The sequence below is a fragment of the Deinococcus rhizophilus genome, assembly GCF_030271215.1.
GTDB classification, from domain to species: Bacteria; Deinococcota; Deinococci; order Deinococcales; family Deinococcaceae; genus Deinococcus; species Deinococcus rhizophilus.
In genome coordinates this window covers 1-54,319 of the sequence record NZ_JASNGB010000002.1, presented here as the reverse complement: position 1 = coordinate 54,319, position 54,319 = coordinate 1, and the positions used below count along the sequence as shown (strand labels likewise).

Annotated in this window: 59 protein-coding genes, 2 tRNA genes and 1 other RNA gene (1 of these 62 cut by a window edge); 30 read left to right on the top strand and 32 right to left on the bottom strand. The window is 70.1% G+C overall.

Features of this window, described 5'->3' with window-relative positions:
- The 8 genes from QOL99_RS00760 to QOL99_RS00725 form a co-directional block, all read left to right on the top strand.
- Positions 1-602 carry the final stretch of a V-type ATP synthase subunit I gene (locus tag QOL99_RS00760; protein WP_285520705.1) on the top strand. The gene continues 1,480 nt to the left of window position 1, outside the view, so the window shows 602 of its 2,082 coding nt (coding positions 1,481-2,082); the start codon falls outside the window, past its left edge; it ends in the stop codon at positions 600-602.
- Positions 603-618: 16 nt separating this feature from the next.
- Entirely contained in the window at positions 619-918 is a 300-nt protein-coding gene (locus QOL99_RS00755) for a V-type ATP synthase subunit K (RefSeq protein WP_285520704.1), read from the top strand.
- A gap of 1 nt (position 919) precedes the next feature.
- The gene (locus QOL99_RS00750; protein ID WP_285520703.1) at positions 920-1,480 is read left to right on the top strand and encodes a V-type ATP synthase subunit E; all 561 of its coding nucleotides are present in this window, start codon (positions 920-922) and stop codon (positions 1,478-1,480) included.
- Between the two features lie 15 nt (positions 1,481-1,495).
- Positions 1,496-2,479, top strand: a complete 984-nt coding sequence (locus tag QOL99_RS00745; RefSeq protein WP_285520702.1) for a V0D/AC39 family V-type ATPase subunit — start codon at positions 1,496-1,498, stop codon at positions 2,477-2,479.
- On the top strand, positions 2,476-2,820 hold the full coding sequence (locus QOL99_RS00740) for a V-type ATP synthase subunit F (RefSeq protein WP_285520701.1): 345 nt from the start codon (positions 2,476-2,478) through the stop codon (positions 2,818-2,820). Before QOL99_RS00745 ends, QOL99_RS00740 begins: the two co-directional genes overlap by 4 nt.
- 93 nt (positions 2,821-2,913) lie before the next feature.
- Positions 2,914-4,674 (top strand): V-type ATP synthase subunit A, encoded by a 1,761-nt coding sequence (locus QOL99_RS00735; RefSeq protein ID WP_285520700.1) that lies wholly within the window; start codon positions 2,914-2,916, stop codon positions 4,672-4,674.
- On the top strand, positions 4,671-6,080 hold the full coding sequence (locus tag QOL99_RS00730; protein WP_285520699.1) for a V-type ATP synthase subunit B: 1,410 nt from the start codon (positions 4,671-4,673) through the stop codon (positions 6,078-6,080). Before QOL99_RS00735 ends, QOL99_RS00730 begins: the two co-directional genes overlap by 4 nt.
- Before the next feature lie 98 nt (positions 6,081-6,178).
- The gene (locus tag QOL99_RS00725) at positions 6,179-6,853 is read left to right on the top strand and encodes a V-type ATP synthase subunit D (protein ID WP_285520698.1); all 675 of its coding nucleotides are present in this window, start codon (positions 6,179-6,181) and stop codon (positions 6,851-6,853) included.
- Between the two features lie 60 nt (positions 6,854-6,913).
- On the opposite strand, the gene QOL99_RS00720 is transcribed toward QOL99_RS00725, so the two are convergent.
- The 4 genes from QOL99_RS00720 to QOL99_RS00705 form a co-directional block, all read right to left on the bottom strand.
- A complete protein-coding gene (locus tag QOL99_RS00720) occupies positions 6,914-7,090 on the bottom strand; it encodes a hypothetical protein (protein WP_285520697.1) in 177 nt (58 codons plus the stop codon).
- Between the two features lie 22 nt (positions 7,091-7,112).
- The gene (locus QOL99_RS00715) at positions 7,113-7,676 is read right to left on the bottom strand and encodes an HD domain-containing protein (RefSeq protein ID WP_285520696.1); all 564 of its coding nucleotides are present in this window, start codon (positions 7,674-7,676) and stop codon (positions 7,113-7,115) included.
- 1 nt (position 7,677) lies between these two features.
- Entirely contained in the window at positions 7,678-8,643 is a 966-nt protein-coding gene (locus tag QOL99_RS00710; protein WP_285520695.1) for an NAD(P)H-dependent glycerol-3-phosphate dehydrogenase, read from the bottom strand.
- Positions 8,644-8,773: 130 nt separating this feature from the next.
- On the bottom strand, positions 8,774-9,529 hold the full coding sequence (locus QOL99_RS00705; RefSeq protein ID WP_285520694.1) for a class I SAM-dependent DNA methyltransferase: 756 nt from the start codon (positions 9,527-9,529) through the stop codon (positions 8,774-8,776).
- A 177-nt stretch (positions 9,530-9,706) separates the two neighbouring features.
- Between QOL99_RS00705 and QOL99_RS00700 the strand changes: the two genes are divergently transcribed.
- The gene (locus tag QOL99_RS00700; protein WP_285520693.1) at positions 9,707-10,180 is read left to right on the top strand and encodes a hypothetical protein; all 474 of its coding nucleotides are present in this window, start codon (positions 9,707-9,709) and stop codon (positions 10,178-10,180) included.
- A 53-nt stretch (positions 10,181-10,233) separates the two neighbouring features.
- Here the strand turns inward: QOL99_RS00700 and QOL99_RS00695 are convergent, their stop codons facing one another.
- Positions 10,234-10,800 carry a DUF1802 family protein gene (locus QOL99_RS00695; protein ID WP_285520692.1) on the bottom strand — a complete coding sequence of 189 codons (567 nt, stop codon included), beginning with the start codon at positions 10,798-10,800 and terminating at the stop codon, positions 10,234-10,236.
- 87 nt (positions 10,801-10,887) lie between these two features.
- On the opposite strand from QOL99_RS00695, the gene QOL99_RS00690 reads away from it, so the two are divergent.
- Together QOL99_RS00690 and QOL99_RS00685 are read left to right on the top strand one after the other, a co-directional pair.
- Positions 10,888-11,151 (top strand): BrnT family toxin, encoded by a 264-nt coding sequence (locus QOL99_RS00690; RefSeq protein WP_285520691.1) that lies wholly within the window; start codon positions 10,888-10,890, stop codon positions 11,149-11,151.
- A gap of 17 nt (positions 11,152-11,168) precedes the next feature.
- Positions 11,169-11,495 carry a CopG family antitoxin gene (locus tag QOL99_RS00685; RefSeq protein ID WP_285520690.1) on the top strand — a complete coding sequence of 109 codons (327 nt, stop codon included), beginning with the start codon at positions 11,169-11,171 and terminating at the stop codon, positions 11,493-11,495.
- Positions 11,496-11,632: 137 nt separating this feature from the next.
- On the opposite strand, the gene QOL99_RS00680 is transcribed toward QOL99_RS00685, so the two are convergent.
- Positions 11,633-11,761 (bottom strand): DUF1802 family protein, encoded by a 129-nt coding sequence (locus QOL99_RS00680; RefSeq protein ID WP_326522564.1) that lies wholly within the window; start codon positions 11,759-11,761, stop codon positions 11,633-11,635.
- Between the two features lie 79 nt (positions 11,762-11,840).
- Complete coding sequence (locus QOL99_RS00675) at positions 11,841-12,296, bottom strand: prepilin-type N-terminal cleavage/methylation domain-containing protein (RefSeq protein WP_285520689.1); 456 nt, start codon at positions 12,294-12,296, stop codon at positions 11,841-11,843.
- Positions 12,297-12,637: 341 nt separating this feature from the next.
- Between QOL99_RS00675 and dnaB the strand changes: the two genes are divergently transcribed.
- The 5 genes from dnaB to nrdR are packed head-to-tail and all read left to right on the top strand — an operon-like array spanning position 12,638 to position 16,145.
- Positions 12,638-13,984, top strand: a complete 1,347-nt coding sequence (gene dnaB / locus QOL99_RS00670) for a replicative DNA helicase (RefSeq protein WP_285520688.1) — start codon at positions 12,638-12,640, stop codon at positions 13,982-13,984.
- On the top strand, positions 13,984-14,664 hold the full coding sequence (locus QOL99_RS00665; RefSeq protein ID WP_285520687.1) for an NUDIX hydrolase: 681 nt from the start codon (positions 13,984-13,986) through the stop codon (positions 14,662-14,664). The genes dnaB and QOL99_RS00665 overlap by 1 nt, the downstream gene beginning before the upstream one ends.
- 33 nt (positions 14,665-14,697) lie before the next feature.
- The gene (locus QOL99_RS00660; RefSeq protein WP_285520686.1) at positions 14,698-14,919 is read left to right on the top strand and encodes a hypothetical protein; all 222 of its coding nucleotides are present in this window, start codon (positions 14,698-14,700) and stop codon (positions 14,917-14,919) included.
- A 51-nt stretch (positions 14,920-14,970) separates the two neighbouring features.
- Positions 14,971-15,696: an SDR family NAD(P)-dependent oxidoreductase gene (locus QOL99_RS00655; protein ID WP_285520685.1), complete on the top strand. Its 726-nt coding sequence runs from the start codon at positions 14,971-14,973 to the stop codon at positions 15,694-15,696.
- Positions 15,693-16,145, top strand: a complete 453-nt coding sequence (nrdR, locus tag QOL99_RS00650) for a transcriptional regulator NrdR (RefSeq protein WP_285520684.1) — start codon at positions 15,693-15,695, stop codon at positions 16,143-16,145. The genes QOL99_RS00655 and nrdR overlap by 4 nt, the downstream gene beginning before the upstream one ends.
- Positions 16,146-16,153: 8 nt before the next feature.
- Here the strand turns inward: nrdR and QOL99_RS00645 are convergent, their stop codons facing one another.
- The 10 genes from QOL99_RS00645 to QOL99_RS00600 all read right to left on the bottom strand — a co-directional run bounded on the left by QOL99_RS00645 (position 16,154) and on the right by QOL99_RS00600 (position 24,881).
- Positions 16,154-17,299, bottom strand: coding sequence for a thiolase family protein (locus tag QOL99_RS00645; RefSeq protein ID WP_285520683.1), 1,146 nt, complete (start codon positions 17,297-17,299; stop codon positions 16,154-16,156).
- A gap of 34 nt (positions 17,300-17,333) precedes the next feature.
- The gene (locus QOL99_RS00640; protein WP_285520682.1) at positions 17,334-18,095 is read right to left on the bottom strand and encodes an SDR family NAD(P)-dependent oxidoreductase; all 762 of its coding nucleotides are present in this window, start codon (positions 18,093-18,095) and stop codon (positions 17,334-17,336) included.
- 68 nt (positions 18,096-18,163) lie between these two features.
- A complete protein-coding gene (locus QOL99_RS00635) occupies positions 18,164-19,120 on the bottom strand; it encodes a branched-chain amino acid ABC transporter permease (protein WP_285520681.1) in 957 nt (318 codons plus the stop codon).
- Positions 19,117-20,007: a branched-chain amino acid ABC transporter permease gene (locus QOL99_RS00630; RefSeq protein ID WP_285520680.1), complete on the bottom strand. Its 891-nt coding sequence runs from the start codon at positions 20,005-20,007 to the stop codon at positions 19,117-19,119. Before QOL99_RS00630 ends, QOL99_RS00635 begins: the two co-directional genes overlap by 4 nt.
- A gap of 127 nt (positions 20,008-20,134) precedes the next feature.
- Complete coding sequence (locus QOL99_RS00625; RefSeq protein WP_285520679.1) at positions 20,135-21,358, bottom strand: ABC transporter substrate-binding protein; 1,224 nt, start codon at positions 21,356-21,358, stop codon at positions 20,135-20,137.
- A gap of 46 nt (positions 21,359-21,404) precedes the next feature.
- Positions 21,405-22,145 (bottom strand): ABC transporter ATP-binding protein, encoded by a 741-nt coding sequence (locus QOL99_RS00620; RefSeq protein ID WP_285520678.1) that lies wholly within the window; start codon positions 22,143-22,145, stop codon positions 21,405-21,407.
- The gene (locus QOL99_RS00615) at positions 22,142-22,936 is read right to left on the bottom strand and encodes an ABC transporter ATP-binding protein (RefSeq protein ID WP_285520677.1); all 795 of its coding nucleotides are present in this window, start codon (positions 22,934-22,936) and stop codon (positions 22,142-22,144) included. The genes QOL99_RS00620 and QOL99_RS00615 overlap by 4 nt, the downstream gene beginning before the upstream one ends.
- Before the next feature lie 91 nt (positions 22,937-23,027).
- Positions 23,028-23,660, bottom strand: a complete 633-nt coding sequence (locus QOL99_RS00610; protein WP_326522563.1) for a lysophospholipid acyltransferase family protein — start codon at positions 23,658-23,660, stop codon at positions 23,028-23,030.
- 19 nt (positions 23,661-23,679) lie between these two features.
- Complete coding sequence (gene thyX / locus QOL99_RS00605) at positions 23,680-24,384, bottom strand: FAD-dependent thymidylate synthase (protein WP_285520676.1); 705 nt, start codon at positions 24,382-24,384, stop codon at positions 23,680-23,682.
- A gap of 11 nt (positions 24,385-24,395) precedes the next feature.
- Entirely contained in the window at positions 24,396-24,881 is a 486-nt protein-coding gene (locus tag QOL99_RS00600; RefSeq protein ID WP_285520675.1) for an EVE domain-containing protein, read from the bottom strand.
- A 73-nt stretch (positions 24,882-24,954) separates the two neighbouring features.
- Here QOL99_RS00600 and QOL99_RS00595 point away from each other — a divergent pair, with 73 nt between their 5' ends.
- A complete protein-coding gene (locus QOL99_RS00595) occupies positions 24,955-26,037 on the top strand; it encodes a S1C family serine protease (protein ID WP_285520674.1) in 1,083 nt (360 codons plus the stop codon).
- Positions 26,038-26,082: 45 nt separating this feature from the next.
- Positions 26,083-26,298: a hypothetical protein gene (locus QOL99_RS00590; RefSeq protein WP_285520673.1), complete on the top strand. Its 216-nt coding sequence runs from the start codon at positions 26,083-26,085 to the stop codon at positions 26,296-26,298.
- An 84-nt stretch (positions 26,299-26,382) separates the two neighbouring features.
- On the opposite strand, the gene QOL99_RS00585 is transcribed toward QOL99_RS00590, so the two are convergent.
- The 3 genes from QOL99_RS00585 to QOL99_RS00575 all read right to left on the bottom strand — a co-directional run bounded on the left by QOL99_RS00585 (position 26,383) and on the right by QOL99_RS00575 (position 28,650).
- Entirely contained in the window at positions 26,383-27,288 is a 906-nt protein-coding gene (locus tag QOL99_RS00585) for an aldose 1-epimerase (protein ID WP_285520672.1), read from the bottom strand.
- Entirely contained in the window at positions 27,285-28,001 is a 717-nt protein-coding gene (rlmB, locus tag QOL99_RS00580) for a 23S rRNA (guanosine(2251)-2'-O)-methyltransferase RlmB (RefSeq protein ID WP_285520671.1), read from the bottom strand. The genes QOL99_RS00585 and rlmB overlap by 4 nt, the downstream gene beginning before the upstream one ends.
- A 175-nt stretch (positions 28,002-28,176) precedes the next feature.
- Positions 28,177-28,650, bottom strand: coding sequence for a DUF3197 domain-containing protein (locus tag QOL99_RS00575; RefSeq protein WP_285520670.1), 474 nt, complete (start codon positions 28,648-28,650; stop codon positions 28,177-28,179).
- Positions 28,651-28,695: 45 nt separating this feature from the next.
- Between QOL99_RS00575 and QOL99_RS00570 the strand changes: the two genes are divergently transcribed.
- From QOL99_RS00570 to QOL99_RS00555, 4 genes are read left to right on the top strand one after another with little or no spacing between them, the layout of a single operon-like run.
- A complete protein-coding gene (locus QOL99_RS00570) occupies positions 28,696-29,394 on the top strand; it encodes a S4 domain-containing protein (RefSeq protein WP_285520669.1) in 699 nt (232 codons plus the stop codon).
- Positions 29,395-30,354: a prolyl aminopeptidase gene (pip, locus tag QOL99_RS00565; protein ID WP_285520668.1), complete on the top strand. Its 960-nt coding sequence runs from the start codon at positions 29,395-29,397 to the stop codon at positions 30,352-30,354.
- Positions 30,351-31,367: a cell division protein ZapE gene (zapE, locus tag QOL99_RS00560; RefSeq protein WP_285520667.1), complete on the top strand. Its 1,017-nt coding sequence runs from the start codon at positions 30,351-30,353 to the stop codon at positions 31,365-31,367. Before pip ends, zapE begins: the two co-directional genes overlap by 4 nt.
- Positions 31,368-31,413: 46 nt before the next feature.
- Positions 31,414-31,662, top strand: coding sequence for a hypothetical protein (locus tag QOL99_RS00555; RefSeq protein ID WP_285520666.1), 249 nt, complete (start codon positions 31,414-31,416; stop codon positions 31,660-31,662).
- A 45-nt stretch (positions 31,663-31,707) separates the two neighbouring features.
- Here QOL99_RS00555 and QOL99_RS00550 read toward each other — a convergent pair.
- From QOL99_RS00550 to QOL99_RS00520, 7 genes are all read right to left on the bottom strand, one after another.
- A tRNA-Leu gene (locus tag QOL99_RS00550) sits at positions 31,708-31,793 on the bottom strand.
- A gap of 58 nt (positions 31,794-31,851) precedes the next feature.
- Positions 31,852-32,199, bottom strand: a transfer-messenger RNA (tmRNA) gene (gene ssrA / locus QOL99_RS00545).
- Positions 32,200-32,307: 108 nt separating this feature from the next.
- Positions 32,308-34,479, bottom strand: coding sequence for a dTDP-4-dehydrorhamnose reductase (gene rfbD, locus QOL99_RS00540; protein WP_285520665.1), 2,172 nt, complete (start codon positions 34,477-34,479; stop codon positions 32,308-32,310).
- Positions 34,480-34,828: 349 nt separating this feature from the next.
- Positions 34,829-35,758 carry an endonuclease/exonuclease/phosphatase family protein gene (locus QOL99_RS00535; RefSeq protein WP_285520664.1) on the bottom strand — a complete coding sequence of 310 codons (930 nt, stop codon included), beginning with the start codon at positions 35,756-35,758 and terminating at the stop codon, positions 34,829-34,831.
- 178 nt (positions 35,759-35,936) lie between these two features.
- Positions 35,937-37,646, bottom strand: a complete 1,710-nt coding sequence (gene hflX / locus QOL99_RS00530; protein ID WP_285520663.1) for a GTPase HflX — start codon at positions 37,644-37,646, stop codon at positions 35,937-35,939.
- Between the two features lie 225 nt (positions 37,647-37,871).
- Positions 37,872-38,789 carry an aminoglycoside phosphotransferase family protein gene (locus QOL99_RS00525; RefSeq protein ID WP_285520662.1) on the bottom strand — a complete coding sequence of 306 codons (918 nt, stop codon included), beginning with the start codon at positions 38,787-38,789 and terminating at the stop codon, positions 37,872-37,874.
- Between the two features lie 98 nt (positions 38,790-38,887).
- Positions 38,888-38,977 (bottom strand) — tRNA-Ser (locus QOL99_RS00520).
- 143 nt (positions 38,978-39,120) lie between these two features.
- Between QOL99_RS00520 and QOL99_RS00515 the strand changes: the two genes are divergently transcribed.
- Together QOL99_RS00515 and murJ are read left to right on the top strand one after the other, a co-directional pair.
- Complete coding sequence (locus QOL99_RS00515) at positions 39,121-40,143, top strand: hypothetical protein (protein ID WP_285520661.1); 1,023 nt, start codon at positions 39,121-39,123, stop codon at positions 40,141-40,143.
- A gap of 69 nt (positions 40,144-40,212) precedes the next feature.
- Positions 40,213-41,790 carry a murein biosynthesis integral membrane protein MurJ gene (gene murJ, locus QOL99_RS00510; protein ID WP_285520660.1) on the top strand — a complete coding sequence of 526 codons (1,578 nt, stop codon included), beginning with the start codon at positions 40,213-40,215 and terminating at the stop codon, positions 41,788-41,790.
- Between the two features lie 88 nt (positions 41,791-41,878).
- Here the strand turns inward: murJ and QOL99_RS00505 are convergent, their stop codons facing one another.
- On the bottom strand, positions 41,879-42,448 hold the full coding sequence (locus QOL99_RS00505) for a YdcF family protein (RefSeq protein WP_285520659.1): 570 nt from the start codon (positions 42,446-42,448) through the stop codon (positions 41,879-41,881).
- Between the two features lie 384 nt (positions 42,449-42,832).
- Here QOL99_RS00505 and topA point away from each other — a divergent pair, with 384 nt between their 5' ends.
- Genes topA through mqnC form a run of 3 tightly spaced genes read left to right on the top strand, consistent with a single transcriptional unit; the run spans position 42,833 to position 47,304 of the window.
- A complete protein-coding gene (gene topA, locus QOL99_RS00500; RefSeq protein WP_285520658.1) occupies positions 42,833-45,760 on the top strand; it encodes a type I DNA topoisomerase in 2,928 nt (975 codons plus the stop codon).
- Between the two features lie 3 nt (positions 45,761-45,763).
- Positions 45,764-46,087: a hypothetical protein gene (locus QOL99_RS00495; protein WP_285520657.1), complete on the top strand. Its 324-nt coding sequence runs from the start codon at positions 45,764-45,766 to the stop codon at positions 46,085-46,087.
- A 44-nt stretch (positions 46,088-46,131) separates the two neighbouring features.
- Complete coding sequence (gene mqnC / locus QOL99_RS00490) at positions 46,132-47,304, top strand: cyclic dehypoxanthinyl futalosine synthase (RefSeq protein WP_285520656.1); 1,173 nt, start codon at positions 46,132-46,134, stop codon at positions 47,302-47,304.
- Positions 47,305-47,337: 33 nt separating this feature from the next.
- Here the strand turns inward: mqnC and QOL99_RS00485 are convergent, their stop codons facing one another.
- Positions 47,338-47,484, bottom strand: a complete 147-nt coding sequence (locus QOL99_RS00485) for a hypothetical protein (protein WP_285520655.1) — start codon at positions 47,482-47,484, stop codon at positions 47,338-47,340.
- A gap of 141 nt (positions 47,485-47,625) precedes the next feature.
- On the opposite strand from QOL99_RS00485, the gene QOL99_RS00480 reads away from it, so the two are divergent.
- Together QOL99_RS00480 and dusA are read left to right on the top strand one after the other, a co-directional pair.
- Positions 47,626-48,885, top strand: a complete 1,260-nt coding sequence (locus QOL99_RS00480; protein ID WP_285520654.1) for a glucose-1-phosphate adenylyltransferase family protein — start codon at positions 47,626-47,628, stop codon at positions 48,883-48,885.
- A gap of 92 nt (positions 48,886-48,977) precedes the next feature.
- A complete protein-coding gene (dusA, locus tag QOL99_RS00475; protein WP_285520653.1) occupies positions 48,978-50,003 on the top strand; it encodes a tRNA dihydrouridine(20/20a) synthase DusA in 1,026 nt (341 codons plus the stop codon).
- Between the two features lie 3 nt (positions 50,004-50,006).
- Here dusA and QOL99_RS00470 read toward each other — a convergent pair whose 3' ends face one another.
- On the bottom strand, positions 50,007-51,242 hold the full coding sequence (locus QOL99_RS00470; RefSeq protein ID WP_285520652.1) for a TCR/Tet family MFS transporter: 1,236 nt from the start codon (positions 51,240-51,242) through the stop codon (positions 50,007-50,009).
- Between the two features lie 76 nt (positions 51,243-51,318).
- Positions 51,319-52,413 carry a M42 family metallopeptidase gene (locus QOL99_RS00465; RefSeq protein WP_285520651.1) on the bottom strand — a complete coding sequence of 365 codons (1,095 nt, stop codon included), beginning with the start codon at positions 52,411-52,413 and terminating at the stop codon, positions 51,319-51,321.
- Between the two features lie 37 nt (positions 52,414-52,450).
- On the opposite strand from QOL99_RS00465, the gene apaG reads away from it, so the two are divergent.
- The gene (gene apaG / locus QOL99_RS00460) at positions 52,451-52,846 is read left to right on the top strand and encodes a Co2+/Mg2+ efflux protein ApaG (RefSeq protein WP_285520650.1); all 396 of its coding nucleotides are present in this window, start codon (positions 52,451-52,453) and stop codon (positions 52,844-52,846) included.
- A gap of 215 nt (positions 52,847-53,061) precedes the next feature.
- Here apaG and QOL99_RS00455 read toward each other — a convergent pair.
- The coding region (locus QOL99_RS00455) for a GAF domain-containing sensor histidine kinase (RefSeq protein ID WP_285520649.1) at positions 53,062-54,319 on the bottom strand (1,258 nt) is incomplete at its 5' end.

Genomic DNA, 54,319 nt, shown 5'->3' with positions numbered 1-54,319 from the left:
TCGGCATCTTGCAAGTGCTCTGGGGCTGGGGCATCCGCATCGCGCAGGGCCTCAAGCACCGCGACCCCGTGCACACCTGGGAGGGCATCGCCCTGTTCGGCGGGGTGGGGGCGCTGGTGCTGCTGGCCTTTGCCTCGCGGGCCGCGCAGGACTTCTCGCAGCTCACCAACTTCGCCAACCCCCTCGTGCTGCTGATGTACCTGGGCTTCGCCATGTTCCTGATCGGCTACCTGCGCGTCATCAAGCACTACCCCCTGCTGCCCATCGAACTGCTGAGCCAGGGCGGCTCGGTCGTGAGCTACGCCCGTATCTTCGCGGTCGGGCTGGTGTCGGCGATTCTCGCCAAGCTCAGCACCGACCTGGGCTGGAGCCTCTACGAGAACATCGGCCCGTTGGGAATCATCCTCGGCGTGCTGGTGGGCGCGGCGCTGCACCTCGTGGTGCTGGCGCTGACCTTGATCGGCCATATCCTTCAGCCGCTGCGTCTGCACATGGTCGAGTTCCTCAACCCGACGGGGTTCAACACCGAGACCAGCCCGGCCTATAACCCCCTTCGCCGCCTCAGCTCCGCCCCCTCTGCGGTGAGCGGACAGGCCAAATAACCCAGGAGAGTTGCCCATGACCAAGTACAACAAGATCGTCCTCGCGTCCCTCGTCTTCGCCCTCGCCAGCACGGGTCTGGCCCAGGAGGCCGCCGAGGCCGCCAGCAACTCCAGCCAAGAAGGGCTGATCGCGGTCGGCAAGGGTCTGGCGCTGGGTCTGGGTGCGGTGGGCACCGGCATCGCGCAGGCCCGCATCGGCTCGAGCCTGGTGGGCGCCGTGGCCGAGGACCCCAGCAAGGCCGGTTCGCTGCTGCTGTACTTCCTGCTGCCCGAAACCCTGGTGATCTTCGGCTTCCTCGCGCTGTTCCTGATCTGATATGGCCCTCGACAAGCTTCTCGAACATGAGGCGCAGGGCGAGATCGAGCGCATCCGCGCCGAGGCCCGTGACCGTGCCGGGCAGATCCTGGCGCAGGCCCAGGAGCGGGCCCAGGCGCTCGTCGAGAGCCGCACCCGGTTGCTGGAGACCCAGCGTCAGGCGGGGCTGGTCCGCGCCCGCTCGGCGGCCGATCTCGAACTCAATGCCGCGCGGCTGACCGCTGGCGAGCAGGGCCTCTCGCAGGTGTACGCCCTGGTGGAAACGCAACTGCGCGACATCAGCGGGCTGCCCGAGTACCGCGAGATCCTGGCCCGGCTGCTGACGCAGGCCCGTGAGGCCATCCCCGACGCCGAGGCCATCGAGGTCAGCCCGCAGGACGTGGCGCTGGCGCAGGGCCTCGTCACCGACCTGCCGGTCCGGGCCAATCCGGGCCTTCAGGGCGGGGTGCGGGTGGTGGCCCGTGGCGGCAAGGGCGGGATCACCAACACGCTGCCGGGCCGCCTGGAGCGGGTCCGCGCGGAACTGGCGCCGCAGGTCAGCCGCCTGCTCGCCGGGGAATAAGGACCCCTCCTTTCTATGCCCGACGACTACGCTTACATCAACACGCGCGTCCGCGTGATGCGGACCAAGCTGCTGGACGGGCGTGCCCTCGACTCGGCGCTCGCGGCGGGCAGCTATCAGGAGTTCCTGCGGGTGCTCTCGGAGACCGAGTTCGCTCCTGACCTGCGCGAGGCGACCGCCGAGGGCGCGGGCCTGCCCGAACTCGACCGGGCGCTGTCGGAGAACCTCTTCCGGACCACCCAGCGGGTGCTGGGCTTCGCGGATGGGCAGGCCCGCAGCGAGGTCGAGGTCCTGCTGATGAAGTGGGACCTTGCCAACCTCAAGACCATCGCCCGTGGGCTGGTCGGCGGCCGCGGCAGCGAGGCCATCGTGGAAGGCCTGATTCCCGGCGGCACCCTGCGCCCGACGGCCCTCCAGACGGCAGCGGGCAGCAACGACCTCGCCAGCGCGGCGGCAGCCATCGCCGTCACCGGGCACCCGCTGGCGCGGGCCTTCCGGACGGCGGCGACGGCCTACGCGGGGAGTGGGCGCCTGCTCGACCTCGAGGTGGCCCTCGACCAGGGCTACTACCGCCACACCCTCAAGGTGGCCCGCGAACTCAGCCTGCGCCGTTACCTGAGCCGCGAGATCAACGTGACCAATGCCCTGATCGCCCGCACCGCGCGGGCACAGGGAGGGGCGCTCGATCCCAACCTCTTCGTGCCGGGCGGCAGCCTCGACGCGGGCGGCTTCGCGCGGCTCGCGGGGGGAGACGCCGGGGGCAGCGCGGACATCGCGTCCATCCTGGAATCCTCCTCCCTGGAAGACGCCGAGGTCGCGGCCCGCACCCTGCTCGACCGCACTGCCCGCAACGTGGCGGTGTCGGACAGCCAGGGACCGGGCATCATCCTCGACTTCCTGCGGCGCAAGGAGATCGAGATCGCCAAACTCAGGCTGATCGGGCGCGGCAAGTTCTACAACCTGCCCACCGAACAGATTCGCCGGGAGGTTCAGGCATGACCGGGGCCAGCACGACCCAGCGGGTGGCGGTCCTGACCGACGCCGAAACCGCGACGGGCTACCGCCTCGCCGGGGCCGAGGTCGTCGAGACCACCCCCGCCGCGGCGGTCGCGGCCCTCGAGGGCCTGATCGTGGAGGGACGTTACGGCCTCATCGCCGTGGACACCGGCCTGATTCCCGATCCGGCCACGGCCACGGCCCGCGTGATGCGTGGGCGTGACCTGCCCATCTTGCTGCCCATCCCCAGCCTGCGCGACGCCTTTGCCACCGATACGGTGGACGCCAAGGCGTACATGGGCAAGCTGGTGCGGGACACCATCGGGTTCGATATCAAGCTTTAAGGTGATGGGGATCAGGTTTCGGGCGTCAGGGCCGTTCTTTCCTGAGTTCTGACGCCTGAGTCCCCCCTCTTCACCCTCTCCCAAGGAGAAAGAATGACGCAGACCAAGCAGGGCGTCGTGCAGAACATCGCCGGACCGGCCGTGATCGCCGGGGGCATGTACGGCGCCAAGATGTACGACATCGTGCGCGTGGGCCAGGAGCGCCTCGTCGGCGAGATTATCCGCCTCGACGGGGACACCGCCTTCGTGCAGGTGTACGAGGACACGTCCGGCCTGACGGTCGGCGAGCCGGTCGAGACGACCGGACTGCCCCTGTCGGTCGAGCTGGGGCCGGGGATGCTCAACGGCATTTACGACGGCATTCAGCGCCCCCTCGACAAGATCCGGGAAGCCTCCGGCGACTTTATCGCCCGCGGCATCGAGGTCTCTTCCCTCGACCGCACGAAGCGCTGGGCCTTCACGCCGGGCGTGCAGGCGGGCGACACCGTGACGGGCAGCTCGATCCTGGGCACCGTGCCGGAGTTCTCCTTTACCCACAAGATTCTCGTGCCGCCCGAGGTGCAGGGCCGTCTGCGCTGGGTCGCGGACGCGGGCGAGTACACCATCGACGACACCATCGCGGAGCTCGAAGACGGCACCAAGTTGCGGATGGCCCACTACTGGCCCGTCCGTGCCTCGCGCCCGGTGGCCCGCAAGCTGGACCCCAGCCTCCCGTTCCTCACGGGGATGCGGATTCTCGACGTGCTGTTCCCGCTGGTGATGGGCGGCGCGGCGGCGATCCCGGGGCCCTTCGGCTCGGGCAAGACGGTGACCCAGCAGTCGGTCGCCAAGTACGGCAACGCCGACATCGTGGTGTACGTGGGCTGCGGCGAGCGCGGCAACGAGATGACCGACGTGCTCGTCGAGTTCCCGGAACTGGAAGACCCCAAGACCGGCGGGCCTTTGATGCACCGCACCATCCTGATCGCCAACACCTCGAACATGCCGGTGGCGGCGCGTGAGGCGTCGGTATACACCGGGATCACCCTGGCGGAGTACTTCCGCGACCAGGGCTACTCGGTCTCGCTGATGGCCGATTCGACCTCCCGCTGGGCCGAGGCGCTGCGCGAGATCTCCTCCCGTCTGGAGGAAATGCCCGCCGAGGAAGGCTACCCGCCCTACCTGGGCGCCAAGCTCGCCGCGTTCTACGAGCGTGCGGGCGCGGTGACGACCCTGGCCGGGGAGAACGGCGCGGTTTCCGTGATCGGCGCGGTGTCTCCGGCAGGCGGCGACATGTCCGAGCCGGTCACGCAGGCGACCCTGCGGATTACCGGCGCGTTCTGGCGTCTGGACGCGGGCCTGGCCCGCCGCCGTCACTTCCCGGCGATCAACTGGAACGGCAGTTACAGCCTGTTCACGCCGATTCTCGACTCGTGGTACCGCGAGAACGTGGGGCAGGACTTCCCAGAACTGCGCCAGCGCATCAGCAACATCCTCCAGCAGGAGGCCAGCCTGCAGGAAGTCGTGCAGCTTGTCGGCCCCGACGCGCTTCAGGACCAGGAGCGTCTGGTGATCGAGGCGGGCCGGATGCTGCGGCAGGACTTTCTGCAGCAAAACGGTTTCGACCCGGTGGACGCCTCGGCTTCCATGCCCAAGAACTACGGCCTGATGAAGATGATGCTGAAGTTCTACGACGAGGCCGAAGCGGCGCTGCGCAACGGGGCCACCATCGACGACATCATCCAGAACCCCGTCATCGAGAAGCTGTCGCGTGCCCGCTACGTCGCCGAGGGTGAATTCATGGCCTACGGCGAGGGCGTGATGGACGAACTCGACGTGACCTTCAAGAACGCTGCCAAGGGAGTGACCGCGTGACCCTCCTGAAAAAGGAATACAACGACGTCTCGTACATCTCCGGGCCGCTGCTGTTCGTGAACGCGGCCTCGGACCTGGCGTACGGCGCCATCGTGGACATCAAGGACGGTTCGGGCCGCACCCGTGGCGGGCAGGTCATCTCGGTGTCCGAGCAGAACGCCGTCATTCAGGTGTTCGAGGAGACGCGCGGCCTCGACCTCGCGACCGCTTCTGTCAGCCTGGTGGAGGACGTGGCCCGCCTGGGCGTGTCCAAGGAGATGATCGGGCGCCGCTTCGACGGCCTGGGCCGTCCCATCGACGGGTTGCCCGCCGTGGTCGCCGAGCAGCGCCTCTCGATCAACGGCCAGCCCATGAACCCGGCCGCCCGCGAGAAGCCCGAGGAGTTTATCCAGACCGGGATCAGCACCATCGACGTGAACACGTCGCTGATTCGTGGACAGAAGCTTCCCATCTTCTCCGGCTCGGGTCTGCCGCACAACGAACTCGCCGCGCAGATCGCCCGTCAGGCGAAGGTGCCGGGGCACGAGGGCGACTTCGCGGTGGTCTTCGCCGCGATGGGCCTGACCCAGCGTGAGGTCTCGTTCTTCACCCAGGAGTTCGAGCGCACGGGCGCGCTGGCCCGCTCGGTGCTGTTCCTCAACCGCGCGGACGACCCCGCCGTGGAGCGGTTGCTGACGCCGCGCATGGCGCTGACGACCGCCGAGTACCTCGCCTTCGAGCACGGCTACCACGTCCTCGTCATCCTGACCGACCTCACGAATTACTGTGAGGCGCTGCGCGAGATCGGCGGCGCACGCGAGGAGATCCCCGGTCGGCGCGGCTTCCCCGGCTACATGTACACCGACCTCGCGGGCCTTTACGAGCGGGCGGGCGTGGTGCAGGGCAAGCCCGGCTCGGTGACCCAGATTCCGATCCTGTCGATGCCCGACGACGACATCACGCACCCCATCCCCGACCTGACCGGCTACATCACGGAAGGGCAGATCGTGGTGGACCGTGGCCTGAACGCCAAGGGCATCTTCCCGCCCATCAACCCGCTCCCCTCCCTGTCGCGCCTGCAGGGCAACGGCATCGGCAAGGGCAAGACGCGGGCGGACCACAAGAATGTCTCCGACCAGCTGTTCGCCGCCTACGCCAACGGCCTTGACCTGCGCAAGCTCGTGGCGATCACGGGTGAGGACGCGCTGACCGAGACCGACAAGCTGTACCTGCGCTTCGCCGACGATTTCGAGACCTACTTCATCGGCCAGGGCGGGCAGGACCGCTCCATCGACGACAGCCTGACCGTCGCGTGGGGCATCCTCTCCAAGCTGCCGCAGAGCCAGCTCACCCGCCTCTCGCGCGACTCGATCGACAAGTTCTACGGGACCAAGGTCGACGAGATGTGGCGCGGCAACCGGATTTAAGCTTGTCGCCTGTGGCCTGCAGCGTGTAGAGGGGCTTTTTCTTCTCTACACGCGACGGGCCACGGACCACAGGCCCCACCGACGAAGGAGGTGGAATCATGGCAGGACAGATCAGCCCCACCCGCTCGGCGCTGCTCGCCAGCAAGGCCAGTCTCAAGACGGCCAGCGGCGGCGCGGACCTGCTCAAGCGCAAGCGTGACGCCCTGATCGGCGAATTCTTCGCGCTGGTGCGCGACGCGCTCGCCGCCCGCGAGCAACTCGGCAGCGTCAGCAAGGGGGCCTACACCAGCCTGTTCGGCGCGAAGGCGTGGGACAGCCCGGAAGCGGTCGAGAGCCTCAGCCTCGCCGGGACCGGCGACTACGCCATCGACATGCAGATCGAGAGCATCTACGGGGTGAAGGTGCCGCGCATCAACATCCCCGAGCGCACCCAGCAGGCCAACTTCAGCCCGATCAATGTCGGCGCCCGGACCATCCAGGCGGCGACCGACTTCGGCGGCGTGCTCGAGGCCATCGTGAAGGTCGCGGCGACCGAGACCAAGCTGCGGCGCATCGGCGAGGAGATCAAGAAGACCTCCCGCCGCGTGAACGCGCTGGAGCAGGTCGTGATTCCCGGCATTCAGGACGACATCCGCTTCATTCGCGGCGTGCTCGACCAGCGCGAGCGTGAGGAGAGCTTCCGCCTGAAGAAGATCAAGGCCAAGCTCGAACGCGAGAAGGAAGACGCCGACAAGGCCCCCCAGGGCGGCCAGCACGGCAGCGCCGCCGACTGAACTCGGCAAAAGGATCAGCAGAGACCGCCCTTACGAGGGGCGGTTTTTTTGTGATGGGTGTTACCGACGGCCTTTGGACAGCCTCTCCAGCGCCAGCTTGGCCAGCAGGCCAACGGCCACTACACCGACGACAGCTGCGGCGAGCATCAGTCCCCATAAGTCTTTGGACAGCAGCCAGACCGGCAAGACGAGTTGCACCGTGGAGGTCACCAGCCAGCTCGTCCAATTTTCGCGCATGGCCTCAGTGTAGGGAGAGACTTCAGGGCAGGGTCAGCTGTCCCAGGGCAGCTTGCAGGTTGGCCCGCGCCTGATCCTCCAGCCCGGCGAACTCCGGCGTGGTGTAAAGGCGGTCGCGCTCCAGAAAGCCGCGCAGCACCCGCGCCCGCCCGGTCCGGTAGACGGCCTCGGGAACAAAGTCGTACTCCTGCCGGATGGCCGCATCGTAGGCGGCGAAGGTGGCCGGGTCGGTGCCGAGAATGCTCAGGTCGGCATCCACCAGCAGCGCCTCCGCCCGCGTGGAGGGTGGGTCGGTATGCCGGGTGGCGAGGATGAGGGACCGGACCTCCCCAACGAGGCCCGCGTCCGCTCCCTCCGCCGCCAGCCAGTCCCCGAACACGGCTGCACTCCGCGCCTCGTTGTCCCCGGCGCTGGGGTCGTGGATCAGGTCATGGCCCCACACCGCGAGGGCGAGGGTGGGGGTCAGTACCTCCCGCGAGGCGAGCGCGTCCAGCACCGCCCCGACATGCTCAGCCGTGTGGTAGGCCCGTTCCGGCGCAGCGTAGAAGGGCCGGGCGAAGGCTTCGGCCTGCGAGAGCAGGGTCACCTCAGCCCTCGAGTTCGGGTTTGGCGTCCCGCTCCATCAGGCTGGCGATGCCCTCGGCGGGGGACCACTCGCCTGACGTGACCCGCGCGACTGCCCGCACGATGGGGAGGTCGTGGCCGTGGGCGGTGGCCCAGGCTTCCAGCAGGCCCGCCGTGCGCAACCCCTCCACGACCTTGCCCCCCTGCGCCGGGGTCTCGCCCCGCGCGATGGCCTCGCCCGCCGCGCGGTTGCGGCTATGGCGACTGGTGGCGGTGGCGACCAGATCGCCCAGCCCGCTCAGGCCGTAGGCGGTGTCCTCGTGGGCGCCCTGCGAGACGAGGTAGCGGCTCATCTCGCGCAGGCCACGGGTGATCAGGGCGGCCTTGGCGTTGTCGCCCAGTCGCAGGCCGTCGCCCATGCCAGCGGCGAGCGCGATCACGTTCTTCAGCACGCCGCCGAGTTCCACCCCGACCTCGTCGCGGCTGGTGTAGACGCGCAGGGTGGGGGAGACCAGGGCCGCCTGCACCGCGCGGGCCAGCGCCGCGTCGGTGCTCGCCACCACCGTCGCGGCGGGAAGTCCCCGGCCCACCTCCTCCGCGTGGTTGGGGCCGCTGAGGACCGCCACCCGCCCGAAGCCCAGTCCCCGCGTGAGGTCGGTCAGCCGCCCACCGTCCGGGCCGAGCCCCTTGGCACACAGCACCACGCCGAGATCACGCGGCAACTCGGCCAGAAGCTCGGGCACCCCCACGCTGGGGACGACCACCAGCGCGAACTCGGCCCCCCGGACGGCCGCCCCCAGATCAGAGGTGACGGCCACCGCGTCCGGCAGGGTCACACCGGGCAGGTACTCGCGGTTCTCGCGGACCTCCGCGAGCCGGGCGGCGAAGTCGGGACGCCGCGCCCACAGGGTCGCCTGCCCCCCGGCGCGGGCCACCGCCACCGCGAGGGCCGTGCCCCAGCCGCCTGCCCCCAGCACCGGAACGCTCATACGGTTGCCGTCCAATCCGTTATCAAACCGGGAGAGCGCCGATCTGATAACTCCTTTCCCGGCAACCGCTCTTTCCTGCTCGCTCTGCTCGGATGGAACAGTTTTTGTAACTGTTCAATCGGAACCCGTATCAGGCCCATGCGAACACCCACACGCGCGGCGTCTCGGGGGTCGGCCGGGCGAAGTCCGGATACTCGACGATCTCCCAGCGGGTGAACCCCGCCGCCCGCACCAGCGGCTCCAGGTCGGCGGGGTCGTAGCCCCGTTCGCGGTGCGTCTCGGTGAACTCGTCCCAGCCGCCCCCCCCGTCCTCCACCCGGCAGAAGGCCTGCACGATCCCGAGGTCCGTTTCCGGGTCGTGGTGGTGCGACCAGTGGTAGTGGACCTCGCGGCCGTCGGGGGTGGTCGCCAGCCCCTCCACCGCCCCGCCTTCCCACAACTCGCGCACGCCGAGCCGGGTATTCAGGTCGCAGGCGAGCAGGCCGCCGGGCCGCAGGTGCGCCCGCGCCCGCCCCAGCGCCGCGCCCAGGTCCTCCGGCGTCAGCAGGTTGTTCAGGCTGTCAAAGACGCAGCTCACCAGGTCGAAGGTCCGCCCCAGGTCGAAGGTTCGCAGGTCGCCCACCGTGAGCCGGACCGCGCCGGGCAGACGCCCACGGGCCACCTCCAGCATGTCGGCGCTGCCGTCCAGCCCGGTCACGGTCCATCCGGCCCCATGCAGCTCGCGCGTGAAGCCCCCGGTTCCGCAGGCGAGGTCGAGGGCCGCGCCCCCCTCCAGGCCACCGTCGCGGGCATAGGTCAGGACAAAATCTGCCCAGTGGTCGTACTCCACGTCGGCCATAATTGCGTCGTAGACGGCGGCGAGCGCGGTAAAAGGCCGGTGCTGCATGAGGGTCACTCTAGCAGTGCCGACCCTGCCCTCAAGGCCCAGTCAGGTACCCGCGCAGTTTTGCCGTGAGGATGAGTACCCGGTGAGTCGGCGGGGAAGGCTTGCCCCGTAGCCCCCCAGAGCGGTGCCGGGTACGGTGAAGGCGTTTCCGCAGTTCATTCCTCAGGAGGTTTTCCCATGAACAAGACGCTTGCTGTCGCCGTCCTCGGTACCCTGGCCCTTTCCTCGTGCAGCATCTTCGGCACCCGCAGCGCCGCCGTGTCGGGCCAGCTCAAGGGCTTCGGCGCCAACCAGAACCTCGGTCTGGCCATCGTGGGTTACAACAACGGCCAGTACACCAACGACAGCACCCAGGTGCAGGTCATCGACAAGTTCCTGACCGGGGGCTTTACCCTGACGCTGCCCCGCGACGTGCCCTACGGCACCTACCGGGTGATCGTCTTCCGCGACGCCAACAACGATGGCCGCTACACGGCGGGCGAGCCCGTCCTCAGCCGCGACAACGGCAAGTTCCTGGTCTACTCGCAGCGCGACAACCAGTTCTTCGCCGGGACCAAGCTGGGCTGGAACATCTACAACACCGCCAACCGCGACATCCAGACGACTGTTCTGAACAACTACGACCTCGAAGCGGTGCCCGCCGGACAGTAAGCGGCACCTTGGGGGAGAAGGGGGAGGCTTGCGGGCCTCCCTCTCCCATTTGGTTACGACGTGTGTGCCTTCAACCGCGCCTCTATCTCTGTCCCCAGCCGCTCCAGCTCTGCCCCGGGCAGGGCGGGCGCTCCGGCCTCAACTTCCAAATCGCCCATTGGCACCCAGCTCACGCAGCCCAGCATCTCGGGTGTCTCGTCCAGCACCAGCGGCTCCCGCAGCGGACGCACCCGCAGCAGCAGGGCGTGGACCCAGGGCCGGTTCCGGTAGTGAAAGCGGCGTTCGATGGCCCCCGCCGTCAGCGCCTGATACGGCTCCAGCGCGAGCGCGGCCTCCAGTGACTCGACCCGGTGGATCGCCACGACCTCCGCCAGCGCGGGCAACACGATCTGGCCGGGGCGGGGGTCGTCGCGCAGCCGTCCGGTGAACTCGGGCCGCAGTTCCGCCGGGTTCTGGTGCAGGAAGGTGGGATAGAGGAGGAAGCGGCGGTGTTCGACCTCGAAGCCGTCGTGCGTCTCCATGATGCCGCCCTTGCGGATCAGGAGGGCCGATTGCCCGGCGACGAGGGCCTGACACTGGGTGTCCCATTCCTTGAGGGCAGTATGGGGGGTGGGGGTCATGGGGAGAGGGTAGCGCGGGGGAGCGCACGCTCTGCCTTCCCGCACAGGGCACCTGATGTGTAGCTACTTTGGCAGTACACTAGCGCTGTGGACTTCGACTGGGACGAGGCGAATACAGAGCATATCGCCCGTCACGGGATTGAGCCGGAAGAGGCCGAGGAAGCCTTGGGCGACCCACATGTCGTGAAAGGTCAGGCCCACCGCCGGGATAGCCAGGAGCCGCGTGCCGCTGTTCTGGGACAGACCGAGTTTGGCCGCCTGCTCTTCGTGGTGTTCACCGTTCGCGCAGGACGTCTCCGCGTCGTCACTGCCCGTGACGCCACGGTCAACGAGAAACGTCGCTACCGCTGATCTTGGGAGGCCCCATCATGTCCGAGCACATGCAAACCGTCCACCATTCCGACGAGATTCCTGACTTTGCCAGTGAGGCAGAGGAGGCAGCGTTCTGGGACACCCATGAGCTGGGTGACGCCATGTTTGAGACTGCCCAGCAGAGTCCAGAAACCCAGGCGCTGCTGGCTGCCCTCCCCACCCGTCCCCGTAAATCCCGCCCGACCAGCCTGCGTCTGGGGACCGATCTGGAGCGGCGGCTGCGGCACCTCGCCGAGCTGAAGGGTGTTCCCTACCAGACCCTGCTCAAGGAGTTCGTGCTGGAGCGGGTCTACGAGGAAGAGAAACGCATGAAGGTGATCTGATTGATCGGTTGGCCTATGGGTGCAGGCCGTCGTGCGTCTCCATGATGCCGCCCTTACGGATCAGCNCAAGGAGTTCGTGCTGGAGCGGGTCTACGAGGAAGAGAAACGCATGAAGGTGATCTGATTGATCGGTTGGCCTATGGGTGCAGGCCGTCGTGCGTCTCCATGATGCCGCCCTTACGGATCAGCAGGGCCGATTGCCCGGCGACGAGGGCCTGACACTGGGTGTCCCATTCCTTGAGGGCGGTGTGGCGGGTGGGGGTCATGGGGAGAGGGTAGCGCGGGGGCAGGGAATGAAAAAACCGCCCCGGAGGGCGGCATTAAGTACAAGCAGAACTGAGGTGTTTAGGGAGCGCTGACTGCTGCGGTGACCTTAGCTACCTTATTGCCGTCGTACGCGTAAAGGGTGCCGCTGTCCATCGCCAGGTTAACCACGAAGTTGTCCTGGGTGCCAACAGTCAGAGTGCAGCTTGTGACGCCAGCAGGTAGCTCATCTTCCGTCTTACCCTGAGCAGTCTGACAGGGCTGAGTTGCAGCGGCAGCCAGCGCCGCCGGTGTGCCCTTGGGACTCGCTGCGTCCACGCCAGTGCCGTAACCTCCATCTGACAGCTTCCCACTCACACTGTCACGATTAGTTTCGACTGCAGTAATAGTGTTGCGGATAAAGCTTTGGGCTGCCGTCTCATTGGCCTTGGTACGTGCGTTCAGCAGGTTGGGGATCAGCACTGCCGCCAGAATGCCGATGATGGCGATCACGATCAGCAGCTCGATAAGGGTAAAGCCCTGGGTTCCGTTCTTCATGGTGGTCTCCTCGGTGGGCCGTCGGGATAAGGAATCGGGAGAAGGTCCCTCGGGCCGGAAAGTGCTGTGCAGGTGCGGGTGTCTCCCGTCCTTGCTGCACTGAGGTTAGTCAGGGACTTCTAACAGAGGTCTTACGTTTTCAGGCCCCGGCGGGGGTATCGGGGGGGGCGGCCGGGGGTGGTATGATGCCCGGCAGTTCGGTCTGACCTGCGCTCCGGCGTGGGCAGGCGAATGGCCCACCGAGGCCCCACCCCAATTCCCACCCGGCACGTGCCCCGCGCCCCGGCCCCAGCGGTCAGGCGGCGCTGGCTGGCCCCGCCGCGTGCCCCGAAAGGCCCTGCATGGAAGTGACTCCCCGCGTGCCCCCGCACAGCAACGACGCTGAAATCAGCGTGCTGGGCAGCATTCTGCTGGACAACGACACCCTCTCTGCCCTGGGCGACACGGTGAGCCCCGAGATGTTCTACCGCGAAGGCCACCGCAAGATTTTCACGGCGATGCGGACGCTACAGGACCGGGGCGAACCCGTCGATCTCGTGACGCTCAGCGAGGACCTGCGGGTCAGGGGCCTGCTCGACGAGGTGGGCGGCGTGACCTACCTCGTCGGGCTGGCCGATCAGGTGCCCACCGCCGCCTACGCCGAGCACTACGCCCGCATCGTGCAGGAAAAGCACACGCTGCGGCAGCTGATCAGCGCGTCGGGCAAGGCGATGCAGCTCGCCTACGAGGGCCAGATGCCGCTGGAAGACCTGCTCGACCGCGCCGAGAAGATGATCTTCGAGGTGGCCGAGCAGAAGAAGAAGGGCGAGCAGTACCAGGCGATGGGCGAGGTCGTCCACGACACCTTCGAGTACATCACCCTGCTGCACGCCAACAAGGGCATTCCCGACGGCGTGAGCAGCGGCTTCCGGGACCTCGACGAGCAGATTTCCGGCTTGCAGAAGGGGAGCCTGAACGTGCTGGCGGCTCGCCCGAGCATGGGAAAAACCGCGTTCGCGTTGTCCATCGCGCAGAATGTCGCCCTGCGCGGCGAGAAGACCGTCGCCGTCTTCAGCCTGGAAATGCCGTCGGTGCAGCTCGCCCTGCGGATGCTGTGCAGCGAGGCGCGGGTGGACATGAACCGCATCCGTTCGGGGCAGCTCAACGAGCGCGACTTCGAGCGGCTCGCGCACGCGGCGGGGCGGCTGGCCGAGGCGCCGATGGTGATCGACGACGAGCCAGACCTCACGCTGAACGCCCTGCGCAGCAAGCTGCGGCGCATCGCCGCGCAGCATGGGCAACTGGGGTTGGTGGTGATCGACTACCTGCAACTGATGTCGGGCGGCAAGAGCAATGGCGGCAGCGACAACCGGCAACAGGAGATCAGCACGATTTCACGCGGCCTCAAGGGATTGGCGCGTGAACTGGAAGTGCCCATCATCGTTCTCAGTCAGCTCAGCCGCGCGGTGGAACAGCGGCCGAATCATAGACCGATGCTCTCTGATCTTCGGGAATCCGGTGCCATTGAACAGGACGCCGACATCGTGATGTTTATTTACCGCGACGAATATTACAACAAAGAGACAGATCAGCAGGGCATCGCGGAGATCATTATCGGCAAGCAGCGCAACGGTCCGGTGGGCACGGTGCGGCTGCAATTCCACTCCTCCCATGTGCGCTTCAACGACCTCGCGCCGGAGGGCATCTGATGCCGGAGGACGCGAAGGGCGCGGCGGCGAACCAGGGGGGCAACCAGCGGCGGCGTCGGCGGCGGCGCACGCCCCGGCCCCCGGCTCCGTCGGGTCCCGGTCAGGTGTCGGCGGCCACGGCGGTCCCGGTGCCCGCCGCGCCCCAGAAGCGCGGGCAGAAGCGGGCGCTGGCCGCCCCCCGCATCGGGGTGGGCTGCATCGTGCTGCGCGGCGAGGAAATCCTGCTGGTGCGCGAGCGCGGCCGCTGGTCGCTGCCCAAGGGCGGGCTGGAGACAGGAGAACTCGTGCAGGAGGGCGCCCGCCGCGAAACCTACGAGGAGACCGGGCTGGTCGTCGAACTGCGCGACCTCGCCTTTATCGTGGAGTTCCAGGCGCAGACGTGGGGCCACCACCTGCAGTTCTTCTACACCGGACGGGAGGTGGGCGGCAGCCTCGCCCCGCGCGACCCCGACCGCGACGTGCAGGAGGCCCGCTTCGTCCCCATCCGGCAACTGCGCGAGTTCATCCGCTTCCGGCCCCGGCTGGTCTCGCTGGAAACGTGGCTGCGCGAGCGGCGGCCCCGGCACTTCGTCTTCAACCTCGACAAGGAACCCGCCATGCTGCGCAAGCGGCGGCGGGTGGGTGTGGGCGCGGTGGGGCCCGACCTCTCCGACGATCCGGCGGACGAGGCCGACCTCTAACCCGCCCCCGGCCTGTTCTGTTATCATCAGAATATGAAACGGTCTTTACGTGACTACGGGCGCACGGAAGGCGAGGCGCAGCACCCGGCCAGCGGGCGCGGGTACGCCCATGTCTGTCCGTCGTGCGGGGCGGGGCTGGACCTCTACGACCTGCGCGACGGCGATCAGGCGTACTGGTGCGGGCCCTGCGCCCGGGGCCACCGGGCGGGCGATCCGCCGCCGGGGGCGCTGCGCCCGCTGCCCGAGGCGAGCTGAATTCTCTCCCGTGCCCCCGTCCCCCCGTGGCGGGGGCGTTATCCTGCACCCATGAGTCCCCCCCCTGCGCTGTCCTCCCTTCCCCCCGACCTCCCCATTCTCTCCGGGCAGGTCGTGGCGGTGACGGGGGCGGACCAGGGCTATGGCCGGGCCATCAGTGCGCGGCTGGCGCGGGCCGGGGCCAGCGTGATCCTGATCGGCGGGAACTCCGAGTCGCTGGCCGCCGCCGCGAGTGGGCTGGAACTGGCGGGCGGCACCGCGATTCCCCTCAAGGCCGATGTGGGGGTGCCGCTCGACTGGCTGAGTGCGCAAAACCGCATCCTCGAGATTTTCGGGGCGCTGCACGGCATCGTGCATCTGGCCGACAAACGGGCGCATACCGACTTCACCCTGCTGAGCGAGGGCGAGTGGATGGACCTGTTTGGCTGCAACGTCAAGAGCAGCGTCGCCATCGCCCAGATCGTGCGCCGCCGCCTCGGCGGGACGTGGCTGACCATCGTGGGGCCGCACCTCGACGAGCAGGGCCTGCACGTCTACCCCCAGCGCGGGGCGATTCGCGGCCTGGTGGAGCACGCCTATCTGGAGGACCTGCGGGTGAACCTCGTGTTGCCCTCACGGGTGAGTGGGGGCGACGAGACGCTCGACCGCCCGCTGGGGGACGCGGTGCTCGCGCTGGCCGCTCCCTCGCTCGCGCACCTGCGCGGGGTGGTGCTGGAGGTGCCGCTGCCGCCGTTGCCCAAGGTGCGCCCGACCGAGGCCGAGGCCCTGCTCCGGTGAGATGCCCCTATTGCTCTGCCCCGGACTCGCGGGTGGTCAACTCGCGCCCCAGCGACGATGGCGCCTCCATCCGCCGCCGCCGCGAGTGCCTGCGCTGTGCGCGGCGCTTCACGACCTACGAGCGGGCACAGCTTGAACCCCTGATGGTGGTCAAGCGCGGCGGTCTGCGCGAGGCCTTCAACCCCGACAAGCTGCTGCGCGGCCTGACCCTCGCCACCGAGAAGCGCCCGGTGGACCCCGAGCGGCTGCGGGCCTTCGCCTACGGCTTCGAGGACGAGGTGGGCGTGCCGGAGATCGCCAGTGGTGAAATCGGCAAGCGGGCGATGGCCTTCCTGCGCCCGCTCGACGACGTGGCCTATATCCGTTTTGCCAGCGTGTACCGCGACTTCGACAGCCTGGAGCGCTTTATCGAGGAGATTCGCGGGCTGAAGGAGGGGGAGGAGGGCTAACCCCGCCGTCAGACCCGCTCGATCACCGTCGCGGTCGCCATCCCGTGCCCGATGCACATGACCTGCAGGCCCAGGGTGCCCCCGGTCGCCTCCAGCCCGGCGAGCATCTTGGCGGTGAGGCCCGCTCCACTCGCGCCCAGCGGATGCCCATGCGCGATGGCCCCGCCCCAGGGGTTGACCCGCTCCAGATCGGCTCCGAGTTCCCGCGCCCAGCCCAGCACCACCGAGGCGAAGGCCTCGTTGATCTCGATCCAGTCGAGGTCCGCGAGGGTCAGGCCGCTCCTGTCCAGCGCCCTGCGGGTCGCCGGGATCACGCCCATCAGTTGCAGGACGGGGTCGTCGCCCACCGCCACCCGCGCCCGGAAGCGGGCACGTGGGCGCAGGCCGTCGGCCAGGGCCGCGTCCCGGTCGCCCACCAGCACCACCGCCGCCCCGTCGCTGATCTGGCTGGCGTTGGCCGCCGTGACCACCCCGTCTGGCCGGAAGGCGGGCTTCAGGGCCGCCATCTTCTCGGGGGAGACGGCGTCGCGCACCCCCTCGTCGTGGGTGAGGGTGAGGGCCTCGCCGCCCGCGTCCTGCCCCGGCGTGGGCAGCAGCTCGGCGTGCAGGGCGCGGCTGGCGGCGGCCCGGCGGTGGCTCTCGGCGGAGTAGGCGTCGAGGTCGGCGCGGGTCAGGTCCCAGCGCTCCGCGATGCGCTCGGCGCTCTTGCCCTGGTGAATCAGGCCCACCCGCCCCAGCAGCTCCGGGTTGAGGGTCTCGAAGCCCCCGCCGATATCGCTGAACATCGGGGTGCGGGTCATGGATTCCACCCCGCAGCCCACCGCGTAGGCTTGGTCGCCCGCCTGCACGCCCTGCGCCGCGAAATGCACCGCCTGCTGCCCACTGCCGCACATGCGGTTGAGGCTCACGGCGGGCACCTCGGCGGGAAAGCCCGCGAGCAGCACGGCCAGCCGCCCGATGTTGGCCCCCTGCTCGCCCGTCTGGGTGACGGCCCCGGTGACCACGTCCTCCAGCCGTGCGGGGTCAAAGCCTGCGCGGTCTACCAGCCCCCGCAGGGCAAAGGCCAGCAGGGCGTCGGGGCGGGTGCCCCGGTAGGCCCCTCCGCGCCGGGCGTAGGGGGTGCGGACGGCCTCCAGAATCACGGCTTCGCTCATGGGTGCCATTGTCGGCCAGCGAGGAACCGTGGGGCTAGCGCGGCCCCATCCGGATCGCGCCGTCCAGCCGGATCGTCTCGCCGTTGAGCATGGGGTTCTCGAAGATGTGACGCACCAGCGCGGCGTACTCGTCGGCGCGGCCCAGCCGGGAGGGGAAGGGCACCTGCGCCCCCAGCGAGGCCTGCACCTCCTGCGGGAGTCCGGCCAGCATGGGCGTCTCGAAGAGGCCGGGGGCCACCGTGACCACCCGGATGCCGGAGCGGGCGAGGTCCCGCGCCATCGGCAGGGTCAGGCCCGCGACGCCCGCCTTGCTCGCGGCGTAGGCCGCCTGCCCGATCTGGCCCTCGAAGGCGGCGACCGAGGCCGTGTTCACGATCACGCCGCGCTCGCCGCCCGGCCCCGGCTCGCCGCCCAGCATCGCCTGCGCCGCCAGCCGCGCCACGTTGAAGGTGCCGATCAGGTTCACCCGGATCACCCGCTCGAACAGGTCGAGGGGGTGCGGTCCCTTCCTGCCCGCCGTGGTCGCCGCCGGGGCGATGCCCGCGCAGTTCACGGCCCCGTGCAGCCCGCCGAACCGTCCCTGCGCCGCCGCGATGGCCGCCTGCACGTCCGCCTCCTGCGTCACGTCCGTCCGCACAAAGAGGCCGCCGAGGTCCCCGGCGAGGGCCTCGCCCGCCTCCGCGTTCAGGTCGAGGAGGACCGGGTGCCCGCCCGCTTCCGCCACCATCCGCGCCGTGCCCGCCCCCAGCCCGGAGGCCGCGCCCGTGATCAGGACCGTCTTGCCTTGCAGGTTCATGGGGTCAGGGTAGCCCGGACGGGAAAGCCCCCGCGTGGGGCGGGGGCCGAAGGGAAGAGGAGCGTGCCTCAGCGTCTGCGCATCCAGTGCTGCAGGGTGCCCACCACGCCCCGCCGGAAGAACAGCACGGTCGCCACGAACACCAGCCCGGTCACGATGCCCACCGGCAGGTTGGCGGTCGTCAGCACGTCGCGCAGCAGCAGCACGATTCCCGCGCCGATCACCGGGCCGAAGAGGGTGGTCGTGCCGCCCAGCAGGGTCATCATCACGACCTCGCCGGAGGTGCGCCAGTTCACGACCTCCAGGCTGACCACCCCGTGCCCGAAGGCGTACATGCTGCCCGCCAGCCCCGCCAGGGCCGCGCTGATCAGGAACGCCGTGAACTTGAAGCGCACCGGGTTGAAGCCGATGCTCTCGGCCCGCTGCTCGTTGTCGCGCACGGCCTGCTGCGCCTGCCCGAAGGGGCTGCGGACCGTGCGGTACGCGACGTAGAAGCCCACCGCGAAGACCGCGAGGCAGAAGTAATACCGGGTCAGGGAATCGCTGAAGTCCATCCCCAGGAAGCCGGGCCGCTCGAAGCCCTGAAGCCCATTCTCGCCGCCCGTCACGTCGGTCCATTGCAGCGCCAGGAAGGACAGCATCTGCGCGAAGGCCAGCGTGATCATCGAGAAGTAGATGCCCGCGCTGCGCACACTCAGAAAGGCGATGGGAACGGCGAGCGCGAGCGCCGAGAGCGTGCCCCCCAGCATGGCGACCGGGACGCTCTGCCCCTGCCCCAGCAGGTAGGCCGTGACATAGGCGCTGCTGCCCCAGAAAGCCGCGTGCCCGAAGCTCAGCAGCCCGGAAAAGCCGAACAGCAGGTCGAAGGCCACCGCGAACAGCCCCCAGGCCAGGATGTCCAGCGCGAGCACCGGGTAGATCAGCCGGGGCAGCACCAGCAGCAGGATGGCCAGCCCGATCAGCCACACAGCGCGGGTCGTCCGCTCGCGGCCTGCGCGGGCGGCGGTTCGTGGCAGGACCGTCATCTTGCTCCCTCCGGCAGCCCGAACAGCCCGCTGGGACGCACCAGCAGCACCAGCGTCATCAGGATGAAGACCAGCGTGTTCGCGATGGGGGGGTACAGCGCCGCCCCGATGGCGGCCAGCACGCCGACCGCGAAGCCGGTGATCACGCTGCCCAGGATGCTGCCCATCCCGCCGATCACCACCACCGCGAAGGTCGTGATGATCAGTTCGGCCCCCATGTACGGCTCGACCGAGTAGATCGGCGCGGCCAGCACGCCCGCCAGCCCCGCGAGGCCCACGCCCACGCCGAACACGCCCGTGACCCACTTGCCCACGTCAATCCCGAAGGCCCGCGTCACGCCGGGGTTCTCGGTGCTCGCCCGGATGATCGCGCCCACCCGCGTCTTCTCGATCACGAACCACGTGATCAGGCAGATCAGGAGGCTCAGGCCGATCACGAACAGGCGGTATTTGGGAAACACCACGAAGCCCAGGTTGACCACGCCTGACAGCACCGGGGGCGGCGTGTAGGGGGCACTCGACACGGCGTACTGCGAGAGCATGACCTGTTTCACGAGGTCCTGGGTCAGCAGCGTCAGCCCGAAGGTCAGCAGCAGGTTGTAGCTCGGCTCCAGCCCGTACAGCCGCGAGAGCAGCCCCCGTTCCAGCACCATGCCGATGCCCGCCACGATCAGCGGCGCCAGGATCAGCGAGGGCCAGAAGCCCAGCCCGAACGCCTGCCCCAGCGCGAAGGCGGTGAAGGCCCCCAGCATGTACAGCGCCCCGTGCATGAAGTTCACGATCCGCAGCATTCCGAAGATCACCGCGAGGCCGAGGGACAGCAGGGCATAAAAGGCCCCGTTCACCAGCCCGTTGAACACCTGAATCAGGAGAAGTTGTGTGTTCATAGTTGTTCCGCAGCCGCCCTATTCCCGGCCTCTCCACCTCCGGCAAAGGGCTGATGGAGCGCCGCCCTTTGCCTCCGGCTCCGGGGCCTCTCCCCATGCCTACTCGCTCCGCTCGCGGGAGGCATTCTCAGAACTTGCACTTGCTCTCGGAGAGCGGCTGGAAGGCCCGCGCGGCGGGAATCGTGGCGATCTTCGTGAAGATGTCCCCGGCCTCCCTCGCCTGCGAGCGCGGCTTGACCTGCACGGTGTACACGTCGAGGATCACCCGGTGGTCCTGCGGGCGGATGTACGCGCTGCGGGCGTAGAAGTCGCTGAAGCGGTGGCCTTCCAGCGCCTTGACGACCGCGTCGCCGCCGTCACTCCTCGCGCGGGCCACGGCATTCAGGTAGGTCATGGTGGCGGAGTACACCCCGGCCTGCGCCCAGGTGGGCTTCTTGCCGAAGCTGCGCTCGAACTTGGCGGCCCAGGTCCGCGCCCGCTGGTCGAGGTTCCAGTACCACGGCACGGTGGCGAGGGCTCCCGCGAAGGCGTCCTGACCCAGCGCGGCCACGTCGGTCTCGAACAGCAGGCCGATGCCCAGCCCGATGCCCTGCTGCCTCAACCCGAATTCGTTGTACTGCTTGACCACGTTCACGAGGTCCGCGCCCGCCTGCATGGTGCCGAACACCTTGGGCTTGAGGCTCTGGGCCTTGAGCAGGTAGCTGGAGAAGTCGGTGTTGGGAAAGGGCGTGGCGTCGCTGTTCGTCACGACCCGGCCCTTGTTCTCGCGGATCGCCGCCGTCATCTGACGGTTGAGGTCCTGCCCGAAGGCGTAGTTGGGGTAGATGATGTACCACGAGTTCCCGCCGCGCTTGGTCACGGCGGTGCCGGTGCCGTTGGCGAGCATGTAGTTGTCGTAGGCGTAGTGGAAGGTGTACTTGCTGCAACTCTCGTTGGTGAGCGCCGTGGTGCCGCCCGTCACGACCATCACCGGAATCTTCTTGCGCTTGGCGACCTCGGAGGCGGCGAGGGCGGCGCTGCTCGTCGGCAGGTCGACGAGCATATCCACGTTCTGGCGGTCGATCATCTCGGCGGCCTTGTTGCTCGCCACGTCGGCCTTGTTCTGGTGGTCCACGCCGACGACCTGCACCTTGTTCCGGAAGCTGGGGTTGGCGGCCATGAAGTCCTGCGCGGCGAGCTGCGCGGCCCGCACGCTGCCCTGCCCGGAGAGTTCCGAGTACACGCCCGAGAGGTCGGTCGGCACGCCCACCCGCACGACGTTGTCGGTCAGGCGCACGCTCTGCGCGAGGGCGCCCGTCACGGTGGCGAGGGCGACGGTGGAGACGAGGGCGGTCAGGAGTTTCTTCTGCATGGGGGTTCCTCCGGGGAACAAAGGGGGGTGCAACGGGAGAGGGGCCTCAGACGCTGAGGTAACGGAGCAGGTCGGCGCGGCGGCCTTCGACCTCGTGCCGGGCGACCTCGTCCACGACCTCGCCGTCGACGAGCACGTAGTGGCGGTCAGCGAGGCGGGTGGCGAATTTGAGGTTCTGTTCGACCAGAATCACGCTCAGGCCGTCGCGGCGCAGTTCCTGCAGCATGTCGCCGATGGCCTGCACGATCACGGGCGCGAGGCCCTCGCTGGGTTCGTCGAGCAGCAGCAGTTTCGGGCTACTCCGCAGCACCCGCACGATGGCGAGCATCTGCTGTTCGCCGCCCGAGAGCTTGGAGCCGGGATGGTGGCCGCGTTCGCGCAGCACGGGGAATGCCTGGTAGGCCCGCTCCAGGCTCCAGCCGCCGGGCCGGGCCGGGGGCAGTTCGAGGTTCTCGCGCACGGTCAGGCTCGACAGGATGGCCCGTTCCTCGGGCACCCAGGCGAGGCCCCGCGCGGCGATGCGGTTGCTGGGCAGCCGCAGCAGGTCCTGCCCGTCGAAGCGAATCTGCCCGGTGCGGCTTCTCAGCACGCCCATGATGGATTTGAGGGTGGTCGTCTTGCCCGCCCCGTTGCGCCCGATCAGGCTGACGACCTCACCGGGGTTGACGTGCAGGTTGATCCCGTGCAGGACGTGGCTCTGGCCGTAGTAGGCGTTGAGGTCGCGGACTTCGAGCAGCGGGCCGCCGAGGGTGGGCACCGGGGCGGGGATGGGCGCGGGCGCCGTCACGCGTGGGCCTCCTCACCCAGATACGCCTCGATCACGCGGGGGTCGCGCCGCACCTCGTCGTAGCGCCCGCTGGCGATGACCTGACCGTATTGCAGCACCGTGATGCGGTCGGCGAGTTCGGCGACCACGCTCATGTTGTGCTCGACCAGGACCACCGTGCGGCCCCGCGCGACCTCGCGCACGAGGGCGATCACGCGCGCGACCCCCTCGGACCCCATCCCGGAAGTCGGCTCGTCGAGCAGCAGCACGCGCGGCTCCTGGGTCAGCGAGATGCCGATTTCCAGTTGCCGTTTCTCGCCGTGACTGAGGTCGGCGGCGAGCCGGGCGTGCGCCGCGCCCAGCCCGACCCGCTCCAGAATCTCGTCGGCATGGGGGCCGAGAGCCTCCAGCCGCGAGAGCGGGGTCCAGAACTGACCGGGCAGCGGGGTGGGCGACCCCAGCGCGACGAGCACGTTTTCCCGCACCGTCATGGTGGGAAACACCGAGCTGATCTGAAAGGACCGCGACAGCCCCCGCCGCACGATGGCGTGGGGCGGCAGCGTGTCGATGCGCTCGCCGAACAGCAGGACCTCTCCGCTCGTGGGCCGCAGAAAGCCCGAGAGCAGGTTGAACAGCGTGGTCTTACCTGCCCCGTTCGGGCCGATGATCGCGTGGATCTCGCCCTCCCGGATCTGGAGGTCAACCTCGTTGGTGGCCCGGAATCCCCGGAAATCCTTGACGAGTCCCCGCGCTTCGAGGGCGGTGCCCGTGGGGGGACCGGGGGTGCGTGAAACGGCGTCGGCCACCGTCATGGGGCGGCGCCGGATGCGGACTGGGGCATCCGCTCTCCCGCCTGTTCTGACTTCAGAATTGTGGTACGGGAGAGAGTCTATACGCCCGGCGTTACGCCCGCGTCACATCCGCCCGGTCCGCTTCCCCGCCCCGGCGCAGCGGCACGATGGGCCCCATGTTCGCCGGGGTGTGCGCCCGTACGCCCTGCATCAGCGCGGCGATCTGCCGGAAATCGGCGTCGATGTCCCCGGTCGGGGTCACGTAGCCCACCACGCCCACCTGTTTGCGGCCCCAGTCGAAGACCGTCACACCGATGGGCACCCCGGCCTTCAGCGCCATGTAGTAAAAGCCGGTCTTCCAGCCCTCGGCGCGGGCGCGGGTGCCCTCGGCGGCGACGGCCACCATGATCTCGGATTCACGGTGAATGATGTCCACCACGCCGTCCACGAAGTTGCCCCCCGCGCGGCGGCGGTCCACCGGCAGGCCGCCCCAGGCCCGCATCAGCCACCCCAGCGGCGGCCGGAAGAGGCTGTGCTTGGCGACCCAGTGCACCGGAACGCCCGTGGCCCAGCGCCACCCGATGCCCGGCCAGAAGTCCGCGTTGGAGGTGTGCGGGGCCACCGCCCCCACGAACTTCGGCCCCGGCGGGGGGGCCAGCACGGGCGTCCACCCGGTCAGCCGCAGGGCGAGCGTGGCGAGGCGGGAAGCGGGGGTGGGGCGGCGGTTCATCCAGGTGACGGGCACGGCGAGAGTCTAGGGCGACTTACCCCCCGCTGTGCAGCGCCCGCCACTCGCGGAAGGTCACCGGAAAGAGCGGCTCGGCGAGCTCGGCCAGGGCGCGGGCATAGAGGATCATCTCGTGCTGCGCACCTGCATGGTCGCGTAGAGCGAGGAAGTGCAGCAGCGAGCGCACGTTGAAGGTGTAATACGACGTGGTGTACAGCGACAGCGGCAGCACTCCCCGCGCCTGCTCCCGCGTCACGCCGAGGCGCAGCAGTTCCCCGTAAGCCCCGAACGCCTGCCGCCACGCCTCCGCCCACACCGCCGCCGCCGCCGCCTGATCGAGCGTGCCGTCGTCCTCCACGCTGGCCTGCCGGTTCGACGGGGCCTGCTTGCGGAACTCGCGGGGCGTGTAGTTCTGTTCCTCGGCCTCCGTGTAGCGCAAACTCCGCTCATTTTTTGAGACTCCCACACGGTGGCGAACCCACTGCCGGTCCACGAAGATCGGGCAGGTGACGTGGTAGGTGATCAGGTTGTGCTCGAAGGGGCTGCCGTGCTGATGCCGCAGCAGGTACCGAATCAGCTTCTCGTCGCGGTCATCCAGCGGAAAGTCGTTCTCGCCGCCAAAGGAAGTCCGTGCGGCGTTGACGATCATCTTGTCGTCCCCGACGTGCTGCACAAGGCTCACGGAGCCGATGCCGTCGCCCAGCGGGTAGAGGGTGGGAGGGAGGGTGGCGGGAGTGGTCATCGGGGGTCAGCTTAACGCCCACCTCCGATGAGACCGTCACGGTCTTCCACCCCCGCCGCCCGCAGCGCCGCGCGGAACTGCCCCGGCGTGACCGGCAGCACGCTCAGGCGGCTGCCCCGGCGGGTCAGCGGCGAGTCCTGCCACTCGGGGAGGGTCCGCAGGGTGTCCAGGGTCAGCACGGCGGGCAGGTCAAAGACCGGGGCCACGTCCACCATGCTCCAGCGGGGACTGTCCGGCGTGGAGGCCGGGTCGAAATACTCGCTCGCCGGGTCGAATTGCAGGTCATCCGGGTACGCTTCCCGCACCACCCGCGCCACGCCCGCCACCCCGGTCGGCCTGGCATTGGAGTGGTAGAAGAGGCAGAGGTCATCCTCCCGCATCTGCCGCAGGAAGTTGCGGGCCTGGTAGTTCCGCACGCCGTTCCAGCCTTCCCGACCGACGCGCACGAGGTCCGCGTAGCTGAACACGTCAGGTTCGGATTTGAGCAGCCAGGGCATCGGCAGGCAGGCTAACGCCCCTTCCGTACCCCTCGCCACCCTGCCCCGGCGCGGGGCGCTCTACCATGAGCCTGTGCGTCCCCTGCCCTGGCTTCCCGTGCTGCTGCTGCTTGCGCTGGCGGCCTACCTGCTGCCGGGGTGGTCGCCCCGTCCGGAGGCCGGGCCGCAGACGCCGCCCGCCGTCTCGCAGACGCTGCCGGGAGAGCTGCCCACCAACACCAGCGACCTCTTTCAGGCCACCCGCCCGGCGGTCGTGCAGATCGAGAGCCTGAACACCCGCACGCGCGAGGCGGGGCTGGGCACCGGCTTTTTCATCTCGGAAGGTGGGCAGGTGATGACGGCCTACCACGTCGTCTCGACCGGGCAACTGTTCCGCATCCGCACGCTGGAGGGCCGCAGCTACCGCGCCCGCGTGACCGCCTACGACGCCGCCGCCGATGTGGCGCTGATGCAGGTGGAGGGCCGGGCCCCCGGCTTCCCCTTCCTGCCGCTCGCGGGGGCCGAGCCACGGGTGGGGCAGGAGGTACTCGCCATCGGCAACAGCGGCGGCGACTTCCTGCAACCGCGCCGGGGCGTGCTGCTGCGGCTGGGGGCGGAAGCGGGCCGCGCCGACTTCCCGCAGGGCACGCTGGAGATGTCCGCGCCCCTCGCGCCGGGTGACAGCGGCGGCCCCATCCTCGACGGGACCGGGGAGGTCATCGGCGTGGTGAGCTTTATCCGTCTCGACACCAGCAACCAGACGCGGGCCTCCTACGCGGTGCCCGTCACCCAGGACAGCCCGCTGGTGGGGGCGCTGCTGGCCGGAGAGCAGCGGGACGTGCCGGTGGTGGGGCTGGTGCTGGACGTGGCCCACAGCGGCCTGACCGACCCGCCGGGGGCCGTGATTCAGCGGGTGGCGCGCAACAGCCCGGCGGAGGAGGCAGGACTGCGCGGCGCCCGCTTCGACGGGGACGGCAACCTGCTGGACCTCGGTGACGTGATTCTCAGCGTCAATGGCCGCCGGGTGCGCGACGCCAACGATTTCATCCGCACCGTGCGGGGGGACGCGACCATCGGGGACACCATCCGGCTGGGCTATCTCCGGGACGGCGAGGAACGCGAGACCACCATCACCCTGGTGGGAGCGCGGGCGCTGACCGACCTGAACGAGGAGTAATCCCCGCCTGCGCTCCCCCTCACCGCTCAGGCACAGACTGGTCCCATGTCACGCGCCTTTGTCAAGGAAGACGGCGGCGAACGCTGGACGCCGCCCACCCAGCCCCACGCCTACCGGGTGGTGTGGCCGGGCCCCGCCGGGGCCGAGGTCGTCCACGAGACCGACGACTTCCTCGGTGCATTGCGCTGGCTCGCGGCCCGCGAGCGCCCCGGCTTCGAACTGCGGGACCGGGCGGGGGCCTTGCTGGCGACCGCGGCGTAGGGCACGGCCCGCAAAGAAGGTGGGAGGCGTGAATAACGTCTCCCACCTTCCCTCTTTTGCTTTTCTCCACAAGCCACAAGCCCCCTACCACTCACCTTCCAGTGTCAGCCGCACCGTGCCCGCCAGCGTCTGCCCCGGCACCAGCGTCTTGAGGTCCGTGCCGCCCACCCCCTGCGCGGCGAGGTTCAGCGCGTTCGTCGCGTGCGAGACGGGTTCGAGAGCGAGGCTGCCGTCGGGCGCGGTAAAGACGGTCAGGTGCGAGTACACCGGGTCGGCGGTCAGCACCAGCGCCCGCGTGCCCCAGTCCAGCCTCAGCACCCCGTCCCAGGCGGTGTAGACCCGGTCGAAGGTGCGCTCCCCGATGGCGGTCGGCACGCGGAAGTCCTCCTCCGGGCGCAGGGGGCGGGCCGGGCCGGTGGGAAGCATCTGCCCGTCGGTGTCGTAGGTCAGCGCCGCGTCGAAGGTCAGGGTGGGGTCCACCCCGCCGTGCATCCGGGCGAGGTAGGGGTGCAGGCCCATCCCGGCGGGCATCTCGCGGGAGTCGGCGTTCGTCAGGCTGACGGTGGTATCGAGGTGCGGCCCGTGCAGGCGGTATTCCACCAGGGCGGTGAAGACCCACGGCCAGTTCATGCCCGGCCCGTCCGTACCCAGGAAGTCGCGGCTGTCGAAGGTGGCCCGCAGGTGCGCGTCCGTCACCCGCTCGACCCGCCAGGGCCGGTTGCGCACGTCGCCGTGCTGGGCGAGGCCGTCTTTGGTCGTGGGCCGGAGCTGCACCTCCTCACCGCCGAAGGGGAAGCGTGCCCCGGCGATGCGGTTGGCGTAGGGAAGCATGACGAAACAGGCACTCTGGCTGCTGGTCTCCACCCGCGCCGGGTCCACCACGCGCAGCACCGGACGCCCGGAGGCCGCACGCAGCCCCAGCACGCTCGCGCCGAGGGCGGGCAGCACCTCCAGCGTCAGGGCCTGCCCCGCGATGGTCCCGGTCCTCATCCCTCGACCCGTGCCCGCGCCGCCTCGTACAGCAGGATGCCCGCCGCGACCGAGGCGTTGAGGCTCTGGACCTGGCCCCGCGTGGGAATGCGGACCAGCACGTCGCACTTCTCGCGCACCAGGCGCCGCAGGCCCTCGCCCTCCCCGCCGATCACCAGGGCGAGCGGGCCGCGCAGGTCGAGGCGGCCCACGTCCTGAGCGGCCTCGCCCGCCGCCCCGTAGACCCACACGCCCTGTTCCTTGAGGCGGTCGATCAGGCGCGGCAGGTTCTTCGTCTGCGCGACGGGCAGGTAGCTCGTGGCCCCCGCCGCCGTCTTGGCGACCACCGGCGAGAGGGGAGCGCTGCGGCGTTCCTCCACCGCGACTCCGTGGGCGCCCAGCACCTCCGCCGAGCGGATGATCGCCCCGAAGTTGCGGGGGTCGGTGATCCCGTCGAGCAGCACGATCAGCAGGTCCTCGCCCCGGCTCCGCGCCCGTTCCAGGATGTCCTCCACGCCCGCCCACGCGAGGTCTTCCACCTCCGCGAGGATGCCCTGATGCTGGGTCGTGCCCGCGAGCTGGTCGAGTTCGATGCGCGGGGCGAAGCGCACCCGCACGTCGTGCGCCTGGACCTCGCGCACGAACGCTTCTTCCACCCCCCGCGCGAGCAGGACCTCACTGACCCGCCCGTCGCGCAGGGCTTCGAGCACCGGATTCCGTCCGTACAGCAACATGGGGGCAGTCTAGCGGCGGGTGATACGAATTCCGGTCGAGCAGTCACAGAAGGACGGGAAACCCGACTGGAGAAGAAGCAAAAACAGTGACGGAGAGGAGTGGAAGCACCGCAGCGCAGGGGCTGGCACGGATTCTCCGGAAACCCCATGACTCTCCCGTAGTCCCGTGTGACTCTCAGCCCCGCGTGGCCGTGACGGGGTTCTCGTCGCCCGGCCACTCCCCGGGCTGGGGCCTGGGCAGCGCGGTGTAGATGCGCGGGTCGCTGGGGTTGCTCGCGGCGATCAGGCGGGCGATCTCCCCGGCGTCGGGTTCGGCGAGCACGCGCACGAAATCCGAGGGGTTCAGCACCGTCTCGCGCACGGGCCAGCCCTGCGCCTGCGTCCACCCCACGAGTTCGGCGAGTGCTTCTGCTCCCGCTGGGCCGTAGCCCGGCCCGTAGGCGGGCGCCGTCACCACAGCCTCCTCCCCGCGCGTGAGGACCGCCGCGTAGCGCGAGGCGTCCCGCACCCCCTGCCAGTCGGCGATCAGGTACAGGGTGGCGGGGCCGCCCGCGCCCCACCGGCTCCCGGCCTCGCCGAGCAGACCCATCAGCTCGCGGTGGGTTTCCAGCGGGGCACCGGGCAGGCCGAGCGGTTCGAGAACGTTCATGGCGGCAGTCTACCCGTGGGGGCCGGGGGCGCTATCCTCCCCCCCATGAAGCAGAAGCTCAGTGGCCTCGTGGCCCAGGCGCGGGGCGGACGCGTGGTGCGGACCCCGTTCGTGGACGGGGACGATATCGACCGCCGCCTTCTGCAAGACGACGACGTGCGCTTTGTCATCGCGGGCGGTTTTCCGGATGCCCGCCGGGTGGTCCTGACCCTGCACCCCGCCCACATCCCGGAGGTGGACAGCGGCGTGACCGTGCTGCGCGTGACCCCCGGCCCCGGCCCGGTCTGGGACCTTCAGGACTTCGCGGTGCACCTGCGGCGGCTGGCACTGCCCGAAGACGCCCTCGGCGACGTGCGGGAGGAACGCGGCGGGGCCTTTCTGGTTGCGGCGGCGGGCAAGGCGGCGGCGAGCCTGGAGGCCCTGACCGACCTCGGCGGGCGCGAGGTCGAGGTGGAGGAGGTGGGCGAGACGGCGGGCCGGGGCTCCAAGACCCGCGAGGTCGTCGTGCCCTCCATGCGGGTGGACGTGGTGGGCGCCAAGGGCTTCGGCGTGAGCCGCGCCTACTTCCAGCAGGGCATCGACGGGGGCAAGGTGCGGCTCAACGGCGCCCCTGTCCGCGCGAGTGCCGACATCAAGGAGGGCGACAGCCTCAGCGCGGAGGGAATCGGCCGCATCGACTTCAAGCGGGTCGTGAACGAGACGCGCCGGGGCAATTTCAAGGTCGAGCTGGAAGTGCACCGCTAGATGTTTCCGTCGCTGGAGCCGCACGCGTCCGGCATCCTTCCGGTGGGAGAGGGGCAGGGCGTCTACTGGGAAACGTCGGGGAACCCGCAGGGCAAGCCCGCCGTCTTCTTACACGGCGGTCCCGGTGGGGGCATGGGCGTGGGCTACCGCCGCCGCTTCGACCCCGAGCGGTATCTGATCGTGGGTTTCGAGCAGCGCGGGTGTGGCCGCAGCCTGCCGCTGGCGACGCACGACCTCGACCGGCTCGCGCTCAACACCACCCCGAGGCTGATCGCGGACATGGAACTGCTGCGTGAGCATCTCGGCATCGAACGGTGGTTGCTGCATGGGGTGTCGTGGGGCACAGCCTTGGCGCTCGCCTACGCGCAGGCGCACCCGGGGCGGGTGAGCGAACTCGTGTTGATGGCGGTCACGCCCACCGACCCTCTCTACGTCACCTGGATCACCGAGACGGTCGGCGTGCTGTTTCCGCAGGCGTGGGACGAGTTCGCGCGGGCGAGCGGGGCGCGGCCCGGCCAGAGGATTGTGGACGCCTACCTTGAGCGGCTCACCGACCCCGACCCCGCCGTCCGGGAGGCCGCTGCTGAAGCGTGGTGCCGCTGGGAAGATACCCACATCACGCTCGACCCCGGCTTTCAGCCCGGCCACACCCTCAGTCAGGAGTCGCCCGAGTCCCGGCAGAATTTCGCCACGCTCGTCGCCCACTACTGGCGGCACGGCGGCTTCTGGCCCGACGGCTCGGCGCTTGCGGGAATGGCGCGGGTGGCGCACCTGCCCGCCGTCCTGATTCACGGACGCTACGACGTGAGCGGGCCAACCCGCTTCGCCTGGGACCTGCACCGGGCCTGGCCGGGCAGCGAATTTGTACTGGTCGCGGAAGAGGGCCACGGCGGGCCGCAGATGGTTGCCGCCGTCCGCGAGGCGACCGACCGCTTCGCCACAAGGAACCCCCAGCCATGATCGACCTGCTCGCCCGCCGCCCCAGCCTCAGCCCGGAAGACCTCACCGCCGACCTCTCGCCCAGCGCCCGCTTCCGGGAGGTGCGCTTCGAGAACTACCGGCCCAACCCCGGCTTTCCCAGCCAGGAGGAGGCCCGGCGCTCGCTGCAACTGTTCTTGCAGGGGGCACAGGCGCGGCCCGGCGGCTTCCGGCTCTTCCGGCGCTCCAAGCCCGAGGGCCGGGGCCTGTACCTCGACGGCGGCTTCGGGGTGGGCAAGACGCACCTGCTGGCGAGCACCTACCACGCGGCGGGGGGCACGCGGGCGCTGATGAGCTTTCAGGAGCTGATGTACGTGATCGGGGCGCTGGGGATGGGCCGGGCGGTGGACGCCTTTCGCGGGCACGACCTGCTGCTGATCGACGAGTTCGAACTCGACGACCCCGGCAACACCCACATGGCGAACACCTTCTTGGGGCAACTGATGCCCGCCGGGACCAGCGTGGTCGCCACTTCCAACACCGAGCCGGGGGCGCTGGGGCAGGGCCGCTTCAACGCCACCGATTTCCAGCGCCAGATTCAGGGTATCGCCGAACGCTTCGAGACGCACCGCATCGACGGCCCCGACTACCGCCAGCGCGGCACGGCCCCGGCGCAGCCCCTCGGTCCCGAGGAGTTCGCCGCGTGGCGGGCGCGGCAGCCGGAGGCGGGCCTCGCCGTGGTGGGGCACCGTGACCTGGGCCGCCTGCTGATCGACGTGCACCCCAGCCGCTTCGCCCGGCTGCTCGCGGGGGTCGACGCCCTCGGCGTGACCGATCTCGCGCCCATGTCCGACCAGAACGTCGCCCTGCGCTTCGTGCATTTCGTGGACAAGCTCTATGACCTCGGTCTGCGGGCGGCCTTCACCGGGGCGCCGCTGGGAAGCCTCTTTTCCGAGACCTACCGCCACGGCGCCTACGCCAAGAAGTACAGCCGCTGCCTCAGCCGCCTCTCCGAGCTGTTGCAGGAGGCGCGGGCGGACCTCGCTGCCGTGTAAAGGCCGCCTCACCCCTCCCCGTGGCCTGACCCGCTACGGTCGGGGCATGACCCAGGCTCAGAACCAGGACTTCACGATGGTGCTGCCCGGCGGCAGCGTGCCCGCCCGCTTCGTCGCCCTGCCCGACGGCACCCCCGGCGTGGAGGTCGAGGGCGTGCAGTTTCCCCATGTCCAAGACGAGGTGCCCCACGGCATCAAGGGGGGCACCGACGAGCAGCGCCGCGTGATCGACAGCCTGCGCCTGCGCTTCCGGATCACGTCCGAGGCGGGTGTGCTCGCCTTCGACGTGGAGTGATCGCCCAAGCCATGAAAAAGCCCCGCCCAGCGCGGGGTTTTCTCCTGGTGCCGGGAACGGGACTTGAACCCGCAAGCTCTACGAGCGGCCGATTTTAAGTCGGATGCGTCTACCGATTCCGCCATCCCGGCACGGGGCACGCGCCCCGGCAGTATAGAAAAAACCCCGCCGTGGGGGGGCGGGGCTCTGTGGTGGAGGTGGGCGGAGTCGAACCGCCGTCCAAAGGTCCGTTCAGTGTGCGTCTACGTGTGTATCCCGCTGTTTGATTGTCGGGTCGCAGGCCACCAGCGGGCGGGTTTCCTTTGACCGTAGTTCCATTCAGTTTCGCCGTGGGCTATGAAACGTCGCTTTGGCTAGCCTTCTTTTGTTACAGCTCGCGCGACGCCAAAGGCCGGGCTTCGCGGTCACCGTCTCACTTAAGCAGCGAGAGCGTAGTTCTGGTTGCCAATTAAAGGCTTTGCCGTTTTTTTACGAGGCCAACGGCACCTCGACACGCAACATCACCTTCAGTTCCCCTGTCGAAACCGGGTCACCCCCAGTGCGTCGCCGGATGGACCGGCGAACAAGAGTGTAGCAGAGGGCGCCCCGACGCGCCCTGAACGTTCGCACGTTCCGCCCTCATCCACCCGTCAACCGTGGGGAGATTCAGTCCGCCGCCAGTTCCGCCCGCTCGGGCAACTCGGCGTGCTGGGCCCAGCGTTCCAGGGCGTCCACGAAGCTCGGCATCACCTCGCCGCGCTCGCTGTCCAGGGCGCTGAAGGCGGGGCGGGCGGCGGGCAGACCCAGTTCGGCGGTGGGGACCCCCCGCACCAGTTCTGCGTCCAGCCCGGTCACGTCCGCCACCCTGCGGGCGAAGTCGGCCCAGCTCACGGCGCCGGGGTTGGCGAGGTGCCACACGCCGCGCTCGCCGTCGATCAACAGGTCGAGCACCGCCCGCGTCAGGTCGGGCACGTAGGTGGGCGAGACGACCTGATCGGCGGCGGCCCGTAGCACCCGCCCGGCCCCCAGTTCGCGGACCACGTGCGCGGCGAAGTTGTGGGAGTCCCACGGCCCGAAAAAGGCGCTGGTGCGGATGACCAGGGCTTCCGGCAGCGCCCCCAGCACCGCGTCTTCGGCGGCGCGTTTGCTGCGGCCGTAGGCGTTCAGCGGGTTGGGTTGATCGGATTCCACGTAGGAGATTCCCTTGCGGCCGTCGAACACGAGGTCGGAGGAAAAGGTCACCAGCCGCACCCCGGCCCCGGCGCAGGCTTCGGCCAGCAGGCGCGGGCCGTCCACGTTCTCGCGGTCGTTGCGGGGATCACGCTCGGCGTCGTCCACCCGCACGTACCCGGCCGCGTTCAATACGGCCCACGGCTGATGCTCTGCGAGTGCCCGCGCCACCGAATCCGCGTCCGCGATATCGCAGTCCTGCCGCCGCAGCAGCCGGTAGGGAAGGCCGCGCCCCTCGCACTCGCGGGCCAGCGCCTGCCCCAGCGTGCCCGTCGCCCCGGTGATCAGGATCGGCGCCCCGGCAGGGTCCGCCGCCCGCACCCGGCCGTCAGGCGGGAAGGTGAGGCGCTCGGGCCGCTCCCACCACCCCGGCCCGGCGAGGACCGGGTGCGAGGGCGTCTGCCCCGTCGCCAGTTCGCGGGCCAGGGTCACCAGCGCGGTGGGGCGCGGCTCGGGAGCGCGGATGTCCCACAGGCCGCTCTCGTAGTGCCCGTCGCGGCGGGTCAGCAGGCTGTCCCATTCCCAGGCTCCCATCGCCGCCCAGACGGTGATCGCCCGCACGTCCGCTCCCTCGGCACGCACCTCCTGCGCGGCCTGCCACGCGCCCGCCAGCCAGCGCAGTTGCTCCTCGCGGGTGCAGCCCAGGTGGACTTCGGTGACGGCCAGCGGCAGGCCGTAGCGGGCGTGGGCCTCGCGCAGGCGGTCGCCGGGCCCACCGACCCCCTCGCCGCGCACCCGCACGGCCTCCACGTCGGCGTAGCGGTCGCGCCCGTTGCCGCCGTGGGTATGGGCCGGGTAGCGGCTCAGCCGCTCGTCGAGAAAGCGCTCGCTGGTCACGTACACGTTCAGGCCCAGCACGTCGGGCGGGCAGGGATTCTCGGCGAACCAGCGGACCTCGTGCTCGGGGGCGCCGATCCAGCGCAGGTACTCCCACATCGGGTGCCCCTCGTCCACCCGGCCCAGCAGCAGGTCGAGGCTCAGCCAGCGCCGCTCGTTCTCGAAGCTGGCCTGGTAGCGCATCCGGGGGGTGCTGTAGGTCCGGCCCAGGTCCTCGGTCTGGATCAAGCGGGCCGCCGGATTCACCGCCCGGATCTCGCGCATCGCCAGCACCGTCGCCTGAAGCTGGTGAAAGAGGGCCGTCCAGAAGGAGCGCTCATCCCGCGCGTGCGGATACCAGTGGCCGTACAGCGCCGAGAAGCGGGCCGTGGTCAGCGGTTCGTTGACCGGCGTGTAGGCGCCGAGGTGCGGATACCGCTGGGCCACCGCCCGCGCGTAGGCCCGCACCCCGTCCACGAAGCCGGGGTCCAGCAGGTGGGTGTGGCGCGGTCCGCTGCCGTGGTGAACCAGCCCCACGATAGGTTCGACGCCCCGCTCTGCCAGCCGTGCGAGCCGGGTGTCGGCCCAGCGCCAGTCGGCCTGAGCCGGGCCGTGCGGGGCCGTACGCTCCCACAGCAGCGGAAAGCGCAGCGCCGTGATGCCGAGGTCCGCCAGGCGGTCGAGATCGCTCAGGCGGTGGTCGAAGCCCGTCAGAACATTCTGGTCGAGGTAATCATTTCCCACGCGGCTGACGGTCGGTTCGACCCCCGCCCACAGTTCCAGGTTGTGCATGCATCCTCCCTCTGCTCCCGGAAGCGGGGCCGGAACCTTTCCAGATGACCCAGAGGGCCACGAGTCGGCGTCCTGGAAGTACCCCGGCGGCACTCCCGCAGACAGGAAAAGCGCGGCGTCCCGCCCGGCCTACCGAGCAAAAGACCCTCGGGCATTGTGCTCGCCGTGGCCACGAACAACCTCTCACAAAGGGCCGGGGGGACTTAATGCGTTTCCCAGACCCACCCGGAACCTGCCTTCAAGTTCTCCAAAGAGGCGGGGACAAGGCGCCCCTCTCCCGGCAACCGCTGTTTCCTGCTCGCTCTGCTCGGATTGAACAGTTGTTGCAACCATTCAATCGGAATCCATATCAGCGGTACTCGGCCAGCAGCGCCCGGTGGTCACTGCCCGACTCCGGAAAGACCCGCGTCCGCGTTGGCGTGAGGCCCCGCGCCATCAGGTGATCGATGCGCAGGAACAGGCCCGGAAAGGTCCACCCCGGCCCCCGCCCGGCGAGGCTGTGGGCGTCCGGCCCGGAGGCCCGCCGCAGCTCCCGGTAGGCCAGCCCACGCGGGGGCGTGTTCAGGTCGCCGCCCAGCAGCAGCGGCTCCGTTCCCGCTCCCTCTTCCGCGATGGCCGAGAGCCGCGCCACCTGCGCCGTCCGCACGTCCCGCGTCTGCCGCACGCGGTCGAAGTCGCCGCGCAGTGCACTGGACACCAGCACCGTCCCCAGATGCACGTTGAGCACCCGCACCTCCCGGCCCTGCCAGCGCACCCGCGTTTCCAGGAAGGTGCGCTGAGTGCCCGGCGCGGCGTGGTTGGTGGCCGACAGCACCGGCAGCCGCGAGAGGGTCGTCACCTCATACCCGTCCCGCACCGCGTAGCCCGGCAGCCGCGCGAGCAGGGTTTCCCGGAAGCCGGGGCGCACGAAGTTCGTCTCCTGAAGCAGCAGCAGGTCCGCGTCCGCCGCCCGCAGCGCCGCCGCGATCTCCTCCGGCGAGCCAAGCAGCCCCTGCGCCACATTGAAGGTGATGACCTGCAGCGCTCCGTCCGTCTGGGGCCGCCAGTGCAGCAGGCCCGCGCCCCCAGCCGCGAGAAGGGTTCCCGCCAGTGCGGTCGCCACCCCGCGCCGCCGCCACAGCGTCCACCCCAGCACCAGCGGCGCGGGCAGCAGCCACAGCAGCGGCGGCGCGTAGGCCAGCAGCAGCGTGGGCACCGTCCGTTCCCCGACGAACTCCCCCAGTGCCCAGACCAGCGCGACTGTCAGCAGGTACAGCCAGGCGAGGCGCGAATGAACCATGCCCGCGAGTCTGCCACGCAGGCTGGTCGAAGCGCGGGAGGGCCGACCGCGTCCACCCGCCCGTCACGTCGGAATGGGGGGGTCCGCCCGGTTGCCCCATCCGGAGCAAGAGAAGGCCCCCAGCCGTGAAGCCGGGGACCCCGTTTTGCTGACGGCTGAGAGCGGGCGGCGGACCGCCCTACCGGTACTCCGCCGCCCGCTCCCGCGCTTCCTCCCGCAGGGCGAGTTCCTGGCGCTGCACCCCGGCGACCGCGTCCGCGACGGCGTCCTTGAGCTCATTGAGTCCCAGGGCTTTCAGGGCACTCACCGGAATGCCGCCCGTGCGCTCCACCTCGCGCTCCAGCACGTCCGGGTCGGCGGCCTCGGCCTTGTTCAGGGCGATCACGGTGGGCATCTCGCGGAAGCCGAGGTCCTCCAGAATGCGGTTCACCGCGTCCAGGCGGGTGTCGGCCCCCGGCGCCGCCACGTCCACCACATGCAGCAGCACGTCGGCGTCCCCGATCTCCTCCAGCGTGGCGCGGAAGGCCCGGGCGAGGTCTTTCGGCAGGTCGCGGATAAAGCCCACCGTGTCGGTCAAGACGACCGGGCCGATGCCCTCGATAAAGCCCTGGCGACTCGTCGGGCGCAGGGTGGCGAACAGCTTGTTCTCGGCCAGCACCCGGCGCGGTTCCTCGGCGGCGTGGGTAAAGGCGTTCAGCAGCGTGGATTTGCCCGCGTTGGTGTAGCCCACGATGGACACGACAGGCACGTCGTTGCGGGAACGGGTCTTGCGGCGCTCCTCGCGCCGGACGGCCACTCCTTCCAGTTGCTTTTCCAGGAAGGCGAGGCGGTCGTTGATCCGGCGGCGGTCGAGCTCCAGCTTGGTTTCACCGGGGCCGCGCGTGCCGATCGAGCCGCCCGCCGCGCTGCCCGCCGAGCCGCCGATGCGCGACAGGGCCGCGCCCGCGCCCAGCAGCCGGGGCTTCATGTACCGCAGCTGCGCGAGTTCGACCTGCAGCCGCGACTCGACCCCCTGCGCGTGCAGGGCGAAGATGTCCAGAATCAGCTGCGTGCGGTCCAGAATCTTCAGCCCGGTCGCCGCCTCGATCTCGCGGGCCTGGGCGGGGCCGAGTTCCTGCCCGAAGATCAAGAGGTCGGCGTCGAGGTGATAGGCCCGGCTGGTGAGTTCCTCCAGCTTGCCCGCCCCCACCAAGGTCCCGGCCTTGAGGTGACGGCGGAAGACGAGTTCCCTGTGGACGACCTCGGCCCCGGCGGTGCGGGCCAGCTCGGACAGTTCGTCCAGCCGCTCCTCGGCGTCGAACTCGCCCTGGTCGATCTGCACCAGGATGGCCCGCTCGCGGTCCTTCTTCGACTCGCGGGTGCGGGCAGCGCGGGCGATCTCCTCCTCCAGCGCGGAGACCTGTGCCCCCAGGTCGAACTCGTCGATCTGGAAGCTGGGCACCGGGTCGAGGATGCGCCAGTCCTCCTCCTCGCCGACCGTGCCGGGCGGGGTGAGGTGCGCGGTGTGGACCAGGCCGGGCTGACCCTCGTTGCGGACCTCGATGGCCGCCACCGCGTCCAGCCGCTTCAGGAACAGCGTGGAGAGGTCGCCCTTGCTCAGCGGCCCGCCGCGCGGGTGGGTGTGCAGGAGGTGAAAGCCCGCCAGCCGGTTCTCGCCGAGGCGCAGGTCGGGGAGTTCGGCGCCCTTCGCGTCTGCCACGCTGACCGAGAGCACCCGGCCCCGGCGGTCGATCAGCACGCTGATCTCGCGGCGGATGGCGTGGGAAAGCTCCGCGAGGTTGCGGGCGAGCTCGGGCGACCCGACCCGCCCCGGCTCGATGCGGCGGCGGTAGAGGTTACTCAGGGACTTCAGTTGCGCCGGGCGCAGGCCCGAGGTGTTGCCAAGCACTTTATCTATGTGAGGTCACATCCTTCGCAGGGGGGAGAGGGGAGAGGGAAAACGCACTCCGGGCCGCGCGGAAGGGGTCCGGGCGGCGGGTGTGGAGGCACGTTCCGGCATCACCCCAGGGTACGGCGGGGGAGCAGTGGAAAAGGTGTGCCTTTACTTCAGGAGGTTGATCATCGTGGGGCCAGAGTGACACGCGGGCGGGGCCGGGAGCATCCGCCGGGTGGCCTACAGAACGGGTGATTCCAGCAGCACCTGCGACAGTGCGTAACGCGACCGCGCCACCATCGCCGGGTTGGTGTGGAGGTAGTAGGGAATCTCGGCGGCGGCGATGGAGAGCGCCCACCCGCGTCCCCTGTCCCATGTCGCCCCGTCGCAGGCCACAGCCTCACGGAACACCCCCCGCGACTCAGCGTCCAGCCAGTTCCAGGCCACCGCCAACTCACACGCCGGATCGCCTGCCCGCAGCGCCCCGAAGTCGATTACGGCGCTGAGCCGCCCGTTCTCGGCCAGCAGGTTGTCGGATTTCAGGTCGCCGTGAATCCAGACGGGGGCCTTGTCCCAGACGGGCGCCTGGAGAGCGGCCTCCCACGCTGCTGTGAGGGTCACCCGGTCCAGGTCGTCGGGCAAGGCGGCGATGTTCTCGCGGGTGAAGGCGTCGCGGCTGAGCAAAGGCGCCCCGCGTTCTCCGCCGGTCGGGTCCGCCACCGGCCCGCCTGCGGTGTCCACCCCTTGCAGCGCCCGGAGGAAGGCGGCCAGGTCACGCGCCGCCTGCGGAAAGTCGGTGAGATGCTCCCGGAAGGCCGGTTCACCCGGCAGCCAGCGGTACACGCCCCAGGTCAGGGGGTAGCCCTCTCCCGGCTGACCCAGGGCCAGCGGCACGGGCACCTTCAGGGGGAGGCGCGGCGCGAGTCTCGGCAGCCACGCCAGCTCCTTTTCCACCTGCCCGGCGGCCTCGGGAATCCGGGGGAGGCGAACGGCGAGGTCGTCGCCCAGACGGTAGATCGCGTGCTCGCTGCCCGCCGAGGCGAACACGCGCACAGGCAGGTCGGCCCACTGGGGGAACTGCGCGGCGAGGAGACACCTCACCAGGTCGGTGTCGGTCTCCAGCTCGTCGGCGTGCAGGCGGACAGGGCGGTTCGTCATTCCCGCTGAGCGTAGAGGCTCGTCCGGGCGTGCCGCGCCCGCCAAAGGGCCTACTGAACATCAAAAACGCCAACCCCGGTTCAGGGCTGGCGTCCTTTTGGCGAAGAGGGTGGGATTCGAACCCACGGTAGCCTTGCGACTACTTCGGTTTTCGAGACCGACCCATTCAACCACTCTGGCACCTCTCCGCGTGTGGCTTTCCGGCTGGGGCCGGTGGGCGATCGGGAGCATAGCACGTCGGCGGGGAGTTGTGGACTCGGAGAGCTGCGGAGCAGAGGGGGCCATCAGATTTGCGGCCCGGACCCGCTCCCGGCTGCGGCACAGTGAGGGCATGAACCGACCTCTCCTTTTGCTCGCCAGCCTGGCCCTCTCCGGCGTGGCGCTGGCGGCCACCCGTGTGCCCGGCACCTTCACCTACTACTCGGCGGCCCGCGATCCCATCACCGACGCGAACACGGGCAGCGTGGTCATCGACGAGGTGAACGACACCTCCGGCCAGACACGCTTTGCCCTGCGCTGCGCTGACCGCGACCGCCCCGCGCTGTGGGCCACCCTGACCACCAAGAACGCCCTGCTGAGCGAGGACGAGGCTTACGCGGGCCTCAAACCTGCCGTGACCATCCGGCTGGGGGACGACCCGGCGGTCGTGCTGCGCGACTCGGACCTTGTGAGCGTGGTGGACACCCGTGAGAACGTGCTGACACGCAACATCGGCCTTCAGGGAGGGGTCGTGCGGCAGATCGCCGCCGGGCTGAACGCGGGCAAGCGGCTGGTGGTGCGGGTCAACCGCCGGACGGGGGGACAGGCGCTGACCTACACCTTCCCGGCGCGGGGCTTCGACGTGGCGTGGGCGGGCGTGAACGGGTGCCAGTCCTACGGCCGGGCAGCGACGGCTGCCGCGCCGCGTGCGACACCCCCAGCTTCTCCGGCGACCCCGGCGGCCGGTGCCCCCAAGTTCACCGAGTGGTACTTCACGGCCTGCCGCGACACCGTGAGCGGGGCCTCGCGGGCCGGGCTGGTGGCGGGGCGGGCGCACCTGTGCGACCTCGTGATCGAGACGGTGCCCAACGGGGCGCGGCCAGTGGCCGCCGAGTTCCGCTACGAGCTGGAGTACCGCGAGGGCGGGCGCACGGGCAAGCTGACCCTGCCCGGGGTGGACCGCTGGCCCTCCACGGGCGGCACCGTGACCCGCTTCCGGCAGGAGGGAAGCCGCCTGACCTTCACCCTGCCGCTCAACGTCCGCGCCCGCGCCGAGCGGGTGTACACCAGCCTCAACGTGACGGGCAAGGTGACCTTCGACAACGGCAGCGTCAAGAGCGTCTATGAGCCGCTGCCGGTGCGTCCGGGGAACTGAGGGCCGGGTGACCAGGGCTGGTCGCTGGAAGCTGGCGGCTGGCCGCTCCCCCGCACTACAGTTGGCCGCGTGACCGTCCCGCCCGCCGCTCCCGATCCCAGCCCGCCGCCCCAGGGCCCGGCCAACCCCGCCCCGGCCCCCCGGCGCTCGCTGCGGGTGAACACCCTGATCGTGATGGCGGGAACGCTGGGCTCTAGGCTCTCGGGCATCGTGCGGCAGCAGATCATCAACCTGTTCGATACGACCCTCACCGACGCCTTTAACGTGGCGATCAAGGTGCCCAATCTCATGCGCGAGTTGCTAGCGGAGGGGGCGCTCGTCAACTCCTTCATTCCGGTGTACAAGACGCTGGACGTGGCCGACCGCAAGAAGCTGGCGCAGGCCTTCAGCGGCGTGCTGATCGCGGTGAATCTGCTGCTGATGGCGCTGGGCATCTTCGCGGCCCCGTGGATCGTGGACCTGCTGACCGCCGCGAATTCCAACGTGGACCCGGCGCTGGCGACCTACATGACCCGGCTGGTGATGCCCTTCCTGATGCTGATCAGCCTCTCGGCGGTGGCGATGGGCCTGCTGAACGCCGACGAGCACTTCAAGGAGAGCAGTTTTGCGCCGGTCGCCTTCAATCTCGCCTCCATCGTGGCGCTGCTGCTGCTGCCCAACACAGCGACGTGGCTGGCCTTCGGGTGGCTGATCGGCGGGGTGGCGCAACTGGTGGTGCAGCTTCCGGCGCTGGCCCGCTTCGGGGTGCTGCCCACGCCCGCGCTGCGCGGTCACCCGGCGCTGGGGCGGGTGCTGCGGCAGATGGCCCCCTTCACCCTGACGGCGGGGGCGCGGCAGTTCCTGAACGTGTACGTGACCCGGCTGCTCACGAACAGCAGCCAGTTTCCGGTGGGCACCCAGACGGGCTACGGCAACGCCGAGGCCCTCTTCACGATGGCGAACGGCCTCTTTGTGGTGTCGCCCGTGCTGGCCCTCTTCCCGCGTTTCTCGCAGCACGCGGCCGACCGGGACTGGGGGGCGTTCCGGGCGCTGACGGTGCAGGGACTGCGGATCACGACCTTTTTCGCCGCCCCCATGAGTGCGCTTCTCTTCGCACTGGCCCCCTACGCCGTGAGCCTGTTTAACCTCAGCCGCGACTTTGAGGTCGCCAAGTTCCAGGCCGGGTCGGGCATCCTGACCGGGTGGGCGCTGGCGCTGGTGCCGTGGGCGGTCGTGACCGTGCTGCTGCGGACCTTCTACGCCCGCGAGCGCACCCGCGAGGCCGTGGTCGTCAGCGCCGCAGGCTTCGTGCTGGAGGTCGGGCTGTACAACCTGCTGGTGCCCCGGCTGGGGTTCCTGGGCTTTGGGCTGAGCACGGCGGTGAGCGGCGTGCTGATGGCGCTGACCCTGGGCTATATGTACCGCCGCGCCCTGGGCTTCCCCACCCGTGAGGTCGCCGCGCACCTGGGCCGGGTGGTGCCCCTCGCCGCCGCCGCCGGACTGGCCGCGTGGCTGGTGTCGCTCGTGATGCCTGGTCCCGGCTTTATCGTGCCCGGGCTGGTGGGGCTGGCGCTGGCGGGCGGGGTGGGGCTGGCCGTGTACCTCGCCGGGGCGCTGGCGCTGCGGCTGCCGGAGGTGGCGGGGGTGCGGCGGCGGCTGGGGCGGTAAGACCTGTGGTCCATACAGGAAGGTGGGAGGCGCTCCAAAGTGCCTCCCACCTCCCTCTTTTCCCCACAAACCACCCGCTACAGGCCCCTTACCGCACCCCCACCACCGCGTACGCCACCAGCGCCAGCCGTTCGCGCAGCAGGTAGCGGCGGTCGGGGCGGGCACTCAGGGGGCTGGGATCGGCCGCAGCGTCCATCTCCAGGGCGCGGGCCAGAGCCAGGGCGCGGGGGGTATGGGCCGCGTCGGTGACCAGGGTGACGGGGGTGCCGGGGGGCAGCAGGACGCGGGCGCCGCGCAGGTTCTCGATGGTCGTGCGGCTGCGCGTCTCCGCGATCAGGGCGGACCCAGGTACCCCCGCCGTCCGCAGGTAACCCACCCCGACCCCGCCCTCGGAGTGGGGGTCGCCGGGACGCCGCCCACCCGTCACCACGATGCGGCGCACGCCCCCCGCCCGGTACAGCGCGAGGGCATGGTCCAGCCGCCGGGCAAAGGCGGGGCTGGGGGTGCCCGCATACTGCGCCGCACCCAGCACGATCAGCGTGGGCCGGGGGGCCTCCGGGCGGGCGGCACTTCCGGGAGGCAACAGCACGAAGCCCAGGACCAGCGCCGTCAGCACCAGCAGCGGCAGCAACGAAGCGGAGGACCCCCGGGCACGCATGGAAAGTGAGCGTAGCACGGGCCATGCCTGCCGTCCTGCACGGTGAGGGGGCGGGAAGTGGGCCCACCGCCCCTGAAGGAAAGGCCAGAAACTGCGTTTCCAATATCCCACCCTCCCGGCTCCCTCCGAGGGAAGCTGGCCGCGAAGCGGACTGATACGGACTTCGATGGAATCGTCTACGAAGTGATTCCATCCGAGCGGAGGCGAGCAGGAGAAAGGGCGGGTTCCGGGAGATGGAGTTCCTTCCGGTGGGGTCCCGGAAGGAAAGGAAGTGGACGGCAGTCCGTATGGGGGGTCGCTTCCCAATCGCAGCCCCCGCCGCCGTGCGTCCCGGAGAGTGCGTGCTACGCTCGGCGCACTTCGCCCCGGTGGAGCCCCCCCCTTATGCCCAGAACCCTCGTGATCGTCGAGTCGCCCGCCAAGGCGAGAACCATCGAGAAGTACCTCGGAAAGGGGTACGCGGTGGAGTCCTCCATCGGGCATATCCGCGACCTGCCCAGGAGCGCCGCCGACATTCCCGAGAAATACAGGGGCAAGGCCTGGGCGCGGCTCGGCCTGGATGTGGAAAACGACTTCCAGCCCCTGTACGTCGTCTCCCCGGACAAGAGGCAGCATGTCGCGCGGCTCAAGAAGCTGGCCGCAGACGCCGACGAGATCATCCTGGCGACCGACGACGACCGCGAGGGCGAGAGCATCGCGTGGCACCTGTATCAGGAACTCAAGCCCAAGGTGCCCGTCAAGCGGATGGTCTTCCACGAGATCACCAAAGAAGCCATCCAGCAGGCCATCGCGCACCCCCGCGACATCGACACCAACCTCGTGGAGGCGCAGGAGGCCCGCCGCGCCCTCGACCGCCTCTACGGCTACGAGGTCAGCCCGGTCCTATGGAAGAAGGTAGCGCCCAAGCTCAGCGCGGGCCGCGTGCAGTCGGTGGCGACCCGGATGCTCGTCGAGCGCGAGCGCGAGCGGATGCGCTTTGTGAGCGCCCAGTGGTGGGACCTCGTGGTGACGGGGCGCACGGCGGCGGGGGCCACCTTCCCGGCCCGCCTCACCGACGTGGACGGGGTGCGGCTGGCGACGGGCAAGGACTTCGATCCGCTGACCGGGCGGCTGAAGGACGGGGCCGGGATGCGCCTGCTGGACGAGGCCGCCGCCCGTGCCCTCGCGGACGGCCTGACCGGGCAGCCGCTCACCGTCACCTCGGCGGAGGAGAAGCCCTTCTCCCAGCGGCCCTACGCGCCCTTCATCACCTCCACCCTCCAGCAGGAGGGCAGCCGCAAGCTGGGCTTCGCGGCCACCCGGACGATGCGGGCGGCGCAGCGGCTCTACGAGGGCGGGTACATCACCTACATGCGCACCGACTCCACCAACCTCTCCTCGGAGGCGGTGAACGCGGCCCGCAGCCAGGTGAAGGCGATGTACGGTCAGGACTACCTCTCGCCGCAGCCGCGTGTATACGCGAAAAAGGCCAAGAACGCGCAGGAGGCGCACGAGGCGATCCGGCCCGCCGGGTCGAGCTTCCGCACGCCCGACAGCCTGCGCGGCGAACTGCAGGGCGACGAGTGGCGCCTCTACGACCTGATCTGGAAACGCACGGTGGCCTGCCAGATGGCCGACGCGCGGGGCCGCAGCCTGCGGGTCCGGCTGGCCGGGAACGCGACCACGGGCGAGGCGGCGGGCCTGAGCGCCTCGGGCCGCACCATCGACTTTCCCGGCTTCCTGCGGGCCTACGTGGAGGGAAGCGACGACCCCGCCGCCGCCCTGGAGGACCGCGAGACGCCGCTCCCCCCGCTGAAGGAAGGCGAGCGCGTCAGCGCGGAATCGGTGAAGGCCGAGGACCACGAGACCCAGCCCCCCGCCCGCTACACCGAGGCTTCGCTGGTGCAGGCGCTGGAAGGGGCGGGCATCGGGCGGCCCTCGACCTACGCGAGCATCCTGGGGACCATTCAGGACCGGGGCTACGCGGTGAAAAAGGGGCAGGCGCTGGTGCCCACCTGGACGGCCTTCGCGACCTCTGCGCTGCTGGAGGGGCACTTCGGCAACCTGGTGGACTACGACTTCACCGCCCGGATGGAGGAAGACCTCGACGACATCGCGGGCGGGCGGGCGCAGCGGGTGCCCTACCTGCGGCGCTTCTACCTCGGCGAGGGCGGCGAGGGGATGGCCCTGCGGCCCCTGATCGACTCCAAGATGGGCGAGATCGACGCGCGGGGCATCGCCACCATCGGGGTGCCCCGGCTCGCGGGGAGCAGCATCGAGGTCCGGGTGGGCCGCTACGGGGCCTACATGCAGCGCGGCGAGGAGAAGGTGAACCTCCCCGATGACCTCCTGCCCGACGACCTGACGCTGGAAAAGGCCGAGGACCTGTTCAACCGCCCTACCGGGGACCGGGTGCTGGGCGAGGACCCCGCGACCGGGCACCCGGTGGTGGCGCGGGCCGGGCGCTACGGCCCCTACGTGACGCTGGGCGACGAGACGCCGCCCATCCGCTCGGCCAGCCTCTTTCCCGGCGACGACCCCGCCACGCTCACGCTGGAGCGGGCGCTGCGGCTGCTGAGTCTGCCCCGGCTGGTGGGCGTGGCCGAGGGCGAGGAGATCTGGGCGCAGAACGGCAAGTTCGGCCCGTACCTTAAGCGCGGCAACGACTCGCGCAGCCTCGCCACGCACGAGCAACTGTTCACGGTGACGCTGCCCGAGGCCGAGGCGATCTTCATGCAGCCGCGTTTCCGGGGTCGGGGGACGGCTGCCGCACCGCTGCGAACCTTCGAGTACGAGGGCCGCGCCCCCATCCTGCTGAAGTCGGGCCGCTTCGGACCGTACCTCACCGACGGCGAGAAGAACGCCACCCTCCGCAAGGGCGAGGAGGAGGCCAGTCTGACCGCCGAACGCGCCCTGGAGATTCTGGAGGAGCGCGGCAAGGAGCCCAAGAAGAAGCCGGGACAGAAGAACTCGGGACAGAAGAACTCGGGAACGCGGGCCGCAAAGACGGGTGCGAAGGCCGGGGCCAAGGCGGGCACAGCGAAGAAGGCCGCACCGCGCAAGACGACGGGGAAGACCACGGCCAGCAAGACGGCCGCGAAGAAGGCGCCTGCCAAAGCGACTACCCCCAAAGCCCCTGCCCTGACGTGGGCCGACCTCAAACCGCACCTCGGCGTTCTGAGCGACACTGAGCGGACGCTCGTCACCGCCACCCGTGACCAGGGGCGCAAGGTGGAGGACGTGGCCCCGGAACTCGGCCTGGACGTGAAAAAGGCCAAGGGCATGGCCCTGCAAGCCAGCAAGAAGCTCAACCAGGCGGCGCGGGGGGGCTGAGCCTTGCCCCCGCGTCCCGCCCGCCCCGAGCCGCCCCAGGCCCTGCACCTCGCGCGGCTGGCGGGGGGCACCCCGGGCGAGTGGGTGGCCCTGCCCGGCGGTGGGCTGCGGGTGCTCGCGCTGCCCGGCAAGGTGAACGGCCCCTCCGTGACGGGCTGGCTGACCTGCCTCGCGGGGGAAGCGGTGCTGGACCTTCCGCACGGCGAGTTCGTGCGCCTGCGGGCCGCCGAGGGCTACCGGGTCACGCCCGCCGAACCCTGGACCGCCCTTCCCGTCAAGGCGGGAACGGTCCTGCTGCTGGTCCCAGAAGGAGAGTCCCGAGGGTGAGGCCCGGGACGCTTGACGCCCCCGCGCGGTGCTAGCGTGCGGGCATGACGGCGGATGTGCGCGTAGATGTCGGGGTGCTCGATAAGGCCGCCTCCGGGGTGCGGCTGGGGGCGGAGGAGCTGGAGGCGCTTTACGCCCTGCCCCTCCCTGAGGTGGCGGCGGTGGCGCACGGGCTGCGGCTCTCGCGCTCTCCCGCCGAGGTCGTCACCTTCCTGATCGACCGCAACATCAACTACACCAACATCTGCAACGTGGGCTGCAACTTCTGTGCCTTCTACCGCACCCGCCGCCAGAGCGACAGTTACGTGCTGGATTATGCCGAGATCAGCGCGAAAATCCGCGAGCTGGAGGCGGTCGGCGGTACCCGCATCCTGCTGCAGGGCGGCGTGAACCCGGCGCTGGGGCTGGAGTACTACACCGGGCTGCTGCGGCATGTGCGCGGGCATCACCCGACCATCCGCATCGACGCCTTCTCGCCCGAAGAAGTGCTGTTCATGGAAAAGAGCTTCGGCCTGAGCCTCGACGAGTTGCTCGACACCCTGATCGACGCCGGGCTGCACGGGTTGCCGGGCGCGGGCGGCGAGATTCTGGAGGACGAGGTGCGGGCCAAGGCTGCCCCCGCCCGCATCCGCAGCGCCGACTGGTTCCGGATCATCGACGCGGCGCAGCGCAAGGGGCTGTACACGATCGCCACGATGGTGATCGGCTTCGGCGAGACGGTCGCGCAGCGGGTACGCCACCTCACGCGGTTGCGCGAGCAGCAGGACCGGGCGCTGCGCGAGTACGGCGGCAACGGCTTTTCCGGCTTCGCGCTGTGGACCCTCCAGACCGAGCACACCCGCCTGCATGGCAAGGCCCCCGGTGCGTCCGCCCACGAGTACCTGCAGCAGCTCGCGGTCGCGCGGATCGCGCTGGACAACTTTCCCAACTTGCAGGCCTCGTGGCCGGGACAGGGGTTCAAGGTCGCGCAGGCCGCGCTGTACTACGGGGCGAATGACCTCGGCTCGACGATGCTGGAAGAGAACGTCGTCTCGGCGGCGGGCGGGCACGGGCGGCATCAGGCCACCGTGCGCGAACTCGTGCGGATCGCCGTGGACGCGGGCTTTACCCCGGCCATCCGCAACAGCCGCTTTCAGATTATCGACTGGCCCGACGCGGAGGCTGTGCTGGGCCGGGCAGAGAACAACCCCGAGGCCGAGCGGGCGGTGGGGGCGTAGGGGGCAGGGGTCTTTTGAGGTCCCCTCACTGGGTCAGGCGGGCTGTCCGTCCCGCTGAGGGGCCGGGCTGCGGCGGGGTTCCCCGTTGCCGCCATCGGCGCCGAGATTCAGCCGGGCCTGCCGGGCAGCGGCGTGGGCCACGAGGGCGAGCAGAACCATGACAACGAGCAGCGCGAACATGTCTCCACGGTAGGCGGTGGGCAGCTCATCTGCCTTGCCGGGGTCTGAAGGTCATGGGGGGTCCCCCGGGGGGAGGCTCGGTGAACCCCCCCCGAACGCCCCCTCATGCGGCGCCGGGAAGTCGCCCGCACACTGACCCCTGTGAACACGCGTATTGCGGGAAAAAAGGTCCTTGCCATCGTCCTCGCGGGGGGCAAGGGCAGCCGCCTCGCCCCCCTGACGACCGAACGGGCCAAGCCCGCCGTGTCCTTTCTGGGCACCTACCGCCTGATCGACTTCTCGCTCTCGAACCTCGTGCACAGCGGCATAGGAGACGTGTGGGTGATCGAGCAGTACCTCCCGCACGGTCTGAACGACCACCTCTCGGGCGGGCGGCCCTGGGACCTCGACCGCACGCGCGGCGGGCTGGTGGTGATGCCGCCCTTTTCCAGCCCCGAGAACGAGGACGGCGAGTTCGCGCAGGGCAACGCCCACGCCCTCGCGCAGCACGTCGGCCTGATGCGTGAATTCGCGCCCGACGTGGTGGTGGTCATGAGCGCCGACCACATCTACAAGCTGGATTACTCCGACGTGATCCGCGAACATGTCCGCCGGGGGGCCAGCGTCACGATGGTCACGACCGACCTGGAGGACGAGGCGCAGGCCACCCGCTTCGGCAACGTGCGGGCGGACGGGGAGGGCCGGGTCACCGAGTTCGCCTACAAGCCCGACGAGCCGCTGGGCAAGACCGTGACCGCCGAGGTTTTCGTGTACGACGCGGCCATCCTGATGGATACGCTGGATGAACTGGAGCGGCAGGGTGACCTGGGCGATTACGGTGAGGAACTGCTGCCCGCCCTCGTCGCGCGGGGGGACGCCCACGCCTTTGGGCTGGAGGGCTACTGGATGGACGTGGGCACGCTGGACGCCTACATGCAGACCCATCAGGACTTTCTGGACGGCAAAGGCTTCTTGCTGGACACCCCCGACTGGCCTTTCATCACCAGTTCCATCGCCCGGCCGCCGACGCGGATTCACGGCTCGGCGCGGCTGGACCACGCCTACGTGTGCGGCGGCGCGGAGATCCGGGGCGAGGTGCTGCGCAGCGTGATCGGCCCCAACGCGGTGGTGGAGGAGGGGGCCAGCGTGCGCGACAGCATCGTTCAGCCGGGCGCGACCGTGCGGGCCGGGGCCAGCGTGAGCCGCGCCATCGTGGATCAGGGGGCGGTCGTGGAGGCGAACGCGGTGGTCGGGGGCCAGAGCGCCAACAGCCGCCTGAGCGTGATCGGGGCACACAGCGTCGTGGAGTCGGGCGCGAGGATCGGCCCCGGCCTCATCGTGGAGCCGCGTCAGACGGTCCGCGCCGGGCGGGAAGACGAGGTCGCCCGGCCCGCCGAGCGGGACAGCAAGGCCGGGAAGTAAAGGCAGAGGAGCCGGAGAGCCGGGGAGCCGTGGGCGGGGGCCTGCGGTTCCCTTCCCATTTGCCCCACGCCTACCCCGTACACTGCCGGGCGATGAGCGCCGCCCCCCGCCCTCCCCACACCCTCTCGGTCGCCCCGATGATGGACTGGACCGACCGGCACTGCCGGGTCTTTCACCGCACCCTGACCCGCCGCACCCTGCTGTACACCGAGATGGTCACGACCGGGGCCATCCTGCACGGCGACCGCGAGCGCCATCTGGGGTTCAGTCCGGTCGAGCATCCCGTCGCCCTGCAACTCGGCGGCTCGGACCCGGCGGCGCTCGCCGAGTGCGCCCGCATCGCGGGGGACTGGGGCTACGACGAGGTTAACCTCAACTGCGGCTGCCCGTCGGACCGGGTGCAGAGCGGCGCGTTCGGCGCCTGCCTGATGGCGACCCCCGACGTGGTGGCGCGGGCAGTGGAGGCGATGCGGGGCGCGACGAACCTGCCCGTGACGGTCAAGCACCGCATCGGCATCGACGATCTGGACCGCTACGAGCACCTCACCCGCTTCGTGTCCACCGTCGCGGCGGCGGGCGGCGAGACCTTCATCGTCCATGCCCGCAAGGCGTGGCTCTCGGGCCTCTCCCCGAAGGAGAACCGCGAGATTCCGCCCCTGCGCTACGAGGTGGTGCGGCAGCTGAGGGCCGACTTTCCGGGCCTGACGGTGGTCCTCAACGGCGGTGTCCTCAGCCTGGAGGCCGCCCGCGAGCACCTGTCCTGGGCCGACGGCGTGATGATCGGGCGGGCGGCGTACGGGGAGCCGTACCTGCTGGCGACCGCTGACCGCGACGTGTTCGGGGAGGCTGTGGCCCCACCCACCCGCCGCGAGGCCATCGAAGCCTTCCTGCCTTATGTCGCCGCGGGGCTGGAGGCGGGCCAGCCCCTGAACCGGATGATGCGGCACACCCTGGGCCTGTTCGCGGGCCAGCCGGGGGCCCGGCACTGGAGGCGCACGCTCAGCGAGCGCGGGCACCTGCCGGGGGCAGGGCTGGACGTGGTGCGCCGGGCGCTGGCAGGGGTGCCCGACAGCGTGCTGGACGCGCGGCCAGGGGTGGGAGAGGGTCAGCCCGCCTGACCGCTAACTCTGCCGCCCCGCCCGCCGCAGCACCACGCCCGCCACCACCGTCCCCGCGAGACTGAACAGCGCCGCCATGTAAAAGGCCGCGCCGGGTTCGTGGTACGGATTGCCGGGCCGGGTAAACGCCGCGAACACGCCCGTGGCGACCAGCGGCCCCACCACCCCCACCAGACTCTGCACGCTTGTCAGCGCCCCCTGCACCCGCCCCTGCTCGGTCGGATCGATCCGGCGGCTGATCAGGCCCTGGATCGCCGGACCCGCGATGCCCGCCAGCGACCCCAGCACGATGGAGGCGTACAGCATGGCGTCCGTCCGCGCCGCGCCCAGCAGCAGGTACTGCACCACGCCCAGCAGCAGCCCGGTGATGATCGCCCCCCGCTCGCCCAGCACCCGCACCGCCGTGCCCACCAGCCCCGCCTGCACGATCGCCGACAGCAGACCCACCAGCGCGAGCGCCAGCCCGTTCTGGGTGGCCGACCAGTCCAGCACCCGCTCGGTGAACAGCACCCAGGTGCTGAAGATCACCTGCTGCGCCATCCCGATCAGCACGAACGCGGCGGCGAGGTTGCGCACCAGCGGGTAGCGGCCCAGCACGGTCAGCGGTGCGAGCGGATTGAAGCGGATGCGTTCGGGTGCTCCCCGGCGCTCCGGCGGCAGCGACTCGGGCAGGATGAAGAAGCCGTAGGCCGCGTTCAGCAGCGCGAGCACCGCCGCCACCAGAAAGGGCAGCCGCACGTCTAGATCGCCCAGCACCCCACCCAGCGCCGGACCCAGGATGAACCCCACCCCGAAGGTGGCCCCCAGCAGTCCGAAGGACCGGGCGCGGTTTTCCGGCGCGGTCACGTCGGCCAGGTACGCGTTCGCCACCGTGATGCTCGCCCCGGTGACGCCCGCGATCACCCGGCCCACAAAGAGCCACCACAGGTTGGGCGCGAAGTACAGCAGCAGGTAGTCCAGCCCCAGCCCCAGCAGGCTGAGCAGCAGCACCGGCCGCCGCCCGTAGCGGTCTGAGAGTGCCCCCAGGATGGGCGCGAACACGAACTGCATCAGCGCGTAGACGGCCGTGAACACGCCCAGCAGCCGCGCCCCCTGGGTGGGGTCCCCGGCGAGGTCGCTCACCAGCCCCGGAAACACCGGGATGATCAGTCCGATGCCCATCACGTCCAGCAGGACGGTCAGCAGGATGAAGGGCAGCGCGGCACGCCGGGCCGGGGTGGGGAGAGGGGGTGAGGTCACCCGCAGAGTGTAGGCGCGGGTTCAGCCGTCGGCCATCCGCCGAAAGGCCATGTGGCGGCGGGGCTGGTGCCTGCCCTCAGCGCAGGAAGTCCTCGCCGCCCTCCAGCCGCCGAATCCACGCCGCGAGGATGTCGGTGCAGGCCTTCACGTCGCGGGCGTCCACCATCTCGGAGGGCGAGTGCATGTAGCGGTTGGGAATACTCACGACCGCCGTGGGCACGCCCGAGCGCACCAGCGTGAGCGCGTCGGCGTCGGTGCCGGTGTAGCGCCCGCTCGCGCTGAGGGTGTAGGGGATGCCCTCCTCGCGGGCGGCGTCCTGCATCTGCCGCAGGATGGCCGGGCTGGTCATCGGCCCCACGCTGAGGTTCGCGCCCGAGCCGAAGGGCACGGTGCCGTACTTCTTCTCGGAGACGCCGGGCTGCCCCGTCTCGTGGGTCACGTCCACCGCCACGCCCGCGACCGGGTTCAGGCGGTGGCCGCTGACGTGCGCCCCGAAGACGCCGATCTCCTCCTGGCTGGTGCCCACCGCGACCACCCGGTGCTTCAGGTCGGCGTCCTTCAGCGCCCGCAGCGCCTCCAGCACGATAAATCCCCCCACCCGGTTGTCGAGCGCCCGCGCCACGATCTTCTCGCCCACCCGGATCGGCCCCTGCTCGATGACGCCGTAGGTGCCCACCGGAACGCGCTGCTGCACTTCCTCCTTGCTCAGGCCCACGTCGATCCAGAGGTCTTCGAGCTTGGAGGCGTTCTTGCGGTCCTCGGGTTCCATCACGTGAATGGCCTTCTTGCCGATCACGCCGAGGATGTCCCCGCCCGGCGCGAGCAGCCGGATGCGCTGCCCGACGAGCACCTGCGGGTCCCAGCCGCCCACGCCCAGCACGCTGATCAATCCGCCGTCCCCGACGTGCGACACGATCAGCCCGATCTCGTCGAGGTGGCCCATCAGGGCGATCGTGGGGCCGTCTTCCGGGCCGAGTTCGGCGTACACGTTGCCGTAGTGGTCTTCCGAGACGCGGGCAAAGGTCGCCGCCTCGCGCTTCCACACGTCGGCGGCGCGGCGCTCGCAGCCGCTGGGGGCCGCCTCGCGCAGCAGGGCGAAGAGGAAGTCCTCGTTGATAGGGGCCTCGTTGATGGCGGCGGGGGTGCTGGGGGCCGGGTTGTCCTGGGTCACGCGGCCCAGTCTAGGCTGCCCCGGCTATCCTCGCCCCATGAGCCATCCTGCTTATGCCCCGGCCCCCGACCTGCGGGTGGGCGTGGAGGTGAGTTACCTCGCGGCGCACTCGGCCCCGGGGCGGCACCTCTTCGGCTACGTGATCCGCATCGAGAACCACACCGACGACACCTGGCAACTGCTCGCCCGGCACTGGGACATCGTGGACGGCTCGGGGCGTCATACGGTCGTGGACGGCGAGGGCGTGGTGGGCGAGCAACCGGTGCTGGCGCCCGGCGGCGTCTTCGTCTACGACTCCTTCGTCACCCTGGAAGACCCGCCCGGCCAGATGAGCGGCCACTACGTGATGCAGGACGCCTGGGGGGTACGGGCGCGGGTGCCCGTCCCGGCCTTCGGGCTGGTGGGGGAGACGGGAGGGCGCACGCTGAACTAGAGCATTTGCCATAAGAATGCGGTGGGTTTCCGCAGTCGTTGGCCGAGCGGAGCGAGCGACTGGGACAGGAACATGGGGCAGAATAGAGGCACCTGGGGCGCCGTTCCCCGGGGGCCGTCATTCTGTCAAATGCTCTAGTCGCCAGCCGTCAGCTCTCAGCTTTCAGAGGCGGGAGCTTCAGCCCGAGCCTCAGCACCTGACGGCTGACGGCTCCCTCACGCCTGCGGCAGCTCCGCTTCTACCAGCGTGCCGTGCCCCGGCTCGCTGAGCACGCGGTACTTGCCGCCCCGGCTCTCCACCCGCTCGCGCATCTGCATCAGGCCCAGGCCCCCGGCGCTGCTCACGCGGCCCGAGACCTGCCCCGGATCGAAGCCCGCGCCGTCGTCCTGCACGCGCAGGGTGACCCGGTGGCCCCCGTGCAGGCTGACGGTGACCTCGCGGGCGCGGGCATGCTTGGCGACGTTGTTGAGGCTCTCCTGCAGGATGCGGAAGACCACCGCCTCGTCCCCCGGCGCGAGGTGGATGTCCCCGGTGACGGTCAGGGTGGTCCTCACATTGTTCTGTTCCCCGAAGTCCTCCACGTAGCGCCGCACCGTCTCCAGCAGCCCGTAGCGTTCGAGGTCGATGGGCCGCAGCGCGAAGATCGAGCGCCGCACCTCCTTGATCTGCTCGCGCAGCAGCACGGTGGCGGCGCGGACCTCGGCCTCGGCCTTCTCGGGGTCACTGGGAAGTTGCCGCGCCACCACATCGAGCTTGAGGGCCGCGAACGCCAGCGACTGCGCCACCCCGTCGTGAATCTCGCGGGCGATGCGGGCGCGTTCGTCGCTGATGGCGAGTTCTTCCGAGTACAGGTAGGCGCGGGCGTTGCGGACCCCCAGCGCGGCCTGCGCCGCCAGCAGCGCGAGCAGGGGCAGCCGGGCGTCCTCGAAGGCCCCGGGCCGCTCGTCGCCGAGGACCAGCACCCCGACCAGCCCCTGCTCGTCGCGCATGGGAAAGCCCAGGGCGGAGGTCGCGCCGGGAAAGACCTCGGCGGCCTCGCCGTCCCCGGCGACCAGGGGCGTCCCGGCCTCGGCCACCCGCTCCACAAAGGCCGGAGCCAGCAGGCCCTGCCCGCCGCGCTCGCCGGTCCAGTCCTCGGCGTATTCCAGCCGCAGCAGGCCGTCCTGATCGCGCAGGTAGGCAGCCTGCCCCCCGGCGTGCACCCGCTCGGCCATGTTGCGGGTCACGCGGGCCAGCAAGCGGCGCATGTTGCGCTCGGCGCGGATGGACTGGTCCACGCTGTAGACCGTCATCAGGTCCAGGGTGCGCTGCCGGGCGGCCTCCACCCCGGTGGCGACCTCGGCGGCGATGGCCTGCGCGAGCCCCTCGGTCCCGGGCGTCGGGGGTTCGGTGAAGTGCAGCGCGAGCGCCCCCCCGCCGGGGATGGGGACCCGCAGCGGAAAGCGGGCGACTGTGGCCTCCCCCGCCGCCGCC

Excerpts from the sequence above, each read along its gene's own strand:
- QOL99_RS00755 (WP_285520704.1), top strand. The coding sequence starts at position 619 with ATGACCAAGTACAACAAGATCGTCCTCGCGTCCCTCGTCTTCGCCCTC.
- QOL99_RS00750 (WP_285520703.1), top strand. The coding sequence starts at position 920 with ATGGCCCTCGACAAGCTTCTCGAACATGAGGCGCAGGGCGAGATCGAG.
- QOL99_RS00745 (WP_285520702.1), top strand. The coding sequence starts at position 1,496 with ATGCCCGACGACTACGCTTACATCAACACGCGCGTCCGCGTGATGCGG.
- QOL99_RS00740 (WP_285520701.1), top strand. The coding sequence starts at position 2,476 with ATGACCGGGGCCAGCACGACCCAGCGGGTGGCGGTCCTGACCGACGCC.
- QOL99_RS00735 (WP_285520700.1), top strand. The coding sequence starts at position 2,914 with ATGACGCAGACCAAGCAGGGCGTCGTGCAGAACATCGCCGGACCGGCC.
- QOL99_RS00725 (WP_285520698.1), top strand. The coding sequence starts at position 6,179 with ATGGCAGGACAGATCAGCCCCACCCGCTCGGCGCTGCTCGCCAGCAAG.
- QOL99_RS00720 (WP_285520697.1), bottom strand. The coding sequence starts at position 7,090 with ATGCGCGAAAATTGGACGAGCTGGCTGGTGACCTCCACGGTGCAACTC.
- QOL99_RS00710 (WP_285520695.1), bottom strand. The coding sequence starts at position 8,643 with ATGAGCGTTCCGGTGCTGGGGGCAGGCGGCTGGGGCACGGCCCTCGCG.
- QOL99_RS00705 (WP_285520694.1), bottom strand. The coding sequence starts at position 9,529 with ATGCAGCACCGGCCTTTTACCGCGCTCGCCGCCGTCTACGACGCAATT.
- QOL99_RS00700 (WP_285520693.1), top strand. The coding sequence starts at position 9,707 with ATGAACAAGACGCTTGCTGTCGCCGTCCTCGGTACCCTGGCCCTTTCC.
- QOL99_RS00695 (WP_285520692.1), bottom strand. The coding sequence starts at position 10,800 with ATGACCCCCACCCCCCATACTGCCCTCAAGGAATGGGACACCCAGTGT.
- QOL99_RS00685 (WP_285520690.1), top strand. The coding sequence starts at position 11,169 with ATGTCCGAGCACATGCAAACCGTCCACCATTCCGACGAGATTCCTGAC.
- QOL99_RS00680 (WP_326522564.1), bottom strand. The coding sequence starts at position 11,761 with ATGACCCCCACCCGCCACACCGCCCTCAAGGAATGGGACACCCAGTGT.
- QOL99_RS00675 (WP_285520689.1), bottom strand. The coding sequence starts at position 12,296 with ATGAAGAACGGAACCCAGGGCTTTACCCTTATCGAGCTGCTGATCGTG.
- dnaB (WP_285520688.1), top strand. The coding sequence starts at position 12,638 with ATGGAAGTGACTCCCCGCGTGCCCCCGCACAGCAACGACGCTGAAATC.
- QOL99_RS00665 (WP_285520687.1), top strand. The coding sequence starts at position 13,984 with ATGCCGGAGGACGCGAAGGGCGCGGCGGCGAACCAGGGGGGCAACCAG.
- QOL99_RS00660 (WP_285520686.1), top strand. The coding sequence starts at position 14,698 with ATGAAACGGTCTTTACGTGACTACGGGCGCACGGAAGGCGAGGCGCAG.
- QOL99_RS00655 (WP_285520685.1), top strand. The coding sequence starts at position 14,971 with ATGAGTCCCCCCCCTGCGCTGTCCTCCCTTCCCCCCGACCTCCCCATT.
- QOL99_RS00645 (WP_285520683.1), bottom strand. The coding sequence starts at position 17,299 with ATGAGCGAAGCCGTGATTCTGGAGGCCGTCCGCACCCCCTACGCCCGG.
- QOL99_RS00640 (WP_285520682.1), bottom strand. The coding sequence starts at position 18,095 with ATGAACCTGCAAGGCAAGACGGTCCTGATCACGGGCGCGGCCTCCGGG.
- QOL99_RS00635 (WP_285520681.1), bottom strand. The coding sequence starts at position 19,120 with ATGACGGTCCTGCCACGAACCGCCGCCCGCGCAGGCCGCGAGCGGACG.
- QOL99_RS00630 (WP_285520680.1), bottom strand. The coding sequence starts at position 20,007 with ATGAACACACAACTTCTCCTGATTCAGGTGTTCAACGGGCTGGTGAAC.
- QOL99_RS00625 (WP_285520679.1), bottom strand. The coding sequence starts at position 21,358 with ATGCAGAAGAAACTCCTGACCGCCCTCGTCTCCACCGTCGCCCTCGCC.
- QOL99_RS00615 (WP_285520677.1), bottom strand. The coding sequence starts at position 22,936 with ATGACGGTGGCCGACGCCGTTTCACGCACCCCCGGTCCCCCCACGGGC.
- thyX (WP_285520676.1), bottom strand. The coding sequence starts at position 24,384 with ATGACCACTCCCGCCACCCTCCCTCCCACCCTCTACCCGCTGGGCGAC.
- QOL99_RS00600 (WP_285520675.1), bottom strand. The coding sequence starts at position 24,881 with ATGCCCTGGCTGCTCAAATCCGAACCTGACGTGTTCAGCTACGCGGAC.
- QOL99_RS00590 (WP_285520673.1), top strand. The coding sequence starts at position 26,083 with ATGTCACGCGCCTTTGTCAAGGAAGACGGCGGCGAACGCTGGACGCCG.
- QOL99_RS00585 (WP_285520672.1), bottom strand. The coding sequence starts at position 27,288 with ATGAGGACCGGGACCATCGCGGGGCAGGCCCTGACGCTGGAGGTGCTG.
- rlmB (WP_285520671.1), bottom strand. The coding sequence starts at position 28,001 with ATGTTGCTGTACGGACGGAATCCGGTGCTCGAAGCCCTGCGCGACGGG.
- QOL99_RS00575 (WP_285520670.1), bottom strand. The coding sequence starts at position 28,650 with ATGAACGTTCTCGAACCGCTCGGCCTGCCCGGTGCCCCGCTGGAAACC.
- QOL99_RS00570 (WP_285520669.1), top strand. The coding sequence starts at position 28,696 with ATGAAGCAGAAGCTCAGTGGCCTCGTGGCCCAGGCGCGGGGCGGACGC.
- pip (WP_285520668.1), top strand. The coding sequence starts at position 29,395 with ATGTTTCCGTCGCTGGAGCCGCACGCGTCCGGCATCCTTCCGGTGGGA.
- zapE (WP_285520667.1), top strand. The coding sequence starts at position 30,351 with ATGATCGACCTGCTCGCCCGCCGCCCCAGCCTCAGCCCGGAAGACCTC.
- QOL99_RS00555 (WP_285520666.1), top strand. The coding sequence starts at position 31,414 with ATGACCCAGGCTCAGAACCAGGACTTCACGATGGTGCTGCCCGGCGGC.
- rfbD (WP_285520665.1), bottom strand. The coding sequence starts at position 34,479 with ATGCACAACCTGGAACTGTGGGCGGGGGTCGAACCGACCGTCAGCCGC.
- QOL99_RS00535 (WP_285520664.1), bottom strand. The coding sequence starts at position 35,758 with ATGGTTCATTCGCGCCTCGCCTGGCTGTACCTGCTGACAGTCGCGCTG.
- QOL99_RS00525 (WP_285520662.1), bottom strand. The coding sequence starts at position 38,789 with ATGACGAACCGCCCTGTCCGCCTGCACGCCGACGAGCTGGAGACCGAC.
- QOL99_RS00515 (WP_285520661.1), top strand. The coding sequence starts at position 39,121 with ATGAACCGACCTCTCCTTTTGCTCGCCAGCCTGGCCCTCTCCGGCGTG.
- QOL99_RS00505 (WP_285520659.1), bottom strand. The coding sequence starts at position 42,448 with ATGCGTGCCCGGGGGTCCTCCGCTTCGTTGCTGCCGCTGCTGGTGCTG.
- topA (WP_285520658.1), top strand. The coding sequence starts at position 42,833 with ATGCCCAGAACCCTCGTGATCGTCGAGTCGCCCGCCAAGGCGAGAACC.
- mqnC (WP_285520656.1), top strand. The coding sequence starts at position 46,132 with ATGACGGCGGATGTGCGCGTAGATGTCGGGGTGCTCGATAAGGCCGCC.
- QOL99_RS00485 (WP_285520655.1), bottom strand. The coding sequence starts at position 47,484 with ATGTTCGCGCTGCTCGTTGTCATGGTTCTGCTCGCCCTCGTGGCCCAC.
- dusA (WP_285520653.1), top strand. The coding sequence starts at position 48,978 with ATGAGCGCCGCCCCCCGCCCTCCCCACACCCTCTCGGTCGCCCCGATG.
- apaG (WP_285520650.1), top strand. The coding sequence starts at position 52,451 with ATGAGCCATCCTGCTTATGCCCCGGCCCCCGACCTGCGGGTGGGCGTG.